We start from the raw sequence: 57,671 nt of genomic DNA, 5'->3' as shown, positions 1-57,671 counted from the left end.
CAGGGACGCGGTTTTGCGGGTATCTTTCCTCTGGAGAAGTGAAAAGATAGCCGGCAGGATGACGAGGGTCGCGATCGTCGCGCCCGTGAGACCGCCGATGACGGCGCGGCCGAGCGGCGCCGTCTGAGATCCCCCTTCGCCGGCCCCGATCGCCATAGGCAGCATGCCCGCGATCATCGCGCAGCTAGTCATCAAGATCGGACGCAGGCGGCCTGCAGCGCCAGTCACCGCCGCCTCCTTGACCTCAGCGCCGCCGACGCGATCGCGTTCCGCGAGAGTGACGAGGAGGATCGCGTTGGCCACTGCAACGCCGATCGCCATGATCGAGCCAATCAGCGACTCGATGTTCAAGGATGTCCTCGTGGCCCACAAGAGCGTCGCCACCCCTGCCGCCACGGCCGGAATCACAAGAACCACGGCAAGGGCCAAGCGGAAAGATTCAAAATTCGCGGCCAAGAGCAAAAAGATGGCGATCACCGCAACGCCAAAGCCAAGCGCCAGGCCGCCAAACATCTCCTCCATGGGAGTGACCTGCCCACGGATTGTCACGGTCACGCCTTTCGGCGGAGTTCCGACCTTCGCGATCGCCGTGGAGACCTGGCGGGCGACGCCGCCCAGGTCCTCGCCAACAATATTTGCCTGCAAGGTGAGCATGCGCTGCATGTTGTAGCGGTCATATTCGCCAAGCACAGTCCCCTCTGTCACCTCAGCGACGGCGCGCAGGTTTATCTGCGAATCGTTAGTGCGCGCGATGGGTATGTTCTTGATTTGCTCTATTGAATCCATGCGCGGCGGCGGGACTTGCACCTGCACCTGGTAGCCAACGCCGCTTTTGGGATCAGCCCAGAAATTAGGAACGGTAAAGCGGCTGGACGACGTGGCCTCAGTGAGCGCTTTACCGATCTGATCCGCCGTCACCCCGAGCGTTCCAGCGAGCCGGCGGTCGATCTCTACCTTCACCGCCGGGTAATCGAGCTGCTGCCCGAATTGCAGATCCCGAAGGCTCGGGATCTGTTTTAGCTCCTTCTCGATTTGTTGCGCGAAAGCACGCGTCTTCGAGAAATCCGGGCTGTTGATCGCCACTTCGATCGGCGTTGGCGCGCCGAAGCTCATCACCCTGCTGACAATATCGCTTGGCTCAAAGCTGAAATGCGCGTGGGGCAACTCTTGAGAGAGCCTCGTTCTGAGCCGCTCGGTCAATTGCGCAACATTGATGCGCGCGTCTCGATTAAGCTGCAACTGCATGACCGCTTCTTGCGGCCCGCTCGTCCAGAGGTAGATCGTGTTGATCGGATAGGCGGCGTTCTGCACGCCGACGAAGCCGAGCGTAAGACCGACGTTTTCCGCGCCCACCTCGGCTCGGATGATATCGATTGTTTTGTTGGCGAGCTTCTCCGTCTCTTCGATGCGTGTGCCGGCGGGGGCGCTCATGCGAAGCGCCAACTGACCGGCGTCAACGATCGGGAAAATTGTCCGGCCGAGCGCGCCGCCGACCACAAGCACAATCGCGCCTGCGATAAGCAGATAGCCAGGGATCACAATGCTACGCCACCGCACAACTCTCGTGAGGAAACCGCGGTAACGGTCTCGAAAACGTTCGAAGCGAGACGGCGTGCCGCCGCGAGCTTCATCCCGGCCTCTTAACATCCAAATGGTCAGTACCGGGACAAGCGTCGAGGAAAGCACGAAAGACGCGACCATCGCCAAGCCCACGGCGAGCGCCAATGGCACGAAGAGGTTGCGCGCGGCGCCTTTCATGAAAAATGCGGAGATGAACACGGCAAGGATGGAAAGCATGGCCAGAAACCGAGGAATAATCGTCTCGGTCGTGCCGTCGTAGGCCGCACGGGCCAGAGGCGCGCCTTGCCCCATGTGCGCGTGGATATTTTCTATGGCGACGGTCGCCTCGTCCACCAATATGCCGACCGCCAGCGCCAGCCCGCCAAGGGTCATCAGATTGACCGTCTGCCCGGTCGCCCATAACGCCACCATCGCCGCCATGATCGATAAAGGGATGTTCACGACGACGACCAGCGCGCTCCGCCAGTCGCGGAGGAATAGCAGCACCATTAAGCCGGTGAGCACCGCTCCGATGCCGCCTTCCTGGGTTAGGCCGCTGATGGCGCGACTGACAAAGGGCGACTGATCAAACTCGTAAGCGACTTTTGCGCCTGGTGGCAAAACCGCCTGAAACTTTGGAATGTTTTCTCTTACAAGATTGACGACGCTGAGGGTCGACGCGTCGGCGCGCTTGGTGACTGGAATGAAAACAGTATGCTGGCCATTCACGAGCGCGTAGCCAAACTCGATGTCTGAGGAATCAGAAACCGTCCCCAGATCACGGACGTAGATCGTCTTCGTCCCATCCGATCGGATCGCAATGTCGCCAATGCGCGAGACGTCGGTCGCGACGGTGTCAACCGGGACCATCGGCATCACGGAGCCAAAGCGGACGTTGCCTGAGGGGCTAATGATATTACCCTTCACGATCGCTTGGACGATCTCGTCTGGGCTCATATTGTAGCCGGTCAACCGATCTGGATCGACGTTAATGACAATCGCGCGCGGACTGCCGCCAAAGGGTGGGGGCGCCGAAACCCCAGGCAGCGTCGAGAACAAAGGGCGGACTCGGTACAGCGCGGCGTCCTGCAGGTCCTTGAGGCTCAGTTTTCCGCTTTCGTCAGAGAAGACGAGATCGCCGACCGGCACGCTGCCAGCGTCAAAGCGCATCACGAACGGGGGGACTGTGCCGCGTGGCATGAAGGCGCGGGCGCGATTTACATAAGCTACGGTCTCGGCCATCGCGCCGGCCATGTCCGTGCCCGGTTGAAACTGCAGCTTAATGAGTCCGACGCCTTGGATAGACTTCGACTCAACGTGCTCGATGCCGGTGATGTAGAGGAAATGATATTCGTAGTAATTGACCAGATACCCTTCCATCTGCGCGGGATCCATGCCGCCATAAGGCTGAGCCACGTAGAGAACCGGAATCCCGAGATTGGGGAAAATATCGCGCGGCATCCGCAGCGTCGCGAGGATGCCCATGAGCACGGTCGCGATAACGAGCACGACGATGGTAATCGGCCGTCGCAGCGCAAAGGCAACCAGGTTCATGGACTAATCCCCTGTATCACGGTCGAATATATAATCGTTTAGACTTCAGTCGCGATGTACGCGATCCGTGCTTCGGCCCTGGAGCGGACCCAGCGCCAGGGCGCCCGCTGGTGAAGGTTGCGTGACACTTTAATAACATATTGATGACGTCGCCACTCGCGCTACCTCATATCAACGTCAGCGCCAGGGCGCTGCCCGGTTGGAGGCCGCGATGTCCATCAAGCTCAACCGCTTCCTGACCATAGCAATGATCGCAACAAGCGTCGGCGCTACTATGTTGCCGACAGAAACACTCGCCCGCGTCGCTCACCGTCATAGCGCGACCGCGTATCGCTACCTCCCGCCAAATGCTTACGGCTTTGTTGCGCCGCCGGTCGTTTTCTACCGCGCTCGGCCTCTGCCGTACTACGTTGGACCGGCCTGTGATGTTGATAGAGACTGGAATTGTTGAATGGATTGTCGATCCAGGCCGTCGGCGGAGGGGTGGCGCCATGAGGTATCGCCACGTTCCCGAGAGGAGCGGCGGCGTGGGGCTAGGGAGTGGCTGCGCCTCAGCGCGCTCCCGGCGCTGATCAATGGCGCTGCCCACGATTGAACTGAGGGGGCTGAGGCTGAAGATTGCCCCTAGCCCTGACAGGACCCGCGACGCCTTCATGCATCAAAGCGTCGTTCCGCACGCCGTCGACGATCAACGCCCCTTCGAGGCCGCGCTCGATTCGCGAGAGCGCATGATCCACGAGGCCGTAACGGCCGCCGCTCTTCATTTTCAATTCCAAGATCGCTGCATCACCGGGCGGCACACTGACAGTCTGCGCGCCAATCAATGGCTCGGTCGCACCGTCGAGCTTCACGCGATCGAAGGTTTGACCTATCACGTGAAAGGCGGAAGAGAAGTTGGGCCCTCCTACGCCGAAGAAGATGCGGATGGTTTCGTCGAGATGCGCACGTAAGGGGTGCTCCTTCGCCAGTGCGCCCACCGCGCCGTTGAAAAGGAAATACTCCGGGCGCTCGGAGATGAGCTTGTCATAATCCATTTCCTGCCGGCCCTGCGAGCCAAAAGGCTTGGTTGTGTAGAGCTCGCCTTGCATGATGTAAAACTCACGATCTACCTCCGGCAATCCGCCTTCTGGCTCGACAAGCAATAAGCCATACATGCCGTTTGCAACGTGCTGGGCGATGCTGGGGGTCGCGCAATGATACACGAAGAGACCCGGGTTTTCGGCCTTGAAGCTGAAAGCCGTCTCTTCACCCGGATTTGTCTGCGTGAACTGCGAGCCTCCGCCCGGTCCTATTGCTCCGTGGAAATCGACAGAGTGGGCAAGGATGCTCGTCGAATCGTTCCTTAAATGGACTTCGAGCGTGTCGCCAACTCGGGCTCTTACAAAGGGGCCGGGAACTTTTCCGCCAAAAGTCCAGAATTGATAGCTCGTCTTGTCGTCGAGGCTTCCCTCCAGCTCGACAGTGGTGAGGTCCACTCGAACAATTTGCGGCGCACGAGCATGTATGGGAGGAGGCAGATCGGCGGGATCGCGCGAAATTTCCGGCGCAATCTGGCGAACTGCCGCTCTGGGACCAGGCTCGACGGTCACCTTGCCCTGCATGCCCGCCTCTCGATGGCCGGCTACCGAACAAAAATACGAAAATGTGCCCACCTTGTCGGCAAGGAATGAAACAGTGGCACCCGCGCCTTTGCCAATGACGCGGTTGGATCGCGCGCCGTAAAATTCAATGACGAGGTCATGTTCGGCGCCCTCGCCGTTGATCAGGTTGATCTGAACCCTTTCGCCCTGATGCAGGATCAGCTCTGGATTGATCTTCTCCTCTATGCTGCCGCCAACTCCGATAAAAACCATCCTCCCGCCTGCGATGCCTGACCGCAGCGAATAGATAACCACCGCCTCATGCGCCGCCGACCGCGGGATGTCGCTTAGCGTAGATGCAGAAACGTCCTGGACGCAAAGCAGGCACAGGAGGCTAATGAGATGAGCGAGAAGGCGCGGCTTTCTGCCTGTTTCCATCATCAAAGCACTGAAGCTGGGATTGAAAGGCGGCAGGGTAGATATAGTGGCGATGAAGCAACGGCCAAGAGAATCCCTTTACAGCGATCAGGTCGGAACGCGTCATTTCTCTTTCTCGACGCCTACATGCTCTATCTCAGCAATAAGTTTCGCTCGAACGCAAATCTGTATGATGCTCACTCTATTGTTTCTAGCTTGAGGCGGATCATGGCCGGCGACTCGGCAGCCGAGCGCTTTGCATACTTACGGCTATCGGCGGGCTTCCATCCTGAGCTGCCCTGCGAAACGCAACGCTACTCCTCGTTGCGACAGGTTGTCTGCTCCTTAAAGTCGCGCAATATCGCGGAAGCGCTCCATGAGGTGATCAGAATCGAAGGGGCCTTAACAGCGCCCAAATTCATTGCGTTCTCGTGCTGAGAGAAACCGTCCATAGCATCACGAGCGGACAGATGGATTAAACTTACGCCTCCGTCGCAGTTTAGATTTCGATCTGTCCCCCGAGTTCGACTACGCGGCTGGGCGGAATTTGATAAAATTCCGTCGCCGGCAGCGCATTCCTGTGCATGAACTTGAAGATGTGTATTCTAATGCGACTCCATTTCGACGCAGAGACAGCGACAATGACCGGACGTCCAATGAAGAATGATGTTTCGGCAATATTGAAGCTGATCGGACACGAAAGCGATTCGAGTAGCAATGCGCGCGGGATATTCGGTTGTTCCATAAAGCCGTAGCGAACGCTCATGGCGTGAAAGTCCTTGGCGAGGTCGACATCCTCGATGCGTTTCGCCATATCGATGCGCGGGACGTGTTCGGTCGTGACGTGTAAAAGCACGATGCGTTCATGCAATATTTTATTGTGTTTGAGATTTTGCAGAAGCGAAACGGGAACAACATCATTGCGACCCGCGAGATAGACTGCCGTTCCCTTCACGCGCGTTTGGTCTTGATGTTTCGCGAGAAAGTCGAGGACCGGAATCGTGCCGCTCTCCAGCGCGAGGCGTAGAGCTGCAGAACCCTGGCTCCAGCAAGTCATCAGGAAAAACAGAATGCTGGCGACGACAAGCGGTATCCAACCACCCTCGAAAAACTTCGCCATATTTGCTGCAACGAAAGAGCCGTCGACGAGGATGAACAGACCCGCCCCGGCCAGGCTGAGCGGCAGGCTCCAACGCCAGACCTCCCGCATCGCGATGAACATCAGAACGCTGGTAAGGAGCATCGTCAGCGACACGGCAATGCCGAAAGCCGCGGCAAGACTGTCTGAGGAGCGGAAGACCATGGTCAGGATCAGCGTCAACGTCATCAACGCCCAATTGACGAAGCCGACGTAAATCTGGCCATAACTTTCCTCCGACGTCTGCAAAATATGAATACGCGGGAGAAGCCCAAGCTGGATCGCTTGACGTGTCATCGAAAAGGCGCCGGTAATGATGGACTGGCTGGCGATCACGGTGGCGAATGTGGCCAATATGACGAGTGGAATTTGCAGAGCTGGCGGACAGAGGTCGAAAAAGGGATTCGCGTCCGCCGACGGAGGGCTATCGGCAAGAAGTGCCGTTTGGCCCGCGTAGTTGAACAACAGCGCCGGCAGCACAAGGCCATACCAGGCAAGGCGGATCGGACGGCGGCCGAAATGACCCATATCGGCGTAGAGGGCTTCGGCGCCCGTCGCGCAGAGAAACACCGCGCCCAATACAAGAAATCCGGCTGTGCCATGTTCGGTTAGATAGAAGAGGCCTACGAGCGGACTGAGCGCCCAGAGTACATCTGGATGTTTGGCTATACTCATAAGGCCGAGTGCGCCTATGACAAGAAACCACAGCGCCATAACTGGGCTGAAAAGCTTTGAGATTCGCGCAGTGCCCTGCCACTGCAGACTGAAAAGACTCAAAAGCACGACGATCGAGAATGGGACGACATAAGGCGTGATCGCCGGGACAGGTGTTTTAAGTCCTTCTAACGCGCTCAGAACCGAAATGGCCGGGGTAATGGCGCCGTCGCCGAATAGCAGGGCAGCGCCGAGCATCCCGACGCCGATGACGAATGGATTGCGCCCATGCTTGACTCCGAGCAACGACATGAGGGCGAGAATGCCGCCTTCGCCGTCGTTATCGGCGCGCATGATAACGGTGACATATTTGACCGAGGTGATGATGATTAGCGTCCAGACGATCAGCGACAACATGCCAAGTGCTTCTTCCGGAGCGATGGCGCCACCGGCCCAGCCGACTGCTGTTTTGATCGTGTAGAGGGGACTCGTGCCGATGTCGCCGTAGACGATGCCTATAGCGCCAAGCGCCAGAGGCACCAATTTGCCGTGCTCATGGTTGTTTGTGTCCGTTACAGTCATGTCGGTTCTCTGTTCGGCTCAAATACCTGAAACGAAGTGGTGGCCTAAGCCAACATTTGCGAGGACCGATGCGGGTGAGAGCTAAGCGGAAAGATTGAGACGAGCGGCCTGTTCCCCACCTTGGGGATGACGAGCTGTCTGACGGTGTCAAAGGCGAGGGCGGCGAACGGATTGCCTGGAGCGCCGCATTGTGGACCCGTCTCAGTCCTTGGCCACCATCGCTGAGGAGCAAAACCTTGCCGAACGCCATGTTCGTTTCCTGGCGCCTCTCGCTTTTCTTTCCCCACGCGTTGAAGCGACCTGAAGCCCTTTCCCTTGCGCCAGTGTTCCAGCCCCGCGCCGCCGAAGTCGGCCCCTCTCGCGGTGCCTTGCACCGCGAAGCCGCTCCCCAAAATGTCGTTTGGCGCATAGGGGCGCTTCCTCACCTAAGCTGTTTTGGGCGGCTGTTAATTGCAAAAGCTATAGAGGCTCGAAACAGCCTCCCATGCCAGTTAGTTGCATTCCATGCCGATATAGGCCAAGACGACACCGTCTGAGCGCCGTCCGAATTATTGCGGCAATCAGCAATGTTCAGCTGAGTCCGTCTCATTTACCCTACGACAGGCTCGTCAAATGAGGGTCACAGGCGGCTTGCGGCCCTGTAGAATTATCCGTGGGCGCGGCCTGCACTTCATCCAACCTTACGCGAAGCGGACGATGGACAAAGGGAAATACGAGCCCTAAGACCAAGCCCCAAAGCAACTCTCCAAGCAGAAGCCCAACAGCTGGATACCCCGTCATAATAGGCTGCTCGGGCGCCCACTGAAGGAGCGGGATCGGCCCCAACATCCACAGCACGAACCCAAATGACATACCGAATAGCCAACCTCCGCGTGGGTCGTTCGCCGCGCGCTGAAACAGCCATCCATACAGCACGCCTCCAAGGAGCATCAGTCCTACATAAGCCAGAGCTGAGGTAAGGATTGACCAGTTCACGGCCTGGCCAAGGGCGTCGAGCGATCCAAAGGCGCGCAGCAGCCATATAGCAGGAATGTCTGCCACTATGCTCGCCACCAAGCCGGCCAGCAGCGGCCGCTGCATCGGGCCTGCGTCCAGCCCATGGGCTTGCAAAATCTCAAGCATGGCGTCTTCTCTTCTCTGAGATTTTCAGATGCTGGGCCTCATTCAACACGGTTTCAACGCAAGGCGCGAGGCGAAGGTCCGGTTCAAAAAGTTGAACCAGATGTTTATAGGCCAAGCCGGCGAGGCGGGGATCTCGATTGAGATCAAAGAGCCCAACCGGGTTGATGTTTCCGAGGGGCTCCCGCAGCGCAATGTCCCAGTCGACCTGGTCGGTAAGTGAATACCAGGTAAAGCCAACGATCGGCACGCCGCTCTGGCGCATAAGCTGTACGTTATGCCATTGCCGCCACAACCAACGAGGAGCGTCCCGAGCGTCTAAGCGGTTCGTCTCGGTATGCATCATGGGCCGCTGGTAGCGCTCGTAATACTGGCGAGCGATGACATACCACCCAAACAGCTCTCCGAGCGCCTGCGCATCGCCGTCGGCGTTGATCAGCTTCTCGTTCCATTCGTAATAATCGAGGCCGAGTATGGCGCGCGCACCCACATCCTGTTGCATAAACCATTCGTATTCCTCGGCCGGCATGCCGTTTTGCACGAGGTAGTCCCGCATATCTTCACGCATGCCGCGGGCATAGAGCAGATCAAGTGCGAGAAAGCGCCTCTGATTTTCAAAATCAGCCTTGCGGCGGACCTTCGGATCGGGACAACAGGGCTGAAAAAACTCGCTGCTTTCGCTGTTGACGAAAACCGCGTCTGGCCGCACGGCCGCGATTGTTTGCATCATCAACACGCTCGCTTTGGCGAGGTGTAGGGTCGCGGTGACGAAGGCGTGCTCGTCCCGACGTTGCTCGTTCCACAATCCTTCCAGAGCGCTAAGCTTTGCGCACACATACATCTCGTTGACAGGCGTGTAGAAGCGCACCCAATCATAGCGCTCGACGAAGGCGCGCGCGTAGTCGGCGAGCGCATGCGGCGCCTCGGGATTCTGGAAGTTCTCAAGCCAATCAGGCAAGCCGAAATGGCAAAGGTCCATGATTGGCGTGATGCCCAACAGCCGCATCTCGGCCGCCACTTCGTCAAGGAAGGCCCAGTCGTAATGGCCCCTGCGCGGATTGATGAGATGCAGCGGCGGACCGTAACGCAAATAGCGTAGCCCCAAGTCGTGCACGAGCGCGAGATCGGTGCGCCAATGACGATAGTGGCCGCATGCGGCCATCTCATCCATACGCCAACGACCGCCGTCGAGAGTTGGATAACTGCATTCGATACCGGTCGCGAACATGAACCGGTCCTCGGGGGGTTCGCTATCGGGAGTAATTGAACGAGCCGGCTTAGGCGTTTCGAACTTCAGCCGCGGCGACCGTTGTGTTGAATAGCCAACTGGTCTTACATAGACAAGGCCGAGAATGGCTCCCCAAATAAGATGCCCGACTGCAATTGACGCCGGCTCCTGCAACCCGCCCGAAAAGCCAAACAGGCCTGAATAAGGCGCTTCGCCGCTCTGGACGAGCGGGTGCATGAGTTCGAATTGCGGATGCATGATGAAGAGAGCCAGAGGCATTGGCACGAAGGCAAACAAAAAGCCCTGGAGTATTGGCGGCAATGGCAGCATAGACCAAAAGAAAAAAGCGTAGAAGACACCCCAAATCGCTCCAACCAGCAAATGAAGCGACATGCCGGCCGTCCACCACGCCAACGCGCGCGCATGAGGAAGCGCCAATGTGCCAAGCGTCCTTACAATATCAAAGTAGGGCACACCCGCCAGAATCAGCGGCCGCGCCACGACTTCCCAGGCAATGGCGCCGGCTATGCCGGCGAAGACAGCCTTACGATACGCTACATAGCGGATCACGCCGCTCGCTCCTGGTTCTGCAGCACGCGCGGACGGTCGTCGGGTAACTGCAACGCCAGTAACCCAGCACGAGGCGTCCAGTTCCGGCAGGCTCACAAGCGCGGCCGGCATTGCGTCGGGTGTCGTCGCCTTTATCGAGTCAATATGTGGGGCTTTGCGGGTCACGGGCGGGTCGACGGATGCTGCCGATCGCTCTAAGAGCTCACGCTCGAAGCTCAGGGCCTAGAATCTTGGCTATGGGCAATGCACTCTTTTGCGGGACAGCCCAATCGCTCGTGCCTCGCGTGTTCCGCCGCCCAGTTGCAACTTCTGTCACGACGGAAGCTAAACACGCGGCAGAATCCCTTGATCCCATAGCATCTGAATCGCTTGGTCGCGGGTGACTTCTGGGAAACGAGCCATGAACTCGGTGAGCACCGCCGCGGAGTTGGGGCTGTTTTTGATATAAGCTTTCAGGTCGTCGAGCGCCCCTGGCCAAGGCTCACGCCAAAGGCTGGTATCGGGCTCCTGGCTTTTGGAATGAGTCCCCATGTCAACAGCACAGCGCCTCCTCTCAGAGCCCTCGCTTATCTCGGTTCCGCATTGACGGAGCGGCGTCCGAGTAAGAGCGCAACATCGCGTCAAGAGCCAAACCGGCGTCGCGGGCCGGTTTGGCTCAAGCCCAAGGAGCATTAGTAATAGGCGTAGCAAACGTTGATCCATCGCCAGCCGTAGGCGGTCCAAGTTTGCCTCCAGCACCCATCATAGCCGTATAGCCCATACCCCAGCCCGAAGGGCGCAAAGGCAAAGCGGCCAAAACCATGACGGTGGTGAAACGCGAAGCGATGAAAGCCTGGATGACCTATGAAGGGCCCGCCAAACGCCCGGAAGCCAGGCGCAAACATCCGACCGCCTCCGAACCCCATGTGCGGTCCCATAAAGCCGCCGCCAAAGTGAGGGCTCGCGAATCCGCCAAAGCCGCCTCCAAAATGGGGCGCGCCAAAACCGCCCAAGCCGCCATGCATCCCTCCAAAACCGCCTCCAAAGCCGCCATGCATTCCCCCGAAGCCGCCTCCAAAGCCGCCGAACCCACGAGCGGCAGCCGGAGCCGATATGGCTGCACAGATCGCCAAGGCCGCGAGGCCGCCGAGAAGCTTGCGTTTCATAGCCAACCCTCCAACAGCGAGGTAAAGCGAAGGGCTGTGGCGACCCCTCGCGATGCCACAGAGGGAAGCGGAAAAACGGGAACGAATCCACTGACAAATAAGTCATTTTCTGACAAAAAAGTAAGTTTCGTTGACGCTCATTTCGTGACAAGTTGGACTGCTGGCAGTCGGCTCTGAGAGGGCGTTACTTATGTCTGACAGACGATGCCGCATTCTTGTCGTCGAAGATGACGTCGAGATGGCTGAGCAACTTTTAGAATCCCTGGAAGGGGATGGCTACGCCGTAAAGCTTGCGCGAGACATGTCTTCCGGTCTCGACGAGGCTCGTAGCAGAGAATACGGCGTGCTGCTCATCGACCGGTTACTTCCGGATGGCGACGGCGTCGAAATGATTCGAGTCCTGAGGGACGAGCAGCAAAACACGCCGGTTCTGATTGCCAGTGCGCTCGGAGAGATAGATGATCGTGTGCGCGGCCTCAGGGCAGGCGGCGATGACTATCTCGTCAAACCCTTCGCCTTCGCCGAACTCCTGGCGCGTGTCGAGGCGCTTGCTCGCCGCAGCGAGAGCGTGGTCAAGGAGACAGTGCTGCGTGTGGGCGATCTCGAGCTTGATCTTCTTTCCAGACGGGCACGACGCCGCGGCAGGGACATTGGCCTGCTCCCCCGTGAATTCCGGCTGCTCGAATTCCTGGTTCGAAATCAGGGGCACGTGGTGACGCGCGCCATGCTGCTGCAGCATGTCTGGGACATACACTTCGATCCGATGACCAATATAATCGACGTCTACGTAAGCCGAATTCGTCGAAAGGTGGATTCGAATGAAGATTCTCCCCTTTTCCAAACCGTGCGCGGGGTCGGGTTTTGTATCCGTGCTGCTGGCTAAGACACTACGCTCCTCCACCTATAAATTGGCGCTTGTCGCCATCGGCGTCTTCGGCGCGCTCGTAATCGCTCTTTTTGCCTATGTCCGTTGGTCGACGGCCAGTTATGTCAGGGGCGTCGCAGACCACGCTCTAGCGGTCGACCTCTCGGCCCTGGTGGAGGCCGAGTCCGTCGGAGGGCGCGCGGCTTTGATCGCCGCTATAGAGGGGCGAAGCGCCGATCCGCGCTTCGATGACGCCCTCTATCTTTTGGTCGGTCCCTCCTTCCAGCGGCTATACGGGAATCTCGATCGTTGGCCCGCGCTTGCGACGGGCGCGAAGGGCTTGGTCGAAATTCCGCCCTCGTCGGCGGCGCCGCCAGTTCGGGCTGAGTTCGCGACGCTGGCGAACGGGGATCGTTTGCTGGTGGGACGGAAAATCGAGGGGCTCAACGACTTCATCAGCGAAATGGACAAGGCGCTTGGCTCGGCGCTTATTCTAATATTCGCCTTAGCCGCGGCCGCGAGCGTCGCGGTCACTTGGCGCACGGTCGGCCGCATCGAAGCCATCAATGCGACCAGCCGGACGATCATGCAAAGCGGGCTGGACAAGCGAATCCCATTACGCGGATCGCATGACGAATGGGATGAGCTTGCGGAAAATCTTAATAGGATGCTTGAGCGTATCCAACGTCTCATGGCGGAAGTGAAGCAGACGACCGACAATGTTGCGCATGATCTGCGCACCCCCTTGGCGAGGATGCGGGGCAGGCTCGAGAAGGCGCGTGTTCAGGAGCGCGACAAGGAAGGTGATCAGCGCCTAATCGACGGATTGTTAGCGGACCTCGAAGATGTGTTGCGAATGTTCGCGTCTTTGGTTCGGATCTCGCAGATCGAGTCATACGACCTCGTGAAATCGTTTCGGTCGGTTGATCTGTCCGAAATCGCAGACGATGTGGTCGAGCTTTTCGACGCCGCCGCCGAGAAAAAAAATATTGATCTGCAACGTAGCGGTGAAAAGACCGTGATTGTCAGAGGCGATCGCGACCTATTGTTCGACGCACTCGCGAATGTCATGGATAACGCGCTGAAATACGGCCGGGAGGGCGGGCTCGTCACCGTCGAGGCGAGGCAGACGACAAAGGGGGGGATGATCTGCATTTCCGATGATGGGCCGGGAGTGCCGGAAAGTGAACGGCATAATATCTTCAAGCGGTTTTATCGCCTCGAAAGGGCCCGAGGGTCCCCTGGCAATGGGCTCGGACTGAGCCTTGTCTCTGCTGTCGCCCGATTGCACGGCGCGGTGATTACGCTGTCGGATAACTCTCCCGGGCTCAGGTTCCAACTTGCTTTCCCGCCCCTGCGAAGGCCGGCGACCGATCAAACAGCCAGAGGGGTGTAGAACGGGCCGAAGGCGCTGTGGAATCGTGCCTGAATCATAATTGCGCCGCTGATGTTGGCGAGGGCCAGTCTTTCCTTGCCTTGGCGCACCTAGATCACGGCGTTTCCTCTCGGAAATCTCCGGCGCAATCGGGCTGAGGAGGAGCGCCACCCTCCTCGTCCCGCCCCGTTTCGATTCGATCCGCGCTTTGCGCTAAGTCGTGGCAATCTTGCGCTCTTACTGTGACATGTCGCTCTTGGATTGATCAATAAAGTAGAGTCAAGGAGAGCAGTCAATTGTGACTGCTCTCCGCGTCGAAGGGATGCTTGCGCTTGCACGCCTACTTTGTGGCGGCCTCGAGATGTGTCAGCGCTTCTTCGGCATGCTTCGTTGCGCTCCCTGCGTCTTTCTTCTTGCCCTCGGCAATGGAGGCGTTGAGGTGCGTGATCCCCACCTTTGTATGGGGATTGGCTTTCTCTTTCTCCGCGGCGTTGGCATGCGTGAGTGCTGCCTCGGCGTGAGTCACGAGCACGTCGGCATGGCCGGCCTTGCCATGTTCGATTGCCTCCTTGGTATGGCTTATCGCCTCAGCTAAATGGTTCTCTGCAAGTGCAAGACCTGGGGTAAAGGCCGTAGCGACAGCGAATCCGAGAGCGAGCATGAGAATTCTGCGATTCATATTGAAATCCTCCCGATCACGATCCCTCATTATTGAGAGAGCTTGCGAAGGATGAGTGAATCCGTCTGGCCTGGCAAGAACGGACTGACGCAACGATCAATGACGCCAACGCAAGCGGAGCCGATTCCATTCATTTTGTAGGTTATCAGGCGGCGGAAGCGGCTGACAACTACTCTGTCGATTCGGTAAAATTTTTCGCGGCTGGAACGACTCGTATTGACCGACGCTCAATGGGCGAAGATGGAGTCGCTGTTTCGAACAGTTGCGAAGGTCGAAAGCGTTCCTCGGGCTTTCTACGCGAGGTTATTTTGTTATCGGGGCGGAATACCGCCCAAGCAAGGATTTGCGCGTCCATCTGCGCCAAGGCGATCCGCCGCATTCTCGAACATTGGCCATCAATCAAGGTCACCATCCGTAGCGACGGCCATCATGACTTTTGATGAGAACCGCATCCTGTCGCTCGGAGCAGCTCAGGAACGAGCAGAAGCGTAGCTAAGACAAGAATGACTTTTTTGTCATTATGATTGTTGCTGTTTCTTGGCTTACATCCATGCAACGCGAGGGGGAGATAGCCTTTCGATCGCTCGCACTCGGAGGGTTAGCCATGAAGGGTAAGCTTCTCTGCGTCCTTGCAGCCTTGGCGATATGCTCAGCGACAACGGCGTTGGCTGCGGGGCGCGGCTTTGGTGGCGGCGTGAGGAACTTCGGTGTTCCCCATGTCGGCGGTGGGTTCGGCGCCCCTCATGTCGGCGGTGGGTTTGCCGCGCCTCATTTGGGCGGTGGGCTCGGATCTCCTCCGGCCGGCGGCGGCTTCGGCGCCCCTCGGGTCGGCGGCGGGTTTGCGGCGCCTCATTTGGGCGGCGGGCTTGGATCGCCTCCGCCTGGCGGCGGCTTCGGCGCCCCTCGTGTCGGTGGCGGTTCCGTGGCGCCGCGCCTGGGCGGACACGACGGGGCGTTTACGCCAGTAAGCCGGCCCCCTGGCGGGCCGGCCCTTGGTAACCCATGGCTCCGCCATTACACGTTCCACCACCACCACCATCGTTTTCGCCGTTTTGTTTATGCGCCAGACGGGCTTGGATGGTTATACTACGATGGGTGCTGGCGTCGCACTTGGACAGTGTATGGGTGGAGTTGGACGAACATCTGTTATGATTATCCAGCGTTGAGGCGCAAATCTGCCCGCAGGTCCTGCGTGGGCGTATCGACCGCAAGACACTGCAAAGCGGGGCGGCAGAACAAGGGTGCAAGGCAATACCATAGCGAATAGGTTGGTAAAGCTCATTTAAAGAAGCTTCACGGTGCCTGCTCACTCTGCGGCTCGAAAGCCCAGTAGCGATCACATTGGCTGGAACCACGAGTCGCCTATTGGTGAGTTTGGCGACAAGACCTCGACGGCGTTGGGCCAGAAGCACGAGGTAGGCGTGAGGGTGGAGGGGTGAGCGTCTTGGAGGCGGGCAGGGCTTTATCTCTGCATAGATGCTTGCACCCGTCAGTGGGCGCGAGCAGATTTTCCGCTTCGGTGCATGCCGCAGATCCTTCCCCACAGGCCGGTTGTCTCATCGTACTTCGTTGCCTTTTCCGCCTCTGCAACCATACCTTACTTTCGAAAAGGGCTTGCAAATATGCTCCTATCAACAGTCTGCAATTTCCCATCATCCCATGTCACTCTAGGTTTGTTCTTGCTGCGGGAAACCTTTCCGCTTTAGGAATGATCGAAGGCACGTCCTTGTTTGTGCCTGTGCCGATGATGAATGTCAGGAAAGTGCGGATGTCGGTGCGTCAAGGCTGCATGCCGATGTTCGTGGCTGTGAGGTTCGCGAGCAAAAACGTCCGGCCCGTGCGTATGCTGGTGATGTTCGTCATGGCAGTGCCGGTGCTCGTGTTCGATTTCGTCATGAACGTGCCCATGCTCGTGGCGCTCCGTCAGATGCAACCAGAGGCCTGCTGCCATGAGACCACTTGCTACGAGTAGACTCAGAGTCGCCGGTTCACCGAAAAGCGCGAGCGAGAGCGTAGCGCCGATGAAAGGAGCAAGTGAAAAATAAGCACCCGTACGCGCCGTCCCAAGAAGGCGCAAGGCCATTACAAAGAGGACAAGGCTGACGCCGTATCCGAGAAAACCGACAGTCATCACCGCTAGAGCAGCGCCAATGGTGGGGAGCGTCGCGCCAAGCCCGAAAGCAAGCGTCAGGTTGACGGTTCCCGCGACCAGCCCCTTGAGCATGGCTATTTGCGCCGGATCGGCGGTCGAAAGCTTGCGCGTTAGATTGTTGTCGACCCCCCAAAACAGGCAGGCGCTCGCGATCAGCAACGTGCCCCAGTTGATGGACGCGGTTCCTTGCCACGACAGCACGGCCGCCCCTGCCAGAATTGCAAATGCGCCCACGAGTAAACGCTTATCGACGTTCTCATGAAACGCCAGCCACGCAATTCCCATCGTGGCCAGCCCTTCCAGATTCAGCAGCAGCGACGCGCTCGCCGCGTCCGTCCGAGCTAATCCGAACATCAGGCACAAGGGGCCAAAAAACCCGCCAGAGACAACAATCGCCGTCAGCCAAGGAAGGTCGGATTTGCGTAGCGGCGCTTCCGCTACCGTTTTTATTGCCATTCGCCGGAAGGCCTCGACGCTGGCAAGCCCGAGCCCCGCGCCGAGGTAGAGCAGCCCCGCCATCAGCCAAGGGTTGACGCTGCCCATAAGAATTTTAGCAAGGGGCGTGCTCGCGCCGAAGAGCGCGGTCGACAGGAGAGCGAGTAAGATACCGATGTGCATAGACGCAATATGGGCTTTTGTAGTGGTTTTGTTTATCGGAGAAGTACGGCTCCCGCGAACAGCAAGTAGAGTAGGCTCGATTGCGAGAGCTTCCTCCCCGTCACCACGCCCCCGCGAAACATGAAGAACAGCAGCAGGGTCGCGACAATGGTTACGCCACCCGCCAGAACCAGCGACCGGTCAAACAGCCAAGGGGTGTAAAACAGGCCAAAGGCGCTCGGGATCGTCGCCTGAATCATCATCGCGCCGCTGATGTTGGCTAGCGCCAGTCGCTCCTTGCCTTGGCGCACCCAGATGACCGCGTTCATCGTCTCCGGCATCTCGGTCGCAATCGGACTGAGCAGGAGCGCCACGAGTTGGGCGGGGATTCCCAGTGTTGGGCCGATGACCCCAAGCTGCGAGACGAATATCCGCGACGCCGCGAAGACGAGCACCAGTGCAACGCCGGTTTGCAGGAGAGCCCAAACCAGACTTGGGTTCCTGTCATGCGGCCGCAATCTCAACGGCTCAAGCGCATGAGCCTCATGAAGGTCGCCTATGGCGTCTATTTTGCGCTGGTAGGCATTTCGGCAGGCCTTGTATTAACTCCCGGCGCGCCGCTGGGGCTGCTGACGAACGCTATGCAGACGCTCGCCGGGGCGCTATTGCCAAGCGCGACGGTCTTTCTGCTCTTGCTCTGCAATGAAGCGCGGCGTGATGCGGTTGCCGATCACATAGCTTTGCTGAAAGAAAAGCTGCCAGGGGGCGATGGTAGTGCCCACGCGGGAAGGACGCCGATGCAGGCAAAGAGGCGCTCGAGGCCTTCGACGCCGGTTCCTGGCAACACCCTGCCATTGTCAGATCTGGCGACAAAACTGGGAGCCAAGCACCCCCTTTTCGCCTTTGCCGAGGCGCTGCGTCGGATCGTCTGCACGACCAACTACATACCCCAGCGCTCAATAAACCAGACCTTTACTAACTGGGTTAAAAACGCATAGGCCGTGAGCGTTCCAACGAGGATTGGCCAGTAAAGGACCGGCAGCGGAGTGAATTTCAATGCTTCCCCGACTGGGGTGAAGGGCAGGGCGACGCCAATTGCGCTGATGATCAGCGAGGTTGCGATGAGGGCGTTGCTCGCGCGACTCTCAAGGAAGGGGATCTTGGTCGTGCGAATGATGTGAATGATCAAGGTTTGCGACAGGAGAGATTCGACAAACCAACCTGTCTGGAACAAGGCGGCGTTGCTCCAGGCATCGAAGACATAAAGCATGACGAAGAACGTCGAGTAGTCGAAGATCGAGCTGATGGGCCCGATAAAAATCATAAACTTGAAGAGGTTGCCGATTTCCCATCTCCGGGGCGCGGCAAGGTATTCCTCGTCCACATCGTCAGTTGGGATCGCGGTCTGAGAAAAATCATAGAGAAGATTATTGGTCAGGACCTGGATCGGCAACATGGGCAGGACAGGCACGAGGAAGCTCGCGCCCAAGACGCTGAACATGCTGCCAAAATTCGAGCTGGCGCCCATTTTGATGTATTTGACGATGTTGCCGAAAACTTTGCGTCCCTCGATGACGCCTTGCTGGAGAACGAGCAGGCTCTTTTCAAGCAAGATGATGTCCGCAGACTCTTTCGCAATGTCGACCGCGGTATCGACGGAGATCCCGACATCGGCAGCCTTGAGCGCCAGGCTGTCATTAATTCCGTCGCCTAGAAACCCGACCACGTGTCCTCTCCTGTGAAGCGCCTTGACAATGCGCGCTTTCTGATCGGGAGAAAGCTTGGCGAAGATCGTTACGCGTTCGAGCAACTCTTCGAGCTCCTCGTCCGATAGCTTTTCGATTTCGGAGCCAAGCGCGATACGGTCCGTTTCCAGCCCGACGTCACGGCAAATTTTCCGAGTGACTATCTCATTATCGCCAGTGAGGATTTTGATCTGAACGCCTGAGGCTCGTAGAGCTGACAGAGCGGCGCCGGTGCTCTCTTTCGCCGGATCGAGGAACGCGACGAAGCCGAGGAGAGTAAGGCCGGTCTCGTCATCGACCGAGTAATCTTTCGGTGGGTGTTTCACTTCCTTGTATGCGACAGCGACCACGCGCAATCCATCCTCGTTGAGCTCGCGTGTTTGCTCGAGGATTTCGTTCCGGCGTTTCTCGTCGAATTTTTTGGCTTTGCCATTTTGATCATAAAACATGCAACAAGAGAGCGTTTCCTCGACTGCGCCCTTGCAGACGAGTAAATGCTCAGCTTCGCCCGCTGAAATAAAGCCCCAAGCCCGCCTGAAGAACCGGGTGACGTCGTTTCCTACGCCGCGCTTCTCTTGGCCGCGAGATAGGACGACCGAGAGGCGTTTGCGGTTAAAATCGAAGGGAATCTCGTCTACGACCTGGTAATCATGTTGTAAGTGAACATTTTTGCCCAGCTCGACATGGTCCAAAACCGCTGCGTCGAGAAGGCTCTTCAGGCCGGATTGGTATTGGCTGTTGAGATAGGCATATTCGAGAACTCTCTCGTCAACCCTCCCGAAGGCATCTAGATAGAGGCTTAAGGAAACGCGGTTCTGAGTGAGCGTGCCGGTCTTATCCGTGCAAAGAACATCCATAGCCCCGAAATTCTGGATCGCGTTGAGACGCTTCACAATGACGCGCTTTTCCGCCATGGCCACCGCGCCCTTAGCCAGATTGACCGTGACGATCATCGGCAAGAGTTCTGGGGTCAGCCCGACGGCGATCGCGAGTGCGAAGAGGAGGGCCTCAGCCCAATCCCCCTTCGTCAGTCCATTGATCAGAAACACAGCCGGCGCCAACGCCAGCATGAAATAGATCATCAGCCTGATGAATCGATTGACGCCTTTTTCGAAACTCGTCAATTGCCTCGTCGCCACAACACGGCTGGCAAGTTGGCCGAAGTAAGTTTGGGCGCCTGTATGTACCACGACCGCCGTCGCGAAGCCGCTGACCACATTGCCGCCCATCAGGCAAATGTTCGGGATACTCAATAGATCGCGGTCAACCTCGCCGTCGAATTGCGCGGACTTTTCGACGGGGAGGGCCTCCCCGGTCAGAGCGGCCTGATCGACGAAGAGGTCCTTGGTCTCTAGAAGACGTAGATCGGCTGGGATCATGTCGCCCGCCGAAAGCCGCACGATGTCGCCTGGGACGAGCTCCTCTAAAGGGATCTCTTGGAAGCCGGTGGGGCTAGCGGCCGCCTCCTCAGTTTCGGTGTCGCAGCGCTTCACGCTCGCCATGGTCTTAACGGCGCCTCGAAGCTTAGCCGCTGCTTCGTTTGAACGGTGCTCTTGGATAAAAGCCATGCCGATGGCGAGCGCGACGATTATCGTGATTACCAAAGCCGAGTGCAGATCTCCCAGCAGATACGAAGTCGCGGCGAGACCCAAGAGGAGAGCGTTTAAGGGACTCTTCGCGCGAACCCACAATTCCTCAATAAGGGTGGGGCTCCCCTCCTGAGCGATGGCATTCGCCCCCAGCGCGTTGAGGCGCGCCTCCGCCTCGGCGCGGTCCAAGCCTTTTAGAGATGTTCGCAGCAGTTCGATAATAGCGTCATGATCCAGCCGGCTCGCCGTGACAATCTCCTCTGTCCGAACGAGAGCGTCATTGCGGGCGGCGGAACGGCTCGAGGGCGCCCACTGGAGAAAGGCTTGGGAGACGGAGGGAACTGAAGGGCTCATGCACATGTGGGTTTTGGGTTTGCCGGGTCAACCTCGAGCATTGGAGCATCCCCCATGCTTCCGGCGCTCGGGCACTGAAGAAGCGTGTTTGCCGATGCAGGCAAAGCCTCCGCCGGATTAACACATTGAAAAAGAGGATGATCAAGAAGATTTCGTATGCTGTGCTGTTCTTTGGCGCCGCGCTGCCGCCGATCCCAGCGCTCGCTTGGGATTGGGTCCGCTGTTGCGATTGGCGGAGAGGCGTTTGGGGTGGGCGCAGAGCGTGGGACGGCGGCTACGGCTGGCGTGGCAGCGGTTATTGCGTGACGCCTTACGGATGGCCCGGTGGGCATGGCGGCGCCTGTTGGCGCCGGTGGTATGGTCAGTGGGTCTGGTCCCGCCGAGGTGAGCATTTGAGAGAAGTTCTCTGACGCCGCCGCAATTGGCATGTGCTCATGTGATTGGTCGAGGACGACTTTGAATGTCCCTCAACAAGCACGGCTTGCCCCAATGCAACATCTTTTCGCGCCGATAGTCGGCGTCAAGCTCTCGCGCTTTCGCGCCATGCGCTTTGTCTGACCTATCCACGGCCCTACGTCGCCAGCATATTCAGCACGGGACATGGCGGGGCGGAGTCACCGGAACAGCGAGAGATTGTCTCCGCAAGAATGCCTTCCAGTCTGGCGAGGTCTGCGAGTTTCGCCCGCACCTCGTTGAGATGTGTCCGCGCAATCTCTCTAACGTCGGCGCAGGAGGCGCGGGACTGCTCGGCGAGCGCCAGCAGGGCGCGGATTTGTTCAATGCTGAATCCAAGCTCGCGGGCGCGGCGGATGAAGGCCAGCCTGCAGATATGGGCTCGTTCGTAGGCACGATATCCGCCCGCAGTTCTTGCGGGCGGCGGCATGAGCTTGATGCGCTCGTAATAGCGCACGGTCTCGAGATTGACGCCCGCCGCCGCCGCGAGCTGTCCAATGGTCAAGGTCACGAATTATTCCTCTTGCGCCCGTAGTCGCTACGGGGCGCAGGATACCCCGACCATCAACCAAGAGCGAGCCATGACCATCAACCACACAGCGCAAGAAACAACGCCTGCAGCTTCGTCTCCCGCCAGCCTTCCAGCCTCGCCACAATGGTTCGCAGCCTTGGGACTTGTCGCCGGATTCGGCGCAGTCGTCGCGTCTTCGTGCTGTGCGATCCCGCTCGGGCTCGCCGCGCTCGGCGCGGGCGCGGGCGTTCTCGGCGCGTTTGGGGCGATCGCCGAATGGCGAATCCCCTTTTTACTGGTCAGCGCCTTGGCGATTGTCGGCGGTTGGGGCGCATGGTGGCTGAAGCGGCCAATCGCTTGCGTTTTGGGGGCGGCCTGCGCGTCGCCGCAGCGCTCACGCGCAACGCTGGCGCTTCTGCTATGCACCTCGATAACCGTGGCAGCGGCGGCAAGTTGGGGCTACATCGACCCTGCGCTGCTCAAGCTGTTTCGGGGCCGCTGATGCAAACCACATCGATAATCACCTGTCCGAACTGCGGGCGCCAATCGGCTGAGACGATGCCGACCGACGCCTGCCAGTTCTTCTATGAATGCAAGGGCTGCGGGGCGCTGCTCAAACCAAAGACTGGGGACTGCTGCGTCTTCTGCTCCTATGGCGACGCGCCGTGTCCGCCATTTCAAGAAGTAAGACGACGCCTCGTCGCGTGCTGCTCCGCTTCATAAGCGAAGTCCGACTCGTGGTTGTCATCTACACCCAAAAATCTGGGCATATGGAAAATATAGACACTATCGCCGCGCTCGCGCAAACCACGCGGCATGGCGCCTTCCGGCTGGTGGTCGCCCACTAGCCCGAAGGCGTCCCGGCGAGCGAATTGTCGCGGCTCATGGCCGTGCCGCGTAACACCATGTCGGCGCGCCTCTCAATCCTCTCCAGCCGGTCTGGTGACGGGTGAGCGGTAAAGCCGCTCGTGGTTGGTCCGCTACGAGGGAGACCGCAAGGCATGTGAAAACTCTACGGTCGGGTGAGAAGCGGCCATGCTCCAATGTTAGAGCATGGATGAAATTTCATGACGGGTAATAGCGGGGAGAGTTGCCCCGCGCCCGTCGTGGAGACGATCATGAACCAGATGGAGATTTCGGGCGCCTCTCGCCATGGCGCCGGCGGCTACAAGGTGGACGCAAGCCGCGGCGAGCGTATTGGCCGCGTGTCGTCAGAGTGGTTTTCTCGGCCTTCGGATGAGCGATACCTGTCCCTGTCGGATCTGTTCGCGGCCGTGCGCGGCCGGACCGAACGCAGTCGCACGAGGACAATCGAAAGCGCCGCAATCCGGGTCGAAGCCAGCCGCGACGACGCCGAAAAGCTTTCACTCGCGCTGCCGGGTGCCGACAAATCGGTCGCCATGACCCATTGGAGTTTCGGTCAGCTCGCGAGCCTGGTCGGCGCGCCGGCGGCCTACCTTCGGCAGCTCCCAGCCCCGCTCGCCGGGATCAATCTGCAATATGGCTTGACCTCCCATCGCGCAGAGCAGGTGAAGACGCTCGAGGTCGAAAACGGCCGCGTCGAATTGCGTGCGGTGACCGGTCCCGACTATGGCCGGATCTACGACCATGAGCTCGTCTCCGCCGTCCAGCGCATCGCTGGCGATGGCGTAGGCGACACACGTTGGAAGGTGCCAGGCGTTCTCGACTGGTCGACTGGGATCTACAATCCCCATGTCGGCGTCAGTGAGGAGACAACGACGCTCTATGCCTCGGACCGGGACGTATTCCTTTTTCTGGTCGACGATCTCAATCCGATCGAAGCCGGCCGGCTTCCCGACGGCTCCCCAGACCTTTTCTTTCGAGGCTTCTACTGCTGGAATTCAGAGGTGGGCGCGAAGACGCTCGGGATCGCGAGCTTTTATCTGCGCGCCGTGTGCCAGAACCGCAATCTCTGGGGCGTCGAGGATTTCGAGGAGATCACGATCCGCCACTCGAAATACGCCGCCGCGCGTTTCGCGCATGAGGCGGCGCCGGCGTTGACCCGCTTCGCCAATTCCTCCCCGATGCCCTTCGTCAACGGGGTTAAGGCGGCGCGGCAGAAGATTGTCGCCCGCAACGATGCTGACCGCACGGAATTCCTGCGCAAACGCGGTTTCTCGAAAGCCGAGACGGCGAAGATCATCCAGACAGTCCTTGCCGAGGAAGGCCGCAAGCCCGAAAGCGTTTTCGATTTCGTGCAAGGCATCACGGCTGTCGCGCGCGGGAAGGCCCATCAGGATGCGCGCTTGGATTTCGAGGGGCGCGCCAAGAAGCTCTTCGACCACGCTTCCTGAAAATCTAAATCTTTCGGGGCTTGACGCGCAGCCTGCACCTGTCGCGGTGGCTCCCTCCCCGATTGAGTTTTGCGGCGTCGCTCTCAAAAGTTAGAGGGCGGCGCTGCGCTTCGTGACGGGGTGGAGGTCGAGAGAGAGGCTCTCGGCCGCCCGTCGCGGAGTTGAAGCCCATGTCCAAGTCGGTCCAGAAAATCCAACTGAGCGCCTCGCGCGATATTCCCTTCAACAAACTGGTTCTGTCCCAGTCCAATGTGCGGCGGATCAAGGCCGGCGTCTCGATCGAAGAACTCGCGGAAGACATCGCTCGTCGCACGCTCTTGCAGAGCATCACCGTGCGGCCGGTGCTCGACGATCAGGGCGCGGAGACTGGCATGTTCGAAATCCCGGCCGGCGGGCGCCGTTACCGCGCGTTGGAGCTGTTGGTGAAGCAGAAGCGTCTCGCCCGCAACGCCCCTATCCCCTGCGTTGTCCGGACGGAGGGAATCGCGGAGGAAGACAGCCTTGCCGAAAACGTCCAGCGCGCGCCGCTGCACCCGCTCGATCAGTTTCGCGCCTTCCTGACCCTGCGCGAAAAGGGGAGCAGCGAGGAGGAGATCGCCGCCGCCTTCTTCGTCAGCGTCAGCGTCGTCAAGCAGCGTTTTCGGCTCGCCTCGGTGTCGCCCGCGCTTCTCGACGTCTATGCCGAGGACGGCATGACGCTCGACCAGCTGATGGCCTTCACGGTGAACCCCGACCATGAGCGCCAGAACCAGGTCTGGGAGGCGATCCAGCGCTCCTACAACAAGGAAGCCTACCAGATCCGCCGGCTGCTCACCGAGGAGGCTGTTCGGGCGTCGGATAAGCGGGCGCTATATGTGACCGAGGACTACAAAGCCGCAGGCGGTCCGATCATGCGGGACCTCTTCCAGAGCGATGATGGCGGCTGGCTCCAGGATGTTCCCCTCCTCGAACGGCTTGTCGCCGAGAAACTCGCGCGCGACGCCGAGTCCATTCGGGCGGAGGGCTGGAAATGGGTCGAGACGGCGATCGACTTCCCCTACGGCCATACCTATGGGCTTCGCCATCTTCAGGGCGAACGCCAGCCTTTGAGCGAGGAGGAAGCTGCGGCCCGCGAAGCGCTTCGGAATGAAGCCGAACAATTGGAGGCGACCTATTCGGACGCGGAAGAAATCCCTGAGGACGTGGACGCGCGTCTCGCCGAGATTGAGGCGGCGCTCGAAACGTTCGAGGATCGCCCGGTTGTCTATGCCCCGGAGGAGATCGCCCGCGCTGGCGTCTTTGTCAGCATCGACGGCGAGGGGCGTCTTCGGGTCGAGCGCGGCTACGTGCGACCGGAGGACGAGGCGCCAATCGAAGAGCAGGAGACGCCCGAGGTCGTGAGCGAAGCGGGGGAAGCCTACGCTGCGCGTTCGTCGTCGGCGTCCTCTTTCGAACCCAACGACGACCCCGCGCAGTCCGGAGCCGCAGCGGACGAAGAGGATGAGGGGATGAGGCCCCTGCCCGACAAATTGCTCACCGAGCTCACCGCCTATCGCACGCTGGCGCTGCGCGAGGCGGTGGGCAATGAGCCGGCGATCGCTTTCCTTGCGGCCCTCCACGCAATGTGTCTGCGGCTTTTCTATCGCTATGCCGTGGACAGTTGCCTCGAGATCGAAGCCAAAAACGTTTCCTTTGGCGCGCAGGCTCCGGGGCTCTCCGACACCCCGCTCGCGGATAAGGTCGACGCCCGCCATCTCGACTGGTCCCAGCAATTGCCGGCGGAGCCGCAGGACCTGTGGGACGCGTTGTCGACCTTCGACGCCGACACGCGCCAGCGTTTGTTCGCGCATTGCGTCTCGCTGACCGTAAACGCCGTGCACGAGCCTTGGAGCCGCCGGCCGCGGGCGATCGCCCATGCCGACCGTCTCGCCTCGGCGCTCTCCCTCGACATCACGTCGACGGGTTGGACGCCGACCGTCGACAATTTCCTGGGCCGGGTCACCAAGGCGCGGATCCTCCAGGCGGTGCGGGAAGCCAAAGGCGGCGATATCGCCCGACGGATCGAGGCGCTCAAGAAGGGCGACATGGCGCGGGAAGCGGAAGCGCTCCTGACTGGCGCGGGCTGGCTGCCCGAGCCGCTGCGATCCCCAGGCCACGGGTCGCAAGCATCATTGGAGGCGAACTCTCCTTCCCTGCCCGAAGAAGCCGCGGCGGTCGAAGAAGTCGCAGCAATGGAAGGCGACCCTGCATTCGACGAAATCGGCGCGCCTGATGAGGATGCCGAGCCGGCGCCAGTCGACGGCCCTCAAAGCGTCGCCGCCGAGTAGACCTTCACGAGGCAGTTTGCGAGGGGCTCGCCAGCGATGGCGGGCCCTTTTTTCATGGAGGAAGCGCCCGTGTCGAGTTCAGTTGCGTCGGAATTGGCGCGCCGCCTGGCGCAGGACGCCGAGGCGGTCTGCCGATACTATTTGTCGAACGGCCGCCGCCATGGCCGTTACTGGATCGTTGGCGACGCCCGCAACACGCCAGGCCGAAGCCTTTACGTTCGGTTGACGGGTCCGGAGAGTGGCAAGGGCGCCACCGGAAAGTGGGCGGACCTCGCGACGGGCGAATTTGGCGACCTGCTCGACATCATCCGCGAAAGCGCCAGCTTGCATGATTTTTCCGATGTTCTCGACGAAGCGCGGCGCTTCCTCAGCCTGCCGCGCGACGATCCACGGCCTCAGCAAGCATTTGATCGCAGCGAGCGGAAGACAGGCTCCCCGGATTCGGCGCGCCGTCTTTTCGACATGTCACGGCCGATCGCGGGCACATTGGCGGCGCGCTATCTGCATCATCGCGGAATTTCGACGCAGCAGGATCTCGAAAACCTCCGCTTCTATCCCCGCTGCTACTATCGGTCCGGGAACGAAGCCCCTGAGACCTGGCCTGCGATGATCGCGGCGGTCACCGACCTCAAGGGGCAGATTACCGGCGTGCATCGCACATGGCTCGACAGATCGGGGCGCGACAAGGCGCCGATCGCCTGTCCTCGACGCGCCATGGGGGAACTGCTCGGCAATGGCGTCCGTTTTGGCGCGCCTCTCGACGTGATGGCGGTGGGCGAAGGGATCGAAACCGTGCTCTCGGTCCGATGTCTTCTGCCCAGCATGCCGATGATCGCGGCCCTCTCTTCCGCGCATCTCGCGTTGATCCATTTCCCGAAGGCACTGCGCCGCCTCTATGTCCTGCGCGACAATGACACCGCCGGCGAAAGGGCTTCGGCGACCCTTATCGACCGCGCGACAGCCGAGGGGATTGAGGCCGTCGTCATCAGCCCCGCGTTGGGTGACTTCAACGACGATCTGCGGCGCTTTCGTAAAGCCAGGTTGCAAGCGGCAATCAGAGACCAGCTCGCGCCTGAAGACATTGACCGGTTTATGAGTCCTGCGCGGTGACCTGGCCTTGCGACGAAACGAGCGCCCGATCCCCCGCCCTCACGCGATTGCGCCAATCGCCTTCTTTCCTTTTGTCGGAGCCAGCCGCAGTCCCGGCCTTCTGAGAGGACGACCCTTGCGTCGGGCGCGCCGGCTTGGCAATGGCTGCCGCCGGCTATTTTCCGTCGCGCCCTGCGGGCGCTTTACATCGCGAAGCAAAATAGCCGGCGCTTCGCCATCCTTCGCTGACGCTACGGCCGGTCGCTGTGCGCCCCGGTGCCAGCCGGTCCCGCCCGCCGCCTTTAGTCGCCACGAAGGCCGCGAGGGTCGCGGCCGATCCGACGAAGGAGAGCGCCAATGACGACCAATCACAACGAGCGGGGCTTCGACACAATTCCTGCCGCTTCCCCAACCGAGCGCGTTCTTGCCGAACTTCAACTCTATGGCTATCGGCCGTTCCACGACGAGCCCGACCCCCGGCCGCTGCCCGACCCCCAAGCGATTACCGGCGCCGTCGCCGATATCTTCGACGCCCTCCTCGCGACTCTAACCGACACGCGCCTCGAGCCCGATCTCGAGGAGCTGCTCTGGTCCACGGTGAACCTCTTCCACCGGGCGGTCCTTCGCGTTGAGCGGGAACTCGATGACAATGAGCAGGCGCAGCGGCGCAGCCAAAAGGAACAGGACGGCTCGGAAATCCGCTCGGTGGAGCTGGAGCGCCTCATCTGCGAAGGGCAAACGCTCCTCGAACGCCGTGACAGTTTGGAACTCTTCCGGGACCAGGCCGCCGACGCCTTCGAAGTGCACACGGGCTCGTCCTGGCGTCCCCGTTCCGGCTCGAAGGTCAATCATCGTTCCTTGACGGCCGCCATGATCGACAGCCGGGACTTTCTCGCCGCCAAGCGCCGCGTCGACTCCGAGCCTCTGCTTCCGGCCGGGCCTCGGATCGCTTTCACCGGCGGACTCGACTTCAACGACCATCGCGCGATCTGGGACCGCCTCGACAAGGTTCTCGCCAAACATCCCGGCATGGTGCTGCTGCACGGCGGTTCGCCCAAGGGGGCCGAACTCATTGCGTCCTGCTGGGCGAATAATCGCAAAGTCACGCAGATCGCGTTCAAGCCGGACTGGGCCCGCCACGCCAAGGCGGCGCCGTTCAAGCGCAACGATCAGATCCTCGAGACGCTTCCCATCGGCGTCATCGTCTTTCCCGGCTCGGGCGTCTCCGCCAATCTTGCCGACAAGGCCCGGAAGCTCGGAATCCCGGTCTGGAGATTCGAGGACGGCGGCGCATGAGCGCCGCCCTCGCTCTGATTTTTATCTTTGTCCAAGGGGGCCTCATCGACTCCTTGCAAAGCTGCTTTCTTTCACCTCAACGAGAGTGCGGGCTGCATTTCTTGAGCCGCTCTCTTCCATGACAGCATCATTTTGATTGCATGCGTCGCTGAGGAGGCATCGCATGAGATTTTGACGAGCATCAAACTTTTTCGGTGCGTCAATATGCGAAATTGCGAAAGCCTCGGCTGCCTCTTATCCCTTGCAGATGTTTAGAAAGCCCATTTTGAACGCCCTAGTTTTCTCGATGTTGATGACATCGTTTGCAGCTGGCGTCGCGATGTTTTTGACGCCGGCGCCGCTTGCAAGAGATTTCATGGATTTTCGTCGAAAGGATAACGTGGCACGCCTCCATCAGGCGCGATACTCTGGTGGGTGAAGCTCTGCAAACGCCAATTGGCGACAGCTGAGCAACCCGGGCATGGCGCCGTTGGCTCCCGCCGCCGCAAGAAACTTAGCCGCACGTCTGGCGAGACGAGCCCGAGCCCAGCGCGCGTTAAAACGCTGAGGCCATTTGCGAACGGCGCCCGTTGCGTATCGACGCAGGCCGCCGGACGCGCGCCGCTCTCCGAAGCCTCCGGGCGACGCGCCGCCCGTCAATGAGCGGATATGCGAGGGGCTCTCCCCCGTACGTGCAGGTCCGAAATCGACCGCGTTTCCTGCCGGCTTTTGCCTCCTACCATGCGCCAATCTCTCCTCAGTGATCGCTGCCGAGCCCAGCACGACCAAAGCGACCTCTTTCTTGGCTATATCTGGCCGAAGACCGGCTCCGCCTCGATCGCCTGAGACGCAACAGCGGGGAAGCGACTTTCTTCCCCTGACGCCTGCAGCGTCATTCCTCTCGAGACAAGAAAGTCGTTTCTCCGCCGTCCTTCGCGCTGCTGCGGCCCTGCGGGTGCGTCGGCGAACCGTCTTCGTCTGCGAAGCCCCATCGAGGCCGCGATGGTCGCGGGCTCGAGGCAGCAGATCAACAGGAGATTATCATGGCGAACATCGGCTCTTTCAAAAAGTCCGGCGCTGAATTCCAGGGCGAAATCGTTACCCTCAGCGTCCAGGCCCGCGCCGTCCGCATCATCCCGGAAACGAACCGCGTCAACGAGAACGCCCCGAGCTACCGCGTGTTTGTCGGCCGAGCTGAAATCGGCGCCGCCTGGACGAAGCGCTCGACTGAGGGCCGCGACTATCTCTCGCTTAAACTCGACGATCCGAACGGCTTTTTCGCCTGAGCCTGCGGCAGGCTCACAAACTCGACTCGGCGCATCGCCAGAAGTTTGCCCAGGGCAAACTTTTTCGAACGTGGGCAGGCTCCCTTGGGAATCCAATTCTTCTCAGAGACGCGGGCAAAGTTTGCCCCGGGCAAAACTTTCTCAGCATGGCGACGCTAGGCGCCTGCTCACCACCCTGTGCTATTTCACAGTGTCTCCTCCTGCCTCCTACGGGCAAACCTCCGGCATTAGCGAGCCTCGAGTCGCTCGCGCGCCAAGGAGAGCAGATGGATTTCGCGGCCAATGGATTTAACCCTAGCGCCACGACCAGATGAGGGTACTGGTCGTCAACAACGAGAAGGGCGGCGTTGGCAAGAGCACGATCGCCGTGCACCTCGCCTGGTATTTCGCCGAGCGGGGCAAGCGCGTGCTCTTTCTCGATCTCGACCCGCAGAGCAACGGCACCACGACGCTCGCAGCGCATGCCAGCGATATTGACGCGGCTGCGCTATTTTCGCATCCCGTCGCTATCCCCCCGATCGCCAAGAAGGGCATTCGCGTGCTTGGCGGCAGCGCCGCCTTGCGAGGGATTGTTTCGGTCGACAGCAAGCTCGTTGAACAGTTTCGCGCCAACCTCGCGGATGCGTCGCAGAGCTTCGACATCGCGATCATCGACACGCCGCCGACGTTCGGCGTCCGAAACCTGGCGGCGTTAATCGTCGGACAGTTCGTGCTGGCGCCTATCGACCTCGACGACTACGCCATCGACGGCATCGAGACGCTGCTCAAGCACATCGTTGGCGTGCGGCAGAAATATAATCCGGGGCTCACGTTTTTGGGATTGATCCCCAATCGGCTGCAGACGACCTCGCCCCGACAGCGGGAGAACCTGAAGAGCCTCGTGCAGAAATTCGGAACCAAATATCTGTTCGATGGGGTGATCCCCCAGCGCTCATCTATTGGTGAAGCCTTGGCGGAGAAGAAGCCGGTCTGGAGCTTGCCAAAGACGGCGGCTCGCGAGGCAGGCCGCGAACTTCGGCTCGTATTCGACAAGCTCGCGGCGAAGATGGAGGCAGCATGAGCTACGCCGGGAAGCTCGACGACGTCGCGCAGTTGCTTGACCAATTGGAGGGCATGGAGGCCCCTGGGTCGAACGGCGCTCCGCTCGACATCGCTCTCTCACTGATCGAGGAAGATCCGCATCAGCCACGCCGCGCTTTCGACCCTGAGACGCTTTCTGAGCTTTCCGCCTCCATCCAGGAACGGGGCGTGCTCCAGCCGATTGGCGTGGCCCCCGCCGGCGAGAATGGAATGCACAGGATCATCTTCGGCGCGCGCCGGTTTCGGGCGGCGCAGCTCGCCGGACGCACGACAATTCCAGCGTTTGTCCACCACGACAGGGTCGCGGATCCTTACGACCAGATGATCGAAAATATTCAGAGAGACGACCTCTCTGCGGCTGATATTTCAGCCTTCATTCTGTCTCGGTTGCAGGCGGGCGAAAAGCAGAAGGACATCGCGCAACGCCTCGGCAAGGATAAGAGCTATATCGCCATGTATGCGGCCGTGAGTCAGATGGCAGCAACCCTCCGAGATCGACTGGCGACGTCGCCGATCCGCGCTGTCTACCAATTGCACCAGACGTGGAAGAAGTTCCCGCAGGAGGTAGAGGCGTTTTGCGCTGAGCATGATTCCTTTACCCGTGCGCAGGCGCTGGTTTTCTGCTCAGATTTGACGGGCGGCGCTCCAGAAATTGATCACTCTTCAAAGACCGTCATAGGAGTCGATCGCGCCTCTGCAGAGCCTATGACATGCGCTGAATCACGAACGAGTGCTCCCTCTCCTAATGGCGACGTCATCCCAAAGGTTCGAAACGCTTCTGAGAGTGCGACGGGTAAACCAAGCCAAACTCCGCGAGTGGCATCTGATGCACGATCCCCGCGACTGCAGATCAGAAACGGAGAGCGTCTGGGATGGCTCATTCTGGATCGCGCATCCCCATCTGGCCGAACGCACGGCCTGGTCTGTTTCCAGGATACTGGGGGAATTGAAGACCTGCCTCTCTCTGCCTTGCGACTGATGGAGCTAAATGTGAGGCCTTCCCCAGACGACGCAAAGCAACGCCTCACATGCGCGGCAGCTAGCGGCTTTTCCATCCCGAAGGGACGAAGCGAAGCGGAGCGCCCGGAGGCCGAACGCGCTTCCAAATAGCGCCGTAGTGAGGCCGGAGGGTGTGGGAAAGGCGCGGGGAAATGGAGGTTGTACCCTCTCGGCTGGTCAACTAGAATCGAGGCCCCTGCTTCGCAGATGAGCCAAAATGTGTGTTCGAGGCTGAGTGCAGGATAGGCTTGCCGCCAGCCATTTTTAACCGTGTCAGCCTCGAATGGGGATTGAGCCACCGCATGGCCTTTTTGGGGTTCCATATTGACGACGCTGTCGCTGAGCGCTTCGCCGCCCTCGCCGCAAACGAGGGCGGCAAATCCAACCTACTGCGACGCTTGGTCGAGCAGGCTGTCGGGAGCGATGCGGCGATTAAGCCTCCCGCTCCACTCTCGCAAAGTTCCTGCAAGATCACGATTAGGCTGAGGGAAGGGGAGCTTCGGCTTCTCGAGTCTGTCGCCGCACAGCGCCGAATGACCCGCACGCAATGGGTCGCGTCAGCGGTTCGCACGCGGCTTGGTTTCCCGGTTCAACAGACGCATGAAGAAGCACAGGCTTTGCGCGCTGTTGTTCGCGAGTTGAATCGCATCGGCGGCAACATCAACCAGATCGCCCATGCTTCCAATCTGAACCGCCTGATCGGTCTTCAGGGCAGGCTAGACGCTGAGGCCCTCCGCGCGGCTTCGGATGGCGTCCAAGCAGCGCTCGCCGAGGTGCGCGAAATTCTGAGGCGCAATGCGAGCTATTGGGAGGGTCGGTTGTGAGCAGGGAAGATCGCGATCTCGACTTGCCGGCGATCTCCTACGTGTGGCGGACCCCGGTCAAGAAACCCAAGCGGGCAAAGTGGGAGATCCCGGATCCAGTCGAGCCGGGCAAGCTTACCCCTGCCATGCGGGCGCGGCTCGAGCGGATTGTCGCCAAGGCGCCCGAAGTAATGGTGAAAATCACCGGCAGGACCATGACCGTCGCCCATTTGAAGTCCCATCTCGGCTATATCACTCGCGAGGGCGAACTTGGCGCCGAAACCGAAACGGGCGCCGTCATGGAAGGCCGGCAAGGTCTGCGAGACATCCAGTCACGATGGGCCGACGACGCGGCGCTGGACGGGAGGCGGCGGCGGGATGGTCCGCTATCGCATAACGTCGTCTTTTCCATGCCTCCCGGAACGGCGCCCACGGCGGTAAGGGATGCAGTCCGCGCCTTTGCGGTCGAGACCTTCGGCGGGAGGCATGATTTCTTGTTCGTGCAGCATCTCGACGATGCGCATCCGCATGTGCACCTCACGGTGCGGTCGCTCGGCTATGACGGCCAGCGGCTTAATCCGCGCAAAGGCGATCTCGCGACGTGGCGGGAACAGTTCGCTGCCGAATTACGGCTCCGCGGTGTAGACGCCGAAGCGACGCCGAGACGCGCGCGGGGTAAAGTGCGGAAATCGGAACGCGGCGTCATTCGCGCAATCAAGCAGCGCGGCGAGCAACCGCGCATGGAGCGGCTCGTCCGCGAAGAGGTCGTGAGGCAAGCTCGTGGGGTTGAGACATTGGCGACGCCGCAGGAAGTGAAGGCGATCGAAAGACAGGCAGTCATCCGAGACGGTTATCGCCGGCAGGCAGAGGAGTTGAAGCGCTCACTGAGCGGGGCGGACCATGAGCTGGCGACTCAATTGGAGCAGTTCGTCGCGGACATGCCCGCACCCGAAACAAGGCGCGGTCGACTTGCGAAAGAATTGCGTAGGGGGCTCGAAAAGGCGCAGCTACAACCGGGTGCCGAACAAAGAGAGAGAGAACGGCCGGAGCGGACCAGATAATGTTGATTTCGGCGTTTCGTTTGGGGCCCCTGGCGGAGACGATAAAGTTTTGCGAAAGGTGGCCTTGCACCTGCTCTTCAGCACTGCTTCCGTGCAGCCGCCAGCTCGTCCCGACAGACCCGTTCGAGGTCAAACAGGTCTTCACGCGCGAGCTTCCACATGATCGCCGGGGCGACGCTCTCGCAGTTGTGGCGCAGTACGTTGCCGATGCCGGCGACTTTCTTCCCGGGAATGTTGGGATGGCGCGCTTTGAGCTCGTCGGTTAAGCGCCGGCTGGCTTCGGAAATGATTTCGACGCCACGTTCGACCAGCCACTGTTTCTCCCAATCGGCTTCGAAGGCGTCCAGGGGCATCTCGGCCAGGACAAGGCGCACACGCTCGATCGCTTCGATAATGTCCGTGAGAGGCGCCGTCATATTTTTCATTTGGAGGCGACTAAAACACGCGCACGGCGGCGTCTTCGATGGAACGGCGCAACGTCTTATGGAGGCTGTCGCGAGTCATAATGTCCGTCTGGCGCCCAAGGATGCTTGCGGCGTATTCCTTCACGTCCATCAGCTCGAAAAGGCCGAGCTTACCCTTCTGGTAATCGAAAAAAAGATCGACGTCGGAATCGGCGCCAGCGTCTCCCCGCGCCGTGGACCCGAAAAGGTACAGGCGGTCAACGCCGAGCCGCTTGAATTCGGCTTCATGAGCCTTCAGACGGCTTATCGCTTCTTCGCATTTCATGGATTGTGTTTAGCAGATTTCGGGATTTGCTTCCACGTTTCTGTCTGGAGCTTGACGCTTCCCCTGGATTGCCGCCTCACGGCCCTGGAGGCTGCGGAATAGCAGAGATGAAGCAGAGCGTGACGCGTCCGTGCGCGTCTGGCGCGGTTACCTGATCCTCTGGCGCCCGGCGACCTGGTTCAGGGCTTTGGTTCTCTCTGCGGACCTTCGCTGCCCGGGCTCCAGCGCAACCTTTTTTTCGATGATTTCCGCCCGATCGAAGTGCGCGCCGCTGCGCCGATGATTGGCCATGCGCTCCCTTGCGGCGTTGAGAATACGGCTGCGCGCTTCCGGGTCTTTCGTGAAGGCGGCTAGGGCCACGCGCTCGATCAGGGCGAGGTGCGAGCGGACGTTAACATCGTTCCCGCCTTTGTTCCCAGCCCGCTCCGCTGGTGGCGGTCGTCTGGGCGTCTCCCCTGCCCCTCCGCGTTCGCGGTCAGAGGCGAGGGGCCGGCCGTCGCGTACGGGGCGCCCTTTCAGCTTCGCGAGCGCAGCGCGGTCAAGCTCTGTCGGCTCGTAGCCGTTAACCTCAATCCCTCGAATTGAGGCCACGCGCCAAGCCTCTCGCCGGAACTCCAGCGCGCCAGAAAGCTCGATTTTTTCCCATCCGCGGTGGGCGGCGATCGCGACCAGGTCGCGGACCACCTCCAGGTTCGCAACACGAGTCATCAGTCGGTCCGGACTGGTTTTTGCGACGAGATATTCGCCGTGAGGGTCGGCGAAGATCCTCGCATTCGCCCGGTCGTCCTCGACGACGTAGTATTTCTGACGCAGCCGCTCGGGCAGAGAGTCGGATCTCTTTTCGTCCTTGTCTTTCGGACCCGCGCGGCGGTCGTCGCTGTCCTCTAAACGCTCCTCGCCTGCTCGCCCCACGCGCCTTGCTTCGAAGTCGCGGCCCTTGTCCTGTTCACCCTCACCCACGGCTGAACTCCCGGGTCCGCTGGCGACGCTTGCCGCGCCCCTGCGCGCCCTTGGCGCGGGCCTCCTCGCCTTCCTCCGGCTGTGGGACGCTCGATATTGTGGATGTATTGCTCGCCTCAGTATTCTCATCGTAGCGCGCGGCGCCGTCGATGTAGCCCGCGACCCAGGCGTTGAGCGCTTCCTCCGAGACGCCTTTAAGATCCAGCGGAATATCGGCGAGACTCGAGAGCGCGTCCGCCGGGATCGAGGCCGGGTCGTCAACTTCGGAGTCGGTCATAGGTCGGCGAATGACAAGAGCGCGCAGCTCGGCGACATCCTGTCTCAGTTGCAGGACCTGTGAGGCGAGCGTCGCCTGGTTTGGCGCGGGCATCGGGTCTATAACTGGCGGCGGCGCGAGCCGCGCGGAAAAGCGGTGGTCCTCGTAATAGACGAGCTTATCCGCGAGGAGCGGCGGCGCGCCGGCCACCAGCACGAAGGATTTGCTTTTGGGCGTGAGTTTCAGCTCCTGCGGCAACAGCAAGGGACGCCTGTGATCCGAAATCGTCTCGGAGCTCGCGCGGCTGGAGAAGCCCCAAGGGCGCGAGCGGCTCTTGGCCTCGACGGTCTGTGTCCCAAAGCGCTCGGAGAGCTCGACGGCCACGTCGTGCTCTTTGGGCGTAAAGACGATTTCGACAGCGTGATTGGTCAGAAAGTTCTTGGCTTCGTCCGGGCCATAGATGGCGCGCAGTTGCGACGGGCTCTGCAAGATGGTGAGCAGCCGGATCCCATAGCCGGCGACGAATGCGACGCTTCTCGCCAGCACGCCGACATGGCCGAGAGAGGGGAATTCATCGAGAAGGAGCAGGAGCTGGCGCGAATAGGCGGGATTGTGCTCAGGCAGCTCGCGGGCGTTGAGGTCGACCACCTGCTGAAAGAACAGATTGAGGAGCGGCGCCATGCGGTCGAGATTATCGGGCGTCACTGCCAAATAAATGGAGATGGGTTCTGATCGCAATACTGCGAGATCAAAATCGCTCGCCGAGGTCGCGGCGTCAATCCGGGGATTGAGCCAGAGCCCGAGCCGCGCGGTGACCGTCTTGCGCACCGACTGCAGCGTATTCTCCGATGCAGAAATAAAATCGTTTAGCGCCGCAACACAGGAGGCTGAGAGCGCGTCCGGCCCGCTCTGGCGCGCGCTCAGCACCTCCTCGATATGCGCCTTAACGTCGCTCGTCGCCGTGAGCTGGCGCAGGATTTCGCCGATGGTGAAGGGCAAATGGGGCGTTTCGGCAGTATAGCCGCCAATGGCGATAAAGGCGGAGCGTGCAGCTTCCGTCCAGAACGGATCGCCGCGCAGATCGGGCGGAAACAACATGCCGGCGATCCGCTGCAGATCGTCATAAAGATCGCCTTGATCACGGCGAACCGCCGAGAGCGGATTATAGCGCGCCGTGCGGCCCTGCGGGTCGAAGGGGTCGAAAAGATAGACCTTCTGCCCATGCTGGGCCCGAAACCCCGCGGTTTTGAGGAAATTCTCCTTCTTGATGTCGAGGACGACGACGCTGTCGCTCCAGGAGAGGAGATTAGGGATGACGACGCCAACCCCCTTGCCGGATCGCGTCGGGGCGTAAACGATCACATGCTCGGTCCCGCCGAAGGTCAGGAGCTTGCCATGCGCCTCGCCGAGCAAGAGGCCGTGCTTGGCGCGCAGCCCTGCCGCCTCGATCTCGCGCAGCGACGCGAAGCGCGCGGCCCCGTGCAGCGGCCGCGGCCGCGCGCGCAAGACCGCCCCGAGCAGGCCGAAGGCGGCTATGGCGCCTGCCAGGGCGCCAATTGTGAGCCAGCGGTCGAGGCGTTTGTCGACACCGAACTTTGGAGCCCATCTGACGAACTCAAAGAGGTGCAGTCCGCCATCATGCGCCCGAAGGCCGAGCAGCGAAACGTTCGACGCGACAAAGAGGAAGACCGCCGCCGCAAGCAGCGCGAGGCCGACATAAAGCGCGGCGCCTGGCCAGAGGCGGACGGATTGCGAGGCGCAAATTCTCAAAGAGAAAACAGGAGTCGCGCGCGGTTCAAAACCCATTACGCCGCTTTGCCTCCGGATCGTAGTAGATTTCCGTGATACGGTAACGGCCGTCGCGGCGGCTCATCTGCACGACGACATCGACCGTCAAGTGCAGCAGCCGCCTGATGTCGTCGCGGGCAAGCTCGCGGCCTTCGGTGCTCTCCTTCACGAGAAGGGTCAGCTGCTCGAACGCCAGCCGCGCGCTGTCGGCATGGACGGTGGTGATCGAGCCTGGATGGCCCGAGTTGACGTTGCGCAGATAATAGAAGGCCGTGCCGTCGCGCAGCTCCTGCAGCAGGATGCGGTCCGGGCGCATTCGCAGAGCCGATTCGAGGAGCTCACGCGGGCCAATTTTGGCAACCCCTCCCCCATCCTTGGCGTAGAGCAGGCGCACATGATTGGGCTGCGGAACGGAAAGTTCCGCTGTGTCCTCGATGGTCAGAAGGCGCTCATGACCGGGGATCAGCGCGACTAGTCCTTTTGCCAGCGTCGTCTTTCCTGATCCCGTGGCCCCGGAAATGACGATGTTACGGCGGCTGGCGACGGCGCGCTCGAGGAACGCGCGCCACTGACCGGCTTCTTTGAGCCGGATGAGCTCCTCTTCGTCCGCCGAGAGGCTGTCATTGGCAGGGCGGACATCCGCGAAGAGCGAGCGGCGCTCGAAGTCGTCGAGGGTCATCGTCAACGGCGCGACCTTTCGGATGGTCAGGCTGACCGTCCGGGCGGGAACCGCCGGCGGCGCGACAATCTGGCAGCGTTCGCCGAAGGGAAGCACAGTCGATACGATCGGCTGGTCGGTGGCGATATCCTGGCGCGTGAAGGCCGCGGCGGCGGTCGCGAGATTCATCAATTGTGGAAATTCAAGGCCCGACCGTTCATGGCGCGTCCAGCCCCTGGGGCTTTCCGTAAAAACTTCGCCCGGGCGGTTGATGGCGATTTCCGTCAGCTCCGGGGCCGCGAGGAGCTCGGCGATCGGCTCGAGGCAGCGCAGAAGAACCCGCCGCTCAGCTGAGTCCGCGCCCGGTTCCGATTGGCCTTGCTGCACACTAAAGCGCGCAGCCCCTGCTCCGCTCATGGCTTGGTGACCCTTTGCGGTTCCCACCTGCCTTCCAAAACCGTCCGATCGAGAAGTTGGCTGCGACCCTCGATAAGGCGCAGGTGGTAGACGGAGGAAAAATCGAGATCACGAGCGACGAACACAGAGACGCGTTCGCCCTGGTTCTTGGAGAGCGTCGGCGGGATATTGATCGACTGCTCGGTCGCAATCGCCGCGGCGCTGCGTCCAGAGCCCTGGATCGAATTCACCTGAATGTCGGCTTGCGACAATTGCGCGGCGCCAATTTGGCCGGCGTCGGACACGATCGATAACAGCAGCGCGCCGCCGAAGCGCTCGAAAAAATGATTATCGATCTCGCCGTCGAAACCGGCGCGCCCAAGCGCATCCGTAGCTGGGCTCGAGATCGCGACGATCACCCCGGTGGGGGTTTTGGCCCGGGTCCACAAGACAAACATGCGCCTCGAGCCCCGGCGCATATTGCCGCGATATTCTCCGACGATCTGCGTGCCTTTTTCCATCAGCACGACCTGACCGGAGTCGGACATGACGTCGCGCTCGACCACACAAGAGACGAAGCCCGCGACATCAGAGGACATGGCGGTCTCAAGGACGCAGGGGATGGCAGTTCCCTGGGCGACCAGGAGATGACGATTGGGGAGCCTCTCCGCGCGCACGCCTTCGACCGGCGTTGGCTTCAATTTGCTCGCCAGATCGTTCTGCGCTTCGGGAGAGGCAGAGGCGTTCGGGTAAATCGATCCCGTTGGCTCGAAATCCAGTCCCGGACCTTGCCCCGTAGCCGTGCCGGAGCGCGCCTGCTGCGGACGATTGAAAACGAGCACCGGGGCGCGCCGCGCGCTCTCCATGAGTTCGTCGGCCCTGGTTCGCTCGGGAGCGGCAGGGAGCGCCACGGGAAGCGACGCCGGCTCAATTCGTGCGGCGGGGGGATCGCGCGGACGCTCGAAGGCGTTTGCGACTGAGATCGTCGGCTTTTGGCGTGCTTCGGCTTCGGCGGGCGGACGCTTCCAGCTCGCCCACAATATAAGGCTGCACAAGGTCACAAGGCCGATGACGCCCACGCCCTTGCGCCACGCCGTCGGATCGCCCTCCGCCGAGACCGGCGTGATGCGGCGTTCCTGATCGAGAGAATGATCTGCGTCTTGATTCATCCGGCCTTTTCCTGCTGTGTCACTGCCGTCACCTCCGCGCTCGACGCGGCAGCCGCGCGACGCTCGGACTGGTCGTGCGCGTCGCTTCATTGGCGCCGACGGGGTCGAATGCTTCGTTGAAAATGCAGAGGACCTCGGCTCCTTGGCGCAGGCGCAATTCCCGGCCGACCGCGTGGACGACGACGAGTTCGCCACGGACGTCTTTGGGAACGAGGCTCTCGGCTCCATCGGATCCCACGAGAAAAATGGCGGGAACCTCGCGATTGCCCTCAAAACGCAGCGTCGTCTCCTTGCCGTCGTCATAGACGGCGTCGGGCTCGAGGCTCGTCGTCCCTTGGGCGGAATAGCGCCAGTTGCGCGGCGCTGTGGCGTCATGCAGCGCGAAGCTCTCATCAATCGCGCGGGCCTCCATCTCGCCCCGTCGGGAGGCGGCGGCGTCGCGGCGGGCTTCCGCCTCGTCGCCTGGATAAGCGAAGCGGACCATGAAGTAGCTGTCGGCGAGCGAGCTTTCCGCGATCGTAAGCTCGAACTGATAGGATCGCTTGCGGCCGTCGCGTCGAGTCGTCACTACCTGCAAATTGGTTGGCGGGTGCTTTTCCCGCGGCTTCAGAAACAGGATGTTGCCGGCCGGCGCGACCTCCCATGAGACGGAATCGCCGACGGCGACATGGGCGATTTCCTCGTCCTCGGAAAAGACGATCAGGGTCGAGGCGCGAATGACGCCGTTGATCTTGACAACGTTGTAGGGGTCGTAGGCGACCATGCGCACCCGCGCGTCGCGGGCGCCCGCCGCGGGCTGCTGCAAGGCATGGCTCGGCACGGGCGCGACGCACCACAGGGAGGCGAGCACGAGGGAGCGCATCAGAAGGGCTCGATTTGTCATGGGGCCGTCTCCGGATCGGAACGGTATTCGGAAACGAGAAAGCCAAGCGGATTGATCAGGCGGTCTGAGGAGGAGATCGTCGCTTTCTTCTCAAAGGAAAAAGTGACCGTGGCGATCCAGTGCGAGAGCTTGGTTTCGTCGCCATGCCGGACTTCGCGCAAATAGCGGACGGAGGCGAGCGTCGGGCCCAGGAGCGAAATGGCCTTGATGCGGATTTCGGCGAGGCCGCTGCGGCCATAGGCCGCCTGCGGGCTTTCGGGATTGGAGCCCCGATAAAGGTGAGCAAAACGCTCCTGCTCAGTCTGCGTCGAGAGCAGCGAAACAGTTCGGAAGTTGCTGGGCGCCTCGACAAAACTGTAGCCTTCCCGAACGCGCACATATTGCGCCAGGAAATACTTGGCAATCGACTCGTCATAGGTCTGCGGTTCGTCTTTTACCGCGGAAACCACATCCACAATGCCGGTGGCGTTATCGACGCGAATGACAAAGGGCTCGACGGTCTTGAGGGGCGTCAGCGCAGCGACCGCGCCGATGGAAACGAAGGCAAGGAGCGAGGCCGCCGCCGCGACGCCCCAGGCGATACGCTGCGAGCGCTGCGCCGCGAGCAAGAGGTCCTGCTCCCACAGCCGCGCCCGCTCGAAATAGGTCTTCAGATCCCCGGCCTCAACCATGGTCGGCTCCAACGCAGGAGCGCGCCGAGGCGGCGATATCAAAGACGGCGCGAACCGCCAAGCGTGTTGGCTTAGCGCCCCCTGCGTCGCCCTTGCGGATGATCGGTTCACGGCCTACCGACGCAGGCGGGATGGACACTGGCGTCTCTATGGGCCCGACCGCGATTAGTCTTGTATTCTCCCAAGCCCAAAGCGACCTGTTGAGCGGTCGGCGCGCCGAACCGTCGCAACTGGGCGCGCTCGCGGCCGTAAGGCTGGCGCAGCCGCTAAGCGCCGCCGCAGCTGCGAGCGCCAGAAATGCCATTCGTGTTGTCATTTCCCTCTCCAAGACTGATTGCAGAAGACAGAGCGCCCCTATTCCGCTGGAACGTGACGGATGCTGCCGCCTGCCCGCCTTCGGCGCAGCGTCTGATAAGTGCGAGCCGCGGCGATCTGCGCGCCGGCATACGCGCCCATTGTCGCTCCAAGGGTGGCGGTCGTGGCGTAAGCCGCCATCCAGCGGTTGAGCATATGGGCGGCGAGCGATGCGCCCCCGCCTGCGAGCGCGCCGGCAATTTCTGGCAGCTGCAGGGCGATATAGGCGGCAAGGCCTAACACTGCGCTGATCGCCACCGCGCCGACGATCAGCTGCCCCCCTGTCGCGGCGTTGGCGCCATATTTGTCGACAAAATGCCCGACCGTCGTCAGCATCAGCCCGATTAACGCGACGACCAGCACATGAAGGATAACGAAATTGGCAAGCTGACGCGTCCAGGCTTCGCCGAAGGTGCGGGTCGCGTCAAACAGCATTAGCGCGACGAAAATGGGGCCGAGGGCAAGTACCAGAGCAAGGCCAACTTTGGCGTAGAGCATGATCGCGAATTGCAGGAACCCGCTTGCCGCTGTGAAAACGAGCAGAATTGCGGCGATCAGGGCTGGCGCAATGTTGGTTATCCCGGCCTCTTCGTAGATTTTGGTCGCCACTTCGACGCCCTTGTTGAGCAATTGATCAAATGGCTGGCCGGACTTCATGTCGAGCCCGCTTCCCGCGATGGCGCCGCCAATCTCCTTAGGCAACGCGTCGAAGAACAGGCCCGTGACATATTGTTGGTAGGAGGCGGTATTGGTCGCGAGCAGGATCACGCTTACGATCCGGACCGTCCGCCAGGCGAAGTCAAGGATCGGCTCCTGGATTGCGCCCCGCATCACGGCGATTCCGTAGATGACGACATAGAGCATCACCGCGACGCGTAACGGCCCATCAACGTAAGACGAGACGTTCTGTACTGAGTTCGATACGAACTGAGTGATGGGTTGTTCGAACTCCTTCAGGAATTCGTCGAAGACCTGGATCGCCATCTCTTCGCCCTCAGCGCTTCAGGCTCTGGATGGCGCGCTCTCTGCCGAGTATCATCAGCCGTTCCTTGGCGTATCCTGCGTTGACGCACTCAGCGCTTGTTCCCAGGGCGCCAGGGTCGTTGCGGCACTTGGCCCAGATTTCTTCCAGGGCTTGGGGGTTTTCGAGAAATTGCAACACCGTGCGCGCTTTTGGCGGTTCAGGTGTAATCACCCGAGCAGGCTGTTTGTCATTAGTCTTGTCAGTGCAGGCCGCAAGCGCAAGGAGCATGCAGAGAATTAGCCGCCGCCGTCTCATCGTAGAACCTCTTTCATCTCTTGCACGAGTTTCCGGCCGTGTTCGCGTTCGCGCTCGACATCCATGTCGGCCTGCGCGCGCTGGATCATCGCGAGGCCCTGCAGTCGAAGCACGTCGTTTTGCAAGAGCGCCTGTTCAGCCTGCAGGCGCGCAGAGAGATCCAGCACCTCCTTGGCGTCCTTGGAGACGCTGATTTGGCGACGCAACTCCTCAAGTTGGTCAATGCGGCTGGAGGCGGTGTCGTAGACCGCCTGACCGAGCGAATGCTTGGCGCCGGTCTGGCGGGCAATGCGATCAAGCTCGGAGGCATAGACGGAATTCCCCGGATTTTCCGGGTAGAGGCGGTTCTGCGAGAGATAGGCGTCCATGGACGACGCGAAACTTCCCGAGCCCGAGCCTTTGATGAGGCCCTCGATTTGCGAGAATTCCCCCGGCAGATATTTGCGGAATTGTGAAGAGTTCAGCAGGCTCGCGACGTCATTGGCGTTCGTGAGCTTGTTGACGGAGTTGTAGAGCTCCTTCGCTTGCGCGAGCTGATCTTGCGCGACCCGGAGCTGCGAGGAGAGCGTGTCGGCCTGCTTCTTCAGCTCGATCAGTTGATCGAACTGGCGTGCGAAGACGCTGGGGTCGAACACCACCTGCGCCGGCGCTGGCCACGTCCATGCGGAGAGGCCCAGAAGGGAGAGAACTCGAACCGGTTTCATGCGGGACCTCGTCGGCGTTGATGAAAGAGGGGTAGCCACTCGGCCGGATTGTCGCCAACATCAGCTCGCACCTGTTCAGCGAGCTCTACGGTGGACGTTCGCCCAGAGAGGATCGCGAGAGCTTCGTCCATCCCTTTGAGATCGAGTTCGGCAACGACGGCGTCGTGGCCCTGCTTGACGAGGAAACGCCGGCTCTCGATGGAGAGCTCTTCCCTGATCAGGCGAAACTCTTTCCTGGTGAGATGGAAGCCGTCGACATAGTCGCTCGCCTGACCCCGGGCGTTCGGAAAGAAAATCTGCGTTGGACATTGCTCGACAATCGTGTGGGCGATTGGCGAGGTCAAAGCGTCTCGAGGCGACTGCGTTCCGAACACCATCACCCCGTTCTTCTTGCGGATGGTTTTGAGGCCGTCATTGGCGAGATCGCGAAAGGCTTCGTCACCCAGGGCTTTCCAGAATTCGTCGATGGCAATGATGATCCGGCGCCCGTCAATCAACTCTTCGACGCGCCGAAACAGCACCATCATCAGCGGCGTTCGAACGACAGGGTCGTCGAGAACATCCGTCATGTCGAAGCCGAAGGCGTGAGAATCGACATGGATGGCGTCTTCGTCGGCGTCGAGCGCCCAGCCCAAAGCCTGTCCCTTGCACCAGCGCTCGAGACGCGCGCCGATCCCTTCCGCATCGCGTTGCCCGAGGAAGACGCGCAGCGCCGAAAACGACCGCTCATGCCGCGGCATCTCGCGCAGAGCCAGGAGGCCGTTGTCGATCCTTTGCTCGTCTGTGACTGTCAGCGGTCTGCCTTCGACGCTCACGAGCTTTCGGACGAGGCTGCCAAGGAAAGCGAGATTTGAAGGCGTCAGGTCAAAGCTCTTCAACGGCGCGCAGCCGGTCGGCCTGCCGCCCTTCAAGGTGAGGTAAGCGCCGCCGATGGCGCGGATGAAGAGCTCGGCCCCGCGATCCTTGTCGAAGAGGACGAACTGAGCGTTTGTCTTTTCCGCCTGCGCGAGCGCAAAAGTCAGGAAGGCCGTCTTGCCCGAGCCCGAGGGCCCGCAAATGAAGGTGTTGCCCAGATCGCCGACATGAAACGAAAAGTGGAAGGGCGAGCCGGAAGCCGTCTTCAGCACGGCGACGCCTTGCCCCCAATGGTTGCCCTCGGCCTTGCCCGATGGATATGCGTGGAAGGGTGACAGCCCCGCGAAATTCCGGGACGTGATGGCGCCGGCGCGCGCCCGGTACTTGAAGAGGCCTGGTAGCTGCGCCCAAAAGGTCGCTTCTAACCCGAGATCTTCGCGCGCGACGACAGCGCCGCCGTCGGCCAATATTCGGCGGGCGAGACTCATTTTTTCGAGGAGCTCTGTCGGCGCGTCGGCAAGGACCATAAGCGAAAGGTGATGCTCGCCCATCACGAAGCGGTTCGACTCGAGATCGTCCAGAGCGCTGTCAAGGTCGCTGATCTGCGAGGCGGCGGGGTCATTGGTGGAAAGCAGCTGGTTTTGCTTTCGCGTCATAACGGTCTTGGCTTCGCTCTTGCCAAGAAAAGCGAAGCTTTGCGACAGGACTAACTCAAATGGAGCAGCGAGCAGGCCGTCGAGCAGGCCAGGCCTGGTCGTCGCCGGATAATCCTTGAAGGCCAGCATGCCGGCAAAGCGCGAACCGCCTGGCCCGCGGATTTCGATTGTCTCGCGACCAAAGATGAGCCGATTGGCGTAAAGCGCCGGACCGATCGGGCCCTGGACCAGCGGGAAAGGCAGGCGCTCGCATGCGACGAGCGTTTGCAGGAAGGAGCCAATTTCGGAGAACGCGACGCCTTGCCGCTCGATCAGGCTGAGACGGCAAGGAGCGTAGCGGTCAAGCGTCGCCATCAGGTCGCGCGAGACATCCTCGAGCTTTTTCAGCCCCCGCCCGTCGACTTCGCCGCCGGCGCCCCGCGCGCGGCCAAGGCGGGAGAAAAATTGTGATGCGCGTTCGGCGGCGTCGCGCTCCGGATGCCAAACGAGGGTCAGATAAAGCTCATTGGCGTAGAGCTGTTTGGACATGAGCCGCGCCTGATAGGCTCGATCGAGCTCGTTGGCGAATTCCGAGCGAAACGCCCCTATCGGATACTCGCTTGTTGGGCGGCGAATGAGATGCGTCCACAACGCCAGGCGCTCGTCGGCGATGTTGCGGAGCGTGAGATTAAGCTTGTTGTGGAGATCATTGAGATCCGCGGCGTCGGCCGTCTCAAAGGCCGCCCCGGCGAGACGGATCGTCGTGATCAGTGCGCGGGTCGACAGCGAGATGAGATGCGGGGAAACGTGACGCAGATAGGGGAGGTGAACCTCAGGTCCCACCTCTCGCGCCTTGACCCTCAAGGGGACGCTAGCCATTGGCGAGCTCCCCTGGGTTGAAGCGCCGGACGAGCCGCAGTGGTGTGCAAGAGGCTCCACCCCAGAGGCTTGCATTCCGATGGCGGCCACGTGTCTCGAGCCAGGCTAAAATGATGCGGAACTGGTTGGCGTCTCGCCGGCAGATCAGCTGACAGGCAAAGTGAATGGGCAAGGCGACAAGGCCGTAAAGCAGACTGCCCGCCAGGACGAACAGAATGGAGGAGAAAATGACATTGAGGCCCATGGCTTCCATGGTCACGCCGTGAATCATCGCGGGCCGCGTGCAGGCGAGAAACAGCGTGTCCTCGTGGAGGCGTTCGTCGGTCATAGGGGGCCTCTTGTGATGGCGGAATGCGTGGAGGAACATCCGACGCTACTTGCCGGTCAGCGTCGAAACGATTTCCGCTGCGCCAAACAGGATAGCAATGCCGAGGATGACGTAGCCGGCGCGCCGCAAATCAAGATATCCGAACATCCAGGACATGCCGGTGGATGATGATAGCCAATGTTGCGAGAAGCTTCGCGACATTGCCGGTGAGCGCGTCGACGATGTTTTGGAGGATTCGTTCGACATTGGCGCTTTGGGCGAAGGCGGGCTTGTTGAGAGCAAGGATGGCGGCGGCGCTGGCGGATGAAAGGAATGAAAGGCGGCGGGCAAGAGAGCGCGTCATTGATCGTCAACTCCATTCGAGAATCGGTGAGCTTGGTCGCGGCGAGCGCGCAACGTTTGTCGATAGACGAGAAGCGAGCTTGCCGACGGTCTTCCGAAGACGTCCCAAGGCTCGTTAGATGGCGGCTCTTGCTCTACAGTCCTGGGCGTTTGGTCGAGCGCGTGATCGCCGAGAGGATCAATATCCCCGTCAGCCGAACGCTTCGCTGGCAATGTTGCGTTTGAGACGCCGAGTTTTTCAACGCCTCTACCCTGTTCGCCGTGGACTCGCGCCGCAACGCGAAGAGATGGGCAGGCGTCGAAAGCTTCAGAAACGCTGACCCCCGTTTTGTCGAGGTCGTCGAAGGTCAGGCCAGCGATTCCCAGCCGGGCGTCTTTGTGGGCGACTTTGGCCTGCATCGCGAGCGCGATCGCCTCATCTTTCGACGTCGCAAGGATTTTGATCGGTTTGCGACCGTCTATTGTCAGTGCGAGGTTCTCAAAGCCGCTGGCGGCTCGCACGATGGGGATGAGCTCTCGTGCGTCAACGCCGGGCGCGCAGCGCTCGACAAGCGCCATCAAGGCTGAGAGGTCCATTTGTGCTTCCGTTCTGTTCAAAGAGGCGTATTGGTTGCGCGCGCTCGTCTCGAATCGCGAAGCAATGTGGCTTGAAAAGACAAAACCCGCGCCGGCGATGAACCTGCGAAATTTCACAGGGCTTCGCCCGGCTCCACAAAATCGCCGCATCGCAGCCGCACACAGCGTAGGTGAAGGCCTTTTTTTTATTCAGAGCGATCAGCGATGCTCGAGGAGGAAGACTTTAAAGAGAAAGTAGGGGATTTCGAGCAAAGGGTATGATGAGATGCGGCAGTTGGAAATTGCGTATCAGGATTTTGTCGACGGCGTGCGCACGGCCTCAGATGCGCCAGCCTTCCGCGCGGTGGCCGAACGCGCCGCGCAAGAGCTGGGGTTCCGATGGTTCGCATATCTTGCCTTCACGGGCGACGATCATCGCTTGATTTCGACTTATCCAAAGGAGTGGACGGAGCACTACCGCAAGAACCGATATGATCAAATCGACCCTGTGATCCGTCGCGCAAGGCGTGATCGAGAAGTTTTTCGCTGGAGCGGCGAACAGGCGACAAGGGGAGCGAACAAAGTCCAGCAAAAGTTCTATGTTGAAGCGGCGGCGTTCGGGATCGAAAAGGGCGTCTCGATCCCTCTGCCCGCGGGTTTCGACCGATTTGCCGTCTTTACTTTCGCCTCTGATAAATGCCGCCGCGACGCATGTGAAGGCTCTGAGGAGGCGAAGGTGCTTTTGCGGCTGATGGCCACGTATTTCCATGCCCATGTCGAAGCCGCCTTGCGGTCACCTCTTGCCGATGATGTGGTGTCTCCGCTCAGCCAACGCGAAGCGCAGTGCCTTAGCTGGCTTTCACGAGGGCGAACGATCGAGAAGACCGCGTGCATCATGAACATCAAACCCAGAACCGTTGCTTTTCATATCGACAACGCGAGGGCAAAGCTCGGGGCGGAGAACGTCACGCATACAGTGGCTCTCGCCATCAAGCGTGGCCTAATCCCCTAAGGAGCGAACGAGCTCTTCTCGAATCCTCCCAAAACCTGGCCGCCTTGGATGGCCGTCTGAGCTGCTACCGGTTTCTCGGCATCCACGAAACCGGCAGCAGCTCAGTCAGCTAATCGTCGAGAGCAGCTAAGGCCGCAAAAGCCGCCTTCAGCTCCAGTGTCGCGGCGCCCAATGCGAGACGGATCTCTTGCAGCTGGGATACGGCGCACTCTCCGGCTTCGACGAGCTCTGCTTTGACTGCTAAGCTCTCGTCCTGGGAGATCGAAACCTCAACGCGTTGGCGCCACTCAAGTAGTGCTTGATGAGCTTTCTCCTCCGCAAACTCTATAGCCTCTACTCTGGCGAGTGCGTCACGGTAGCGGAGCAAGGCTGCTTGGGCTGTGTTTCCGAGGTCGGGATTTTCCCCCATGTGGTTGCCCGTTTCGCTCCATTTCGAAATTGCCGACAACGTTACGCTGAACCCGTTAGGGAACTTTTAACGAAGTGTAGCCGCGGTGGGCCTTGCGTAATACAGCTGATGGACTGCGACTGAGTCACTTAAGCCTCGAGCTCTCGGCCGAGGGGTATACCGAATGTAGAGCGAGCCACACGGTCGGCTCCGTTGGATCTGTCCATTCGACTCGATGCCGACGGCGCGCTGGGATCTCCACATGGTCCCCTGGGCGTAGGATGCGGGGCGTGTCCTCCCCCTCAAACACTACTCCCGCGGAGCCCTTCAGCAGGGCCACCCATTCGAACTGTTCTTGGTCGTACCAGAACCCGGGTGGACTCGCTTGGCCGGTTGATACGATGCGTTCGATCCGAGCGCCGGGGAACTCCACCAAGCTCGTTACCTCCTCCTCGGTCCGACGCTCGGGCAAGTTTGCGAAAAGATTACCCGCTGCGAGCATCGCGTCTCTCCCTGTGCCGCTATTCCGCACTTCCGCATGCACCCCATGGCCCGTCAGATGGAAGTAGTCCCGCCTTCCGGTGAGCATCAGCGCAAGGCCATCAATCGCTGCGACGACGGTCGATGAAGAATGATATAGGGGCCCGCAAACCTCCATCCGCGCTTGTTCGCGGGTGATTTTCTCCCGGCAAGCGCCGATCGCCGTTAGGAGGCGTTCGCGATCCACGAAGCGATCCGACCGGCGGTTAGGTTTTCGGGACATAGACAGGGCCTCTGTTGTTCTGTATTCGTTCTTATACGAGAACGGCTGTGTGGAGAAGGCAGGAATTGGGATTGCTGGCTTGGAAACGAATTGGCCGTGGCGTGGTTCTGGCGTTTGCGGCGCTCGGCCCCCTTCTCGTGTTCGCGCCCCCGGCCAGCGCTGGCGAGGTCGCGAGCGCTCTCGGCTCTACGAGTCCCGCCGTCGCATGGCGTTTGGTCCCCATTCCCCATTTGTTGAGGATAGATGTAGTATATTGTTGCATGGGGACGCTGGTTTTGCCTCATGCTAAAAGAGTAAGAGTTCTGAGAGGTCGCTTATGACGAACGACGCCGCTGCTCAACTCGCAATCCTCACCGAGGCGCTGACGGAGATTGTAGACTTGACGAGTACTCGACCGAGTCCGGTCGCTCGGTCGGTTGATCTTCTCGATCGAATGGGCGAAATCGCTGCGGGAGCGCTTACAGCCGCCGCAACCTACGAGCAGTTGCCACCCTTCCCGACGGAGATCGGTCTTCGTGGAGAGACGCTCAATTAGCGTCGCTTGATCCGCGGAAGCGAGTTTCTGGCTTTCCTGGATACGCGCGCTGATCGGCGGGCCCTTTCGTTTAGTAGGGGGCGCCGCTGTGAGCGCGTGCGCAAGCCCGGCCGCCGAGGGCTTGAAGTAAAACAATGCCCCAAGCTCACTATCTCTCAGCGGCCGGCCGATCCCTTGGTGGATGTTAATCAACTCCGACAATCACCTCGGAAGACTTGATGATAGCCTTGGCTTTGCCGCCGACGTGCAAGCCGAGTTCGTCCACCGACTCGTTAGTGATTGACGCGGTGATTGTGATGCCTTTCACGTCAATGAGAACGTGAGCGGTCGTTGCGCCTTTTTTGATTTCCTTGACGGTTCCTTCGAGAACGTTACGCGCCGAAAGTTTCATGCTCAATCCTCCCACTTCTGGTAAAATGCCGGTCTTACATAGGCGCGGTAGCCGTGACTGTCACCACGGTGCGTCAACTTGGCAAATAGGCATTGAATCGCGCGCGAAGTATTGAGCCACCGGCATCGCGCGCCCGCCCGTCATGGCTCGGCGGATGCTTCGGTCAAAGAGTCGTGGCTGGCGTAGCTGTCAGCGATTGCGGATTGACGCTAATCTGCCGGCTTCGTCAACCAGAACGCCCATCCCATGACCGCCCCACAACGCACCCCGCCAGAGCGAGCCGGAGAGGTGCTCGCCGGAATCGTCGAGCGCGTGACGTTCCACAATGAGGAGAATGGCTTCTGCGTCTTGCGCGTGAAGGCGCGCGGTCATCGCGACCTTGTCACCGTCGTCGGCCACGCCGCGACGATTTCCGCTGGGGAATGGATCACGGTCACTGGCGAGTGGGTCAACGACCGAAACCATGGCCAGCAATTCAAGGCTCGGTTCCTGAAAACATCGGCCCCAACGACCGCCGAGGGAATTGAGAAATATCTCGCCTCCGGGATGATTCGGGGAATCGGGCCGGCCTACGCCAAGCGCATGGTCAAGGCATTCGGCGACAAGGTCTTCGACGTCATTGAAGCCGAGCCCGATCGGCTGAAAGAGGTCGACGGCATTGGCCCGATCCGGGCCCAGCGCATCGTTTCGGCCTGGGCCGAACAAAAAGTCGTGCGGGAGATCATGGTGTTCCTTCACAGTCACCGCGTCGGCACCGCGCGGGCTGTCCGGATCTTCAAGACCTATGGCGCCGACGCCGTGCAGGTGATGACGGAGAACCCCTATCGCCTCGCCCGCGATATTCGCGGGATCGGCTTCAAGACGGCGGACGCCATCGCCATGAAACTCGGCATCGAGAAGACGGCGATGATCCGCGTGCGCGCGGGAATTTCCTACGCCCTCACCGAAGCGATGGATGAAGGCCACTGCGGGCTGCCAATCGACAAGCTGCTGCCGCTCGCGGGAGAACTCCTCGAAGTCCCCCAACAGTTGGTTCGGACCGCCTTGGACCAGGAACTTGGCGAAGGCGTCGTCGTGCGAGACCAGGTAGCCGAGACCGATTGCGTTTTTCTGACCGGCCTTTACCGCGCTGAACAGACGATTGCCCAGCGGTTGCAGACTCTCCTGAACGGCAAGCTGCCGTGGCCGTGGATCGATCCAACCAAGGCCCTCCCCTGGATCGAGCAGAAAACCGGTTTGGCGCTGGCGGAACGCCAGAATGAAGCCATTCGCCTGGCTTTGATGACGAAGGTTCTCGTCATCACCGGCGGTCCGGGCGTCGGAAAGACAACGATCGTCAACTCCATCCTGCGCATTCTGGCGGCGAAGGGCGTCAAGCTTCTTCTTTGCGCGCCCACTGGCCGCGCCGCAAAGCGCATGACGGAGGCGACGGGCTTCGAGGCAAAGACGATTCACCGCCTCCTCGAAGTCGATCCAAAAAATGGCGGGTTCAAGAAGAACGACGACAACCCGATCGACTGTGAACTGCTCGTCGTCGACGAAGCCTCCATGGTCGACGTGATGCTGATGCAAGCGCTGCTCAAGGCCTTGCCCGATGAAGCTGCATTGCTGGTTGTCGGTGATATTGACCAGTTGCCTTCTGTCGGCCCTGGACAGGTCCTCGCCGACATCATTCAGTCTGGCGCCGTTCCCATCGTGCGCCTAACAGAAGTATTTCGGCAGGCGGCGCAGAGCCGGATCATCATGGCGGCTCATAACATCAATAAGGGGATCATGCCCGATCTCAGGCGCCCCCAAAGCGACAGCGATTTCTATTTCGTCGCAGCGGCAGAGCCCGAAAAAGCCGTATCCACGATCGTCAATCTCGTGAAACGTCGCATACCAGAACGTTTCGGCTTTGATCCGATCCGCGACATTCAGGTTCTGTGTCCGATGAACCGCGGCGGCGTCGGCGCTCGCTCGCTGAATGTCGAACTTCAATCCGCGCTAAACCCCGCAGGCGAGAAGAAAGTGGAGCGCTTTGGTTGGACATTCGCGCCCAAAGACAAAGTCATGCAGATCGAAAACGACTATGACAAAGAGGTCTACAATGGCGACGTCGGTTATGTAGAGGACCTTCACGCTGACACGGGAGAGCTCACCGCGAATTTCGATGGCCGCTCTGTCATCTATGAATTCGGCGAGCTCGACACGCTCGTTCCGGCCTATGCCGCGACAATCCACAAGTCTCAAGGGTCGGAATATCCGGCTGTCGTCATTCCCGTCATGACGCAGCATTATGCGATGCTCCAGCGCAATCTGATTTACACTGGGATAACGCGAGGAAAAAAACTGGTGGTGCTAGTCGGCCAGGCTAAAGCGGCGGCGATCGCGGTGAAAAATGTGTCCGGCCGTCGGCGCTGGACAAAGCTTCGAGAATGGCTCGCGAAGCCAGGCACCACCGTCGTTCGCGCAACATCTTGAAAAGCCTTCAGCAAGCCCCCAGGTCCCGTGGGTCGTTCCTACACGAGCAATTCAATAAAAAGAACTAATGACAGACCGAGAGCTTCATATCGCGTGGGCTGCGGACGCCCTGAAACGTTTCCAGGAAAATTGCGGGACTGACGATTCTCATGCAATCGCTGACCTGATCTGCGACCTTGGCCATCTGGCCGATCAGCGTGGCCTGAGTTTTCTTGATGAAGTCCGTCGTGGAGTGCGCCACTGGCACGCCGAACAACAAAGCCGACACGGCTCACTGCTCACGTCCGATGCTGAAGTGAAAATCACTATTCGCCCTTCGAGACAAAGGTTTCGCACCAGCGGCTGAAACTTTGGGGCTGTTTTCGGGCGGGTGCGGAAAAGCGAAGGACTGCCCATACTTCAGGAGAATGAGCGGTCCCTGATCGCCCACGCTACCCTGGGAGAAGGCAATTGCGACACGATCGTCTCAAAAATCCTATCGGTCAGAACTGATATCGACCCGATTTCTGGACAATCAGCAAACAGCTTCTCACGCGGCCAAAAACGCGAGGAAGGGCGGGGTCCAAGTCTACCAGAATAGGACAGACGCGATCGCATTCGATAATCTTGCAGATGCGACATTGGAGGCGCGTGATTGATGTACGTGATTTCCTTGGACCATTATCTGGACGCGAAAGGCGCAATCGCTATCGAAAAAGGAGTCCTGGCCGCAAGATCGCGGACTTCGCGACGGCCGCTGTCGCTTACGCCTCCAACAAAAGTCGGGCAAGCGATGCGCCTCGGCCGACCTGTTTCAAATGCCGCAACCCGAAGAATAGCGTCGTCGACATCGGCATCACGGAGACAGGTCTCGTGGTCTGGCGCTGCCACGCTTGTAGCAGCCAGGGCCAGATCTCCAACTGGCGGGGCACATTCTGGGACTTGAGCCAAGCTACACGATAATGAGGCGTTCACTGCCCAAGAGAGTGCGCGCCTCGAGCAGGCTCGAGGCGTGGCGGCAGCCGTTTAAGAGCGCGGAGGCGGTACCCGGGATACCGACCGAGCAGAGAAAGCGACCGACCGTTCGCCGGTCATGTTGTCGGCGTCTCTCACGCCCGCACTCCTAAAACCCTTGCTACTCTAGCGCGTCGCGCCATCCACCTCGGTCAACGCCTTGATCTAGGTGAGCTCCTTGCCGTGGGCAGAGCAGATGGTGAGGGCGTTTTACGCTGGCCCGTCGAAGGGCTGAGGAGGCCACTTGCTTTGCCCGCGCTAATCGGCCGGCGAGAGTCCGCCTTTCAATACTGAAGCCGCTCACCGGCTGGCGCCATGTACCCATCAATAGCTGGTCCTTGATGCACGACCGTTGACGCATCGACCATGTCTTTCTGGGCTGACGTGGACACACTAAGCGTTTTGAACCCGCCCGTTTGTTCACCGTCCGCCCGAGCTGGAAACAAGACGCCATCATCTATGGGGCTTCTGAGGAAAGTGAGACATGATAACTAAAATGAACCAGGGCATTGGCCTAGCAGCAATCGTGCTACTCTGTCTCGCCGGCGCTGCTTCAGCGAAGGATATTAAGGTCGAAAGCAATGCCAAGGTGCAGGCTTCATTCGATATCGTCGAAAGCCGCATCATCACTGATAAAAGCCACGCGATTTTTTACACGCAGGTGCGAGCAGACGCCGGAAAAGCGACGCCTACTCCGACTGGCAAATTCCCGGGCTCTGACGTCTACGCCTATGTCTGGCCGACTTCGCTGAACAGCGCAGATGCCGGGTTTGAGAAAGACCAGGGCATTGTCGCGCTCGCTGTGACTTTTCATCCGGATTTCGACGACGGAGCGAAGGGAACCAAGAATCACGACCGCTGGCACCCCCATTGGGTCGTTCTATCGAAAGATCCGTCATGTGCTGGAGGCTTAAAGGTCAAGGACATCCCCAAGGATGCGAAGCCTAAATTGCCGGACAGCTGGCCTGGCGTTCCGCTCCTCATCGATAGCCCGGACTACACGACCAAGCTTTCGGGCGACGTTGTCGAGGTTCATGTTCCACTCGACAAGCTCGGCGCGATTAAGGGGGCGTCATTCGATGGCGTGGCCGCGGGTCTCAAGGTCAACGCGGAGCTGCATGCGCCGCTCCTGTGCGTCGCCAACGTCTTTAAGGTAGCGTCCGGCGATCTCAGCATGCCGGGAAAGGTTGCTCCCGCAAAGTAGGATTAAGAGAAGAGAAAACGGCGGCGGGACAAACTAATGCTGGCTCGTCGCCGGGTCGTCAGCCACGCTGTGGCACGCGTCTCCGAGAAAAGAGAATTCAAATCCCCCCGGGCAAGAGTGGTGGCGGGCCTCGGTGTTAGAGGAACGCTGACAAGAGCGGCCTCTGTTCAACGTGCCTCTGAATGGTTGAACGAAGGTTATCCATGGACGCGTCGAAATGGGCCTGCCTAAGATCTCCGCGCGCCAGTTCATAGCGGAGGAATACACAATAAGTGGCAATGACGTCAGTCAAGCAATAGTCTGCCACCTCGGCTAACTGCCCCGCTGTTACGAGCGCCTCAACCTGACTGCCGTCGATGCCGCCAATCTTTACGGGAATGTTCGCCAACGCCGCCATCTCGGCAAGACTGGGCTTGGTCGATGCGCCGTAAGTCGACAGGACGTCGCATAAGTCGATGTGATCCTGGCCGAAGCGATGCCAATAGTTTCGACGGCCCCCATTGTAGAGTCCAGGCAGAGGGACTCCGAGAGCGAACGACCGGTAACGTAGCAATGGAAGGTCGAAACCGTTGCCGCCGAAAGTCACAAGCACGGGGCCCGTGCCGCGTCCGTCTACCGGCAGGCTTTTGACGAAGCCCAGCAACAATTCGGCCTCGCTCTTCTCGGCGACGGATCGACTGCCGAACTGGCTCACAGCCCACGGGCCGCCCCCCTCATCCCGTTTCGCATAGAGGGCGGCGATAGAGATAATCCGATAGACCGGCGTCTTGAGGAAGGCGGTCGACGGATCCTGACCATCGCGCCCGTAGCGCTCCCCCAGTATTCTCCTGACGTCGGCATCCGGCGCATCTTCCGGCTGACCGAGAAGACGCCGGCCCACGCCAAGGTCAGGAACAGCCTCAATATCGAAGACGACCAGGGTGGTCATGGACCAAGTCCCATGTCTTGAGCAGCGAGACAAGCGTGAAGGCGAGAGCAATATCTGATAACCACAGGAAGTTAGCGGGCCCGTAACTGCGCCAATAAACGGCTGCGATGATTGGCGTCGCTAGGGAGTATGCTGCCGCCAGCCAGACCAGAAAGCCATCAGGGCTTACCATCGCGGTCCTATCAAGCGCACCGGTTTATTCGCGTGCCCGATTTAAGCGTCTTACAGGCTGCTTTCCATGGGGAAAAAGCCCACCTCGCGGCGGGCTCAATGTCGCTTTCACCGTGGACAAAGTCCTTACGTCTCAGAATTGCCAGACGCCGTTGAAGGCCGCTGCTTTACGGCCTTCTGCGCAATCTTCTCGTTCACTTTCTTGAGCTTCTCCGCGGCGCGCGCCTCGGCGACGACAGCGCGATCATAAGCCTTTTTGGCGACAGTGAGCTGCTTTTCGGCCACCTGATGGGCGGCTTTCGCCGTTGCGAGAGGGTTCCGGGTCCGCTTCTTTGCCGGCGCTTTGCGCGTGGCTTTCTTGACAGCAGCCTTCGCAGTGGCTTTGCGAGCGACTTTCTTCGCCGGGCCTTTGCGAGCGGCTTTCTTCGTGGCGCCTTTACGCGCAGTCTTCTTCGCAGTCGTTCTTCTTGCCATTGTGCACCCCAGTATTTGTATGGACGAATCGTTCGCTACAGCATTTTCGCCAAGCAGTCACGCGATTGCTGACAGAAGCCCTGTGCAGTTGGAGCGGTTTCAGCCAACGCCCGAACGGGCGAAATTGCTGCGAGAGCGCCGACAGCGACGGCGGTCTATGGGCGGTTGCCAGCTTTTCCATCTGAGAGCCCTCTTCTCGGAAAGGCGCTGGGGCAGCGACTGCTCGATCGGCGAGGCTTGCTCTCGTTCGCGTCTTCCCTATGCAGCCGGCGCATGCCAGAGGTGATCGGGCCGTCCCTCGCCTTTGAGACTGAGCGACGGCATTTCGGACCCAAATTGATACGAGCTACGCGAGCGCTAATTGCGGGAGGCAACTGCTCCGGACGCGAACATGGCCTCCCTCCCAAGCTTGGTTTTCGCTGCTAGCGCCTTCGTAACCCCCTCGGCCGCTTATTCGCCGAGGGAAGTTGCGAGCGTTTCGCCTGTCGAGCTGGCATGCCCGACCTGGGATAGATCGCGTTGCGACACCGATCGCCAGCCTCGCCTCCAAACGACCGCGACAAACGCCAAACCAGAGGCTTCCGTTAGCGCAACCGCTCGTGCGGCCGGCGACGACGTTCGCGTCGATATCAAGGAATGGCGCACGCCCACGGCTGGCGCGCATCCGCACGATCCACTTGCGACGCGCGACGGAGCGATCTGGTACACTGGCCAAATGGCCAATCTTCTCGGGCGACTCGATCCGAAGACCGGGCAGTTCCGGGAATACCGTTTGAAAATGCCCGACTCGGGGCCGCATGGGCTGGTCGCTGACGCGACTGGCGCAA

Annotated in this window: 49 protein-coding genes and 2 pseudogenes (1 of these 51 running past the window's edge); 21 read left to right on the top strand and 30 right to left on the bottom strand. The window is 60.3% G+C overall.

What is annotated here, in order from left to right:
• Window positions 1-3,114, bottom strand: the 5' portion of a protein-coding gene (locus ACR652_RS11225; RefSeq protein WP_434506588.1) for an efflux RND transporter permease subunit. The gene continues 39 nt to the left of window position 1, outside the view; 3,114 of the gene's 3,153 nt are visible here — the first part of the coding sequence; the start codon lies at window positions 3,112-3,114; its stop codon lies beyond the left edge, outside the window.
• A gap of 211 nt (window positions 3,115-3,325) precedes the next feature.
• Between ACR652_RS11225 and ACR652_RS11220 the strand changes: the two genes are divergently transcribed.
• Window positions 3,326-3,565, top strand: a complete 240-nt coding sequence (locus tag ACR652_RS11220; RefSeq protein WP_434506587.1) for a hypothetical protein — start codon at window positions 3,326-3,328, stop codon at window positions 3,563-3,565.
• Between the two features lie 121 nt (window positions 3,566-3,686).
• Here the strand turns inward: ACR652_RS11220 and ACR652_RS11215 are convergent, their stop codons facing one another.
• On the bottom strand, window positions 3,687-4,967 hold the full coding sequence (locus ACR652_RS11215) for a multicopper oxidase domain-containing protein (protein ID WP_434506586.1): 1,281 nt from the start codon (window positions 4,965-4,967) through the stop codon (window positions 3,687-3,689).
• A 129-nt stretch (window positions 4,968-5,096) separates the two neighbouring features.
• Here ACR652_RS11215 and ACR652_RS11210 point away from each other — a divergent pair, with 129 nt between their 5' ends.
• Entirely contained in the window at window positions 5,097-5,549 is a 453-nt protein-coding gene (locus ACR652_RS11210) for a hypothetical protein (RefSeq protein ID WP_434506585.1), read from the top strand.
• Between the two features lie 61 nt (window positions 5,550-5,610).
• Here ACR652_RS11210 and ACR652_RS11205 read toward each other — a convergent pair whose 3' ends face one another.
• The 3 genes from ACR652_RS11205 to ACR652_RS11195 all read right to left on the bottom strand — a co-directional run bounded on the left by ACR652_RS11205 (window position 5,611) and on the right by ACR652_RS11195 (window position 10,402).
• The gene (locus tag ACR652_RS11205) at window positions 5,611-7,485 is read right to left on the bottom strand and encodes a potassium transporter Kup (protein WP_434506584.1); all 1,875 of its coding nucleotides are present in this window, start codon (window positions 7,483-7,485) and stop codon (window positions 5,611-5,613) included.
• A gap of 594 nt (window positions 7,486-8,079) precedes the next feature.
• On the bottom strand, window positions 8,080-8,607 hold the full coding sequence (locus ACR652_RS11200) for a hypothetical protein (RefSeq protein ID WP_434506583.1): 528 nt from the start codon (window positions 8,605-8,607) through the stop codon (window positions 8,080-8,082).
• The gene (locus tag ACR652_RS11195; RefSeq protein ID WP_434506582.1) at window positions 8,600-10,402 is read right to left on the bottom strand and encodes a family 1 glycosylhydrolase; all 1,803 of its coding nucleotides are present in this window, start codon (window positions 10,400-10,402) and stop codon (window positions 8,600-8,602) included. The genes ACR652_RS11200 and ACR652_RS11195 overlap by 8 nt, the downstream gene beginning before the upstream one ends.
• Window positions 10,403-11,202: 800 nt before the next feature.
• Here ACR652_RS11195 and ACR652_RS11190 point away from each other — a divergent pair.
• Genes ACR652_RS11190 through ACR652_RS11180 form a run of 3 tightly spaced genes read left to right on the top strand, consistent with a single transcriptional unit; the run spans window position 11,203 to window position 13,808 of the window.
• On the top strand, window positions 11,203-11,724 hold the full coding sequence (locus ACR652_RS11190) for a hypothetical protein (RefSeq protein WP_434506581.1): 522 nt from the start codon (window positions 11,203-11,205) through the stop codon (window positions 11,722-11,724).
• Window positions 11,725-11,737: 13 nt separating this feature from the next.
• A complete protein-coding gene (locus ACR652_RS11185; protein WP_434506580.1) occupies window positions 11,738-12,430 on the top strand; it encodes a winged helix-turn-helix domain-containing protein in 693 nt (230 codons plus the stop codon).
• Window positions 12,366-13,808, top strand: coding sequence for an ATP-binding protein (locus ACR652_RS11180; RefSeq protein ID WP_434506579.1), 1,443 nt, complete (start codon window positions 12,366-12,368; stop codon window positions 13,806-13,808). The genes ACR652_RS11185 and ACR652_RS11180 overlap by 65 nt, the downstream gene beginning before the upstream one ends.
• Before the next feature lie 319 nt (window positions 13,809-14,127).
• Here the strand turns inward: ACR652_RS11180 and smbP are convergent, their stop codons facing one another.
• The 3 genes from smbP to ACR652_RS11165 form a co-directional block, all read right to left on the bottom strand.
• A complete protein-coding gene (gene smbP, locus ACR652_RS11175) occupies window positions 14,128-14,466 on the bottom strand; it encodes a small metal-binding protein SmbP (protein ID WP_434506578.1) in 339 nt (112 codons plus the stop codon).
• 1,702 nt (window positions 14,467-16,168) lie between these two features.
• Window positions 16,169-17,236, bottom strand: coding sequence for an EamA family transporter (locus tag ACR652_RS11170; RefSeq protein WP_434506577.1), 1,068 nt, complete (start codon window positions 17,234-17,236; stop codon window positions 16,169-16,171).
• Between the two features lie 32 nt (window positions 17,237-17,268).
• On the bottom strand, window positions 17,269-17,733 hold the full coding sequence (locus ACR652_RS11165; protein ID WP_434506576.1) for a sodium:calcium antiporter: 465 nt from the start codon (window positions 17,731-17,733) through the stop codon (window positions 17,269-17,271).
• 18 nt (window positions 17,734-17,751) lie between these two features.
• On the opposite strand from ACR652_RS11165, the gene ACR652_RS11160 reads away from it, so the two are divergent.
• Window positions 17,752-18,213: a hypothetical protein gene (locus ACR652_RS11160; RefSeq protein ID WP_434506609.1), complete on the top strand. Its 462-nt coding sequence runs from the start codon at window positions 17,752-17,754 to the stop codon at window positions 18,211-18,213.
• Here ACR652_RS11160 and ACR652_RS11155 read toward each other — a convergent pair.
• Both ACR652_RS11155 and ACR652_RS11150 read right to left on the bottom strand, forming a co-directional pair.
• Window positions 18,156-20,903: an HAD-IC family P-type ATPase gene (locus ACR652_RS11155; RefSeq protein WP_434506575.1), complete on the bottom strand. Its 2,748-nt coding sequence runs from the start codon at window positions 20,901-20,903 to the stop codon at window positions 18,156-18,158. The two genes, ACR652_RS11160 and ACR652_RS11155, sit on opposite strands and share 58 nt — an antisense overlap.
• A 571-nt stretch (window positions 20,904-21,474) precedes the next feature.
• On the bottom strand, window positions 21,475-21,867 hold the full coding sequence (locus ACR652_RS11150) for a MerR family transcriptional regulator (protein ID WP_434506574.1): 393 nt from the start codon (window positions 21,865-21,867) through the stop codon (window positions 21,475-21,477).
• Between the two features lie 70 nt (window positions 21,868-21,937).
• Between ACR652_RS11150 and ACR652_RS11145 the strand changes: the two genes are divergently transcribed.
• From ACR652_RS11145 to ACR652_RS11095, 11 genes and pseudogenes are all read left to right on the top strand, one after another.
• Complete coding sequence (locus ACR652_RS11145; RefSeq protein ID WP_434506573.1) at window positions 21,938-22,369, top strand: mercury transporter MerT; 432 nt, start codon at window positions 21,938-21,940, stop codon at window positions 22,367-22,369.
• Window positions 22,369-22,590, top strand: a complete 222-nt coding sequence (locus tag ACR652_RS11140) for a GDCCVxC domain-containing (seleno)protein (RefSeq protein ID WP_434506572.1) — start codon at window positions 22,369-22,371, stop codon at window positions 22,588-22,590. Before ACR652_RS11145 ends, ACR652_RS11140 begins: the two co-directional genes overlap by 1 nt.
• 404 nt (window positions 22,591-22,994) lie before the next feature.
• Window positions 22,995-24,182, top strand: a complete 1,188-nt coding sequence (locus ACR652_RS11135; RefSeq protein ID WP_434506605.1) for a DUF932 domain-containing protein — start codon at window positions 22,995-22,997, stop codon at window positions 24,180-24,182.
• 170 nt (window positions 24,183-24,352) lie between these two features.
• Window positions 24,353-26,488: a ParB/RepB/Spo0J family partition protein gene (locus ACR652_RS11130; RefSeq protein WP_434506571.1), complete on the top strand. Its 2,136-nt coding sequence runs from the start codon at window positions 24,353-24,355 to the stop codon at window positions 26,486-26,488.
• Window positions 26,489-26,557: 69 nt separating this feature from the next.
• Complete coding sequence (locus ACR652_RS11125) at window positions 26,558-27,598, top strand: DUF7146 domain-containing protein (protein ID WP_434506570.1); 1,041 nt, start codon at window positions 26,558-26,560, stop codon at window positions 27,596-27,598.
• A 336-nt stretch (window positions 27,599-27,934) separates the two neighbouring features.
• Complete coding sequence (locus tag ACR652_RS11120) at window positions 27,935-28,873, top strand: DUF2493 domain-containing protein (protein ID WP_434506569.1); 939 nt, start codon at window positions 27,935-27,937, stop codon at window positions 28,871-28,873.
• A 1,022-nt stretch (window positions 28,874-29,895) separates the two neighbouring features.
• Window positions 29,896-30,123: pseudogene (locus ACR652_RS11115) on the top strand (DUF736 domain-containing protein); the annotation flags it as partial.
• Window positions 30,124-30,448: 325 nt separating this feature from the next.
• A complete protein-coding gene (locus tag ACR652_RS11110) occupies window positions 30,449-31,198 on the top strand; it encodes a ParA family protein (protein WP_434506568.1) in 750 nt (249 codons plus the stop codon).
• Window positions 31,195-32,328 carry a ParB/RepB/Spo0J family partition protein gene (locus tag ACR652_RS11105; protein ID WP_434506567.1) on the top strand — a complete coding sequence of 378 codons (1,134 nt, stop codon included), beginning with the start codon at window positions 31,195-31,197 and terminating at the stop codon, window positions 32,326-32,328. The genes ACR652_RS11110 and ACR652_RS11105 overlap by 4 nt, the downstream gene beginning before the upstream one ends.
• Window positions 32,329-32,465: 137 nt before the next feature.
• Window positions 32,466-33,041 (top strand): plasmid mobilization protein, encoded by a 576-nt coding sequence (locus tag ACR652_RS11100; RefSeq protein ID WP_434506566.1) that lies wholly within the window; start codon window positions 32,466-32,468, stop codon window positions 33,039-33,041.
• Window positions 33,038-34,081 carry a relaxase/mobilization nuclease domain-containing protein gene (locus tag ACR652_RS11095; RefSeq protein WP_434506565.1) on the top strand — a complete coding sequence of 348 codons (1,044 nt, stop codon included), beginning with the start codon at window positions 33,038-33,040 and terminating at the stop codon, window positions 34,079-34,081. The genes ACR652_RS11100 and ACR652_RS11095 overlap by 4 nt, the downstream gene beginning before the upstream one ends.
• 77 nt (window positions 34,082-34,158) lie before the next feature.
• On the opposite strand, the gene ACR652_RS11090 is transcribed toward ACR652_RS11095, so the two are convergent.
• The 15 genes and pseudogenes from ACR652_RS11090 to ACR652_RS11020 form a co-directional block, all read right to left on the bottom strand.
• Complete coding sequence (locus tag ACR652_RS11090; RefSeq protein WP_434506564.1) at window positions 34,159-34,506, bottom strand: HepT-like ribonuclease domain-containing protein; 348 nt, start codon at window positions 34,504-34,506, stop codon at window positions 34,159-34,161.
• Window positions 34,507-34,516: 10 nt separating this feature from the next.
• Entirely contained in the window at window positions 34,517-34,810 is a 294-nt protein-coding gene (locus ACR652_RS11085; RefSeq protein ID WP_434506563.1) for a nucleotidyltransferase family protein, read from the bottom strand.
• Between the two features lie 147 nt (window positions 34,811-34,957).
• Window positions 34,958-35,770 (bottom strand): LPD7 domain-containing protein, encoded by an 813-nt coding sequence (locus ACR652_RS11080; RefSeq protein ID WP_434506562.1) that lies wholly within the window; start codon window positions 35,768-35,770, stop codon window positions 34,958-34,960.
• The gene (locus ACR652_RS11075; protein WP_434506561.1) at window positions 35,763-37,832 is read right to left on the bottom strand and encodes a type IV secretory system conjugative DNA transfer family protein; all 2,070 of its coding nucleotides are present in this window, start codon (window positions 37,830-37,832) and stop codon (window positions 35,763-35,765) included. Before ACR652_RS11075 ends, ACR652_RS11080 begins: the two co-directional genes overlap by 8 nt.
• Window positions 37,822-38,889 carry a P-type DNA transfer ATPase VirB11 gene (virB11, locus tag ACR652_RS11070; RefSeq protein WP_434506560.1) on the bottom strand — a complete coding sequence of 356 codons (1,068 nt, stop codon included), beginning with the start codon at window positions 38,887-38,889 and terminating at the stop codon, window positions 37,822-37,824. The genes ACR652_RS11075 and virB11 overlap by 11 nt, the downstream gene beginning before the upstream one ends.
• Window positions 38,886-40,037 (bottom strand): type IV secretion system protein VirB10, encoded by a 1,152-nt coding sequence (gene virB10, locus ACR652_RS11065; RefSeq protein ID WP_434506559.1) that lies wholly within the window; start codon window positions 40,035-40,037, stop codon window positions 38,886-38,888. Before virB10 ends, virB11 begins: the two co-directional genes overlap by 4 nt.
• A 28-nt stretch (window positions 40,038-40,065) precedes the next feature.
• Complete coding sequence (virB9, locus tag ACR652_RS11060) at window positions 40,066-40,899, bottom strand: P-type conjugative transfer protein VirB9 (protein WP_434506604.1); 834 nt, start codon at window positions 40,897-40,899, stop codon at window positions 40,066-40,068.
• A gap of 17 nt (window positions 40,900-40,916) precedes the next feature.
• Window positions 40,917-41,591: a virB8 family protein gene (locus tag ACR652_RS11055; RefSeq protein WP_434506558.1), complete on the bottom strand. Its 675-nt coding sequence runs from the start codon at window positions 41,589-41,591 to the stop codon at window positions 40,917-40,919.
• Window positions 41,592-41,945: 354 nt separating this feature from the next.
• Window positions 41,946-42,929 carry a type IV secretion system protein gene (locus ACR652_RS11050; RefSeq protein WP_434506557.1) on the bottom strand — a complete coding sequence of 328 codons (984 nt, stop codon included), beginning with the start codon at window positions 42,927-42,929 and terminating at the stop codon, window positions 41,946-41,948.
• Window positions 42,930-42,939: 10 nt separating this feature from the next.
• Window positions 42,940-43,197, bottom strand: coding sequence for an EexN family lipoprotein (locus ACR652_RS11045; protein ID WP_434506556.1), 258 nt, complete (start codon window positions 43,195-43,197; stop codon window positions 42,940-42,942).
• A gap of 23 nt (window positions 43,198-43,220) precedes the next feature.
• On the bottom strand, window positions 43,221-43,928 hold the full coding sequence (locus tag ACR652_RS11040; protein ID WP_434506555.1) for a type IV secretion system protein: 708 nt from the start codon (window positions 43,926-43,928) through the stop codon (window positions 43,221-43,223).
• Window positions 43,925-46,297 carry a VirB4 family type IV secretion/conjugal transfer ATPase gene (locus ACR652_RS11035; protein ID WP_434506554.1) on the bottom strand — a complete coding sequence of 791 codons (2,373 nt, stop codon included), beginning with the start codon at window positions 46,295-46,297 and terminating at the stop codon, window positions 43,925-43,927. Before ACR652_RS11035 ends, ACR652_RS11040 begins: the two co-directional genes overlap by 4 nt.
• Complete coding sequence (locus tag ACR652_RS11030) at window positions 46,290-46,625, bottom strand: type IV secretion system protein VirB3 (protein WP_434506553.1); 336 nt, start codon at window positions 46,623-46,625, stop codon at window positions 46,290-46,292. Before ACR652_RS11030 ends, ACR652_RS11035 begins: the two co-directional genes overlap by 8 nt.
• Window positions 46,626-46,670: 45 nt before the next feature.
• A pseudogene (locus ACR652_RS11025) lies at window positions 46,671-46,968 on the bottom strand (TrbC/VirB2 family protein).
• Window positions 46,965-47,660, bottom strand: coding sequence for a hypothetical protein (locus ACR652_RS11020; RefSeq protein ID WP_434506552.1), 696 nt, complete (start codon window positions 47,658-47,660; stop codon window positions 46,965-46,967). The pseudogene ACR652_RS11025 and the gene ACR652_RS11020 overlap by 4 nt, the downstream one beginning before the upstream one ends.
• Before the next feature lie 148 nt (window positions 47,661-47,808).
• Here ACR652_RS11020 and ACR652_RS11015 point away from each other — a divergent pair, with 148 nt between their 5' ends.
• Window positions 47,809-48,534, top strand: coding sequence for an autoinducer binding domain-containing protein (locus ACR652_RS11015; protein ID WP_434506551.1), 726 nt, complete (start codon window positions 47,809-47,811; stop codon window positions 48,532-48,534).
• Window positions 48,535-48,643: 109 nt separating this feature from the next.
• On the opposite strand, the gene ACR652_RS11010 is transcribed toward ACR652_RS11015, so the two are convergent.
• Together ACR652_RS11010 and ACR652_RS11005 are read right to left on the bottom strand one after the other, a co-directional pair.
• Complete coding sequence (locus tag ACR652_RS11010) at window positions 48,644-48,943, bottom strand: hypothetical protein (protein WP_434506550.1); 300 nt, start codon at window positions 48,941-48,943, stop codon at window positions 48,644-48,646.
• A 124-nt stretch (window positions 48,944-49,067) separates the two neighbouring features.
• Window positions 49,068-49,424 carry a cupin domain-containing protein gene (locus ACR652_RS11005; RefSeq protein ID WP_434506603.1) on the bottom strand — a complete coding sequence of 119 codons (357 nt, stop codon included), beginning with the start codon at window positions 49,422-49,424 and terminating at the stop codon, window positions 49,068-49,070.
• Window positions 49,425-50,001: 577 nt separating this feature from the next.
• Here ACR652_RS11005 and ACR652_RS11000 point away from each other — a divergent pair.
• On the top strand, window positions 50,002-50,220 hold the full coding sequence (locus ACR652_RS11000; RefSeq protein WP_434506549.1) for a hypothetical protein: 219 nt from the start codon (window positions 50,002-50,004) through the stop codon (window positions 50,218-50,220).
• Between the two features lie 184 nt (window positions 50,221-50,404).
• On the opposite strand, the gene ACR652_RS10995 is transcribed toward ACR652_RS11000, so the two are convergent.
• On the bottom strand, window positions 50,405-50,611 hold the full coding sequence (locus ACR652_RS10995) for a TOBE domain-containing protein (protein ID WP_281807134.1): 207 nt from the start codon (window positions 50,609-50,611) through the stop codon (window positions 50,405-50,407).
• A 246-nt stretch (window positions 50,612-50,857) separates the two neighbouring features.
• Between ACR652_RS10995 and recD2 the strand changes: the two genes are divergently transcribed.
• The gene (gene recD2, locus ACR652_RS10990; RefSeq protein ID WP_434506548.1) at window positions 50,858-53,074 is read left to right on the top strand and encodes an SF1B family DNA helicase RecD2; all 2,217 of its coding nucleotides are present in this window, start codon (window positions 50,858-50,860) and stop codon (window positions 53,072-53,074) included.
• 64 nt (window positions 53,075-53,138) lie between these two features.
• Here recD2 and ACR652_RS10985 read toward each other — a convergent pair whose 3' ends face one another.
• Window positions 53,139-53,342: a hypothetical protein gene (locus ACR652_RS10985; RefSeq protein WP_434506547.1), complete on the bottom strand. Its 204-nt coding sequence runs from the start codon at window positions 53,340-53,342 to the stop codon at window positions 53,139-53,141.
• A 1,209-nt stretch (window positions 53,343-54,551) separates the two neighbouring features.
• Between ACR652_RS10985 and ACR652_RS10980 the strand changes: the two genes are divergently transcribed.
• The gene (locus tag ACR652_RS10980; RefSeq protein ID WP_434506546.1) at window positions 54,552-55,271 is read left to right on the top strand and encodes a hypothetical protein; all 720 of its coding nucleotides are present in this window, start codon (window positions 54,552-54,554) and stop codon (window positions 55,269-55,271) included.
• 136 nt (window positions 55,272-55,407) lie between these two features.
• Here the strand turns inward: ACR652_RS10980 and ACR652_RS10975 are convergent, their stop codons facing one another.
• Window positions 55,408-56,199: a 3'-5' exonuclease gene (locus ACR652_RS10975; protein WP_434506545.1), complete on the bottom strand. Its 792-nt coding sequence runs from the start codon at window positions 56,197-56,199 to the stop codon at window positions 55,408-55,410.
• Window positions 56,200-57,671: the final 1,472 nt, after the last annotated feature.

The organism is Methylocystis sp., from assembly GCF_051061225.1.
Classification (GTDB): domain Bacteria; phylum Pseudomonadota; class Alphaproteobacteria; order Rhizobiales; family Beijerinckiaceae; genus Methylocystis.
This window is presented reverse-complemented; position numbering and strand designations above follow the sequence as displayed.

Coding starts and splice junctions, on each gene's coding strand:
- ACR652_RS11220 (WP_434506587.1), top strand. CDS start 3,326: ATGTCCATCAAGCTCAACCGCTTCCTGACCATAGCAATGATCGCAACA.
- ACR652_RS11215 (WP_434506586.1), bottom strand. CDS start 4,967: ATGGTTTTTATCGGAGTTGGCGGCAGCATAGAGGAGAAGATCAATCCA.
- ACR652_RS11210 (WP_434506585.1), top strand. CDS start 5,097: ATGAGCGAGAAGGCGCGGCTTTCTGCCTGTTTCCATCATCAAAGCACT.
- ACR652_RS11205 (WP_434506584.1), bottom strand. CDS start 7,485: ATGACTGTAACGGACACAAACAACCATGAGCACGGCAAATTGGTGCCT.
- ACR652_RS11200 (WP_434506583.1), bottom strand. CDS start 8,607: ATGCTTGAGATTTTGCAAGCCCATGGGCTGGACGCAGGCCCGATGCAG.
- ACR652_RS11190 (WP_434506581.1), top strand. CDS start 11,203: ATGACGGTGGTGAAACGCGAAGCGATGAAAGCCTGGATGACCTATGAA.
- ACR652_RS11185 (WP_434506580.1), top strand. CDS start 11,738: ATGTCTGACAGACGATGCCGCATTCTTGTCGTCGAAGATGACGTCGAG.
- ACR652_RS11180 (WP_434506579.1), top strand. CDS start 12,366: ATGAAGATTCTCCCCTTTTCCAAACCGTGCGCGGGGTCGGGTTTTGTA.
- smbP (WP_434506578.1), bottom strand. CDS start 14,466: ATGAATCGCAGAATTCTCATGCTCGCTCTCGGATTCGCTGTCGCTACG.
- ACR652_RS11170 (WP_434506577.1), bottom strand. CDS start 17,236: ATGCACATCGGTATCTTACTCGCTCTCCTGTCGACCGCGCTCTTCGGC.
- ACR652_RS11160 (WP_434506609.1), top strand. CDS start 17,752: ATGAGCCTCATGAAGGTCGCCTATGGCGTCTATTTTGCGCTGGTAGGC.
- ACR652_RS11155 (WP_434506575.1), bottom strand. CDS start 20,903: ATGAGCCCTTCAGTTCCCTCCGTCTCCCAAGCCTTTCTCCAGTGGGCG.
- ACR652_RS11145 (WP_434506573.1), top strand. CDS start 21,938: ATGACCATCAACCACACAGCGCAAGAAACAACGCCTGCAGCTTCGTCT.
- ACR652_RS11140 (WP_434506572.1), top strand. CDS start 22,369: ATGCAAACCACATCGATAATCACCTGTCCGAACTGCGGGCGCCAATCG.
- ACR652_RS11135 (WP_434506605.1), top strand. CDS start 22,995: ATGGAGATTTCGGGCGCCTCTCGCCATGGCGCCGGCGGCTACAAGGTG.
- ACR652_RS11130 (WP_434506571.1), top strand. CDS start 24,353: ATGTCCAAGTCGGTCCAGAAAATCCAACTGAGCGCCTCGCGCGATATT.
- ACR652_RS11120 (WP_434506569.1), top strand. CDS start 27,935: ATGACGACCAATCACAACGAGCGGGGCTTCGACACAATTCCTGCCGCT.
- ACR652_RS11110 (WP_434506568.1), top strand. CDS start 30,449: ATGAGGGTACTGGTCGTCAACAACGAGAAGGGCGGCGTTGGCAAGAGC.
- ACR652_RS11105 (WP_434506567.1), top strand. CDS start 31,195: ATGAGCTACGCCGGGAAGCTCGACGACGTCGCGCAGTTGCTTGACCAA.
- ACR652_RS11090 (WP_434506564.1), bottom strand. CDS start 34,506: ATGAAAAATATGACGGCGCCTCTCACGGACATTATCGAAGCGATCGAG.
- ACR652_RS11085 (WP_434506563.1), bottom strand. CDS start 34,810: ATGAAATGCGAAGAAGCGATAAGCCGTCTGAAGGCTCATGAAGCCGAA.
- ACR652_RS11075 (WP_434506561.1), bottom strand. CDS start 37,832: ATGGGTTTTGAACCGCGCGCGACTCCTGTTTTCTCTTTGAGAATTTGC.
- virB11 (WP_434506560.1), bottom strand. CDS start 38,889: ATGAGCGGAGCAGGGGCTGCGCGCTTTAGTGTGCAGCAAGGCCAATCG.
- virB10 (WP_434506559.1), bottom strand. CDS start 40,037: ATGAATCAAGACGCAGATCATTCTCTCGATCAGGAACGCCGCATCACG.
- virB9 (WP_434506604.1), bottom strand. CDS start 40,899: ATGCGCTCCCTCGTGCTCGCCTCCCTGTGGTGCGTCGCGCCCGTGCCG.
- ACR652_RS11055 (WP_434506558.1), bottom strand. CDS start 41,591: ATGGTTGAGGCCGGGGATCTGAAGACCTATTTCGAGCGGGCGCGGCTG.
- ACR652_RS11050 (WP_434506557.1), bottom strand. CDS start 42,929: ATGGCGATCCAGGTCTTCGACGAATTCCTGAAGGAGTTCGAACAACCC.
- ACR652_RS11045 (WP_434506556.1), bottom strand. CDS start 43,197: ATGCTCCTTGCGCTTGCGGCCTGCACTGACAAGACTAATGACAAACAG.
- ACR652_RS11040 (WP_434506555.1), bottom strand. CDS start 43,928: ATGAAACCGGTTCGAGTTCTCTCCCTTCTGGGCCTCTCCGCATGGACG.
- ACR652_RS11035 (WP_434506554.1), bottom strand. CDS start 46,297: ATGGCTAGCGTCCCCTTGAGGGTCAAGGCGCGAGAGGTGGGACCTGAG.
- ACR652_RS11030 (WP_434506553.1), bottom strand. CDS start 46,625: ATGACCGACGAACGCCTCCACGAGGACACGCTGTTTCTCGCCTGCACG.
- ACR652_RS11015 (WP_434506551.1), top strand. CDS start 47,809: ATGCGGCAGTTGGAAATTGCGTATCAGGATTTTGTCGACGGCGTGCGC.
- ACR652_RS11010 (WP_434506550.1), bottom strand. CDS start 48,943: ATGGGGGAAAATCCCGACCTCGGAAACACAGCCCAAGCAGCCTTGCTC.
- ACR652_RS11005 (WP_434506603.1), bottom strand. CDS start 49,424: ATGCTCGCAGCGGGTAATCTTTTCGCAAACTTGCCCGAGCGTCGGACC.
- ACR652_RS11000 (WP_434506549.1), top strand. CDS start 50,002: ATGACGAACGACGCCGCTGCTCAACTCGCAATCCTCACCGAGGCGCTG.
- ACR652_RS10995 (WP_281807134.1), bottom strand. CDS start 50,611: ATGAAACTTTCGGCGCGTAACGTTCTCGAAGGAACCGTCAAGGAAATC.
- recD2 (WP_434506548.1), top strand. CDS start 50,858: ATGACCGCCCCACAACGCACCCCGCCAGAGCGAGCCGGAGAGGTGCTC.
- ACR652_RS10980 (WP_434506546.1), top strand. CDS start 54,552: ATGATAACTAAAATGAACCAGGGCATTGGCCTAGCAGCAATCGTGCTA.
- ACR652_RS10975 (WP_434506545.1), bottom strand. CDS start 56,199: ATGACCACCCTGGTCGTCTTCGATATTGAGGCTGTTCCTGACCTTGGC.